Annotated in this window: 50 protein-coding genes (2 of these 50 cut by a window edge); 30 read left to right on the top strand and 20 right to left on the bottom strand. The window is 51.4% G+C overall.

The genetic code is table 11. From position 1 onward, the window contains the following. Window positions 1-73, bottom strand: the beginning of a protein-coding gene (locus RIC19_RS11805; protein WP_350178523.1) for an RNA polymerase sigma factor. 443 nt of this gene lie to the left of the window's left edge; 73 of the gene's 516 nt are visible here — the first part of the coding sequence; the start codon lies at window positions 71-73; its stop codon lies beyond the left edge, outside the window. A gap of 101 nt (window positions 74-174) precedes the next feature. Beyond that, complete coding sequence (locus RIC19_RS11810) at window positions 175-819, bottom strand: porin family protein (protein WP_350178524.1); 645 nt, start codon at window positions 817-819, stop codon at window positions 175-177. Window positions 820-989: 170 nt separating this feature from the next. Here RIC19_RS11810 and yihA point away from each other — a divergent pair, with 170 nt between their 5' ends. From yihA to RIC19_RS11830, 4 genes are read left to right on the top strand one after another with little or no spacing between them, the layout of a single operon-like run. Then, window positions 990-1,607 (top strand): ribosome biogenesis GTP-binding protein YihA/YsxC, encoded by a 618-nt coding sequence (gene yihA / locus RIC19_RS11815; RefSeq protein ID WP_350178525.1) that lies wholly within the window; start codon window positions 990-992, stop codon window positions 1,605-1,607. Between the two features lie 28 nt (window positions 1,608-1,635). Then, window positions 1,636-3,342 (top strand): 1-acyl-sn-glycerol-3-phosphate acyltransferase, encoded by a 1,707-nt coding sequence (locus RIC19_RS11820; RefSeq protein ID WP_350178526.1) that lies wholly within the window; start codon window positions 1,636-1,638, stop codon window positions 3,340-3,342. A 5-nt stretch (window positions 3,343-3,347) separates the two neighbouring features. Then, window positions 3,348-4,169, top strand: coding sequence for an ion transporter (locus tag RIC19_RS11825; protein ID WP_350178527.1), 822 nt, complete (start codon window positions 3,348-3,350; stop codon window positions 4,167-4,169). Continuing rightward, window positions 4,166-4,708, top strand: coding sequence for a 3'-5' exonuclease (locus tag RIC19_RS11830; RefSeq protein WP_350178528.1), 543 nt, complete (start codon window positions 4,166-4,168; stop codon window positions 4,706-4,708). The genes RIC19_RS11825 and RIC19_RS11830 overlap by 4 nt, the downstream gene beginning before the upstream one ends. 81 nt (window positions 4,709-4,789) lie before the next feature. On the opposite strand, the gene RIC19_RS11835 is transcribed toward RIC19_RS11830, so the two are convergent. The 4 genes from RIC19_RS11835 to RIC19_RS11850 all read right to left on the bottom strand — a co-directional run bounded on the left by RIC19_RS11835 (window position 4,790) and on the right by RIC19_RS11850 (window position 8,919). Next, window positions 4,790-5,515: a DUF6733 family protein gene (locus RIC19_RS11835; RefSeq protein ID WP_350178529.1), complete on the bottom strand. Its 726-nt coding sequence runs from the start codon at window positions 5,513-5,515 to the stop codon at window positions 4,790-4,792. A gap of 656 nt (window positions 5,516-6,171) precedes the next feature. Further along, window positions 6,172-6,759 carry a 3-keto-disaccharide hydrolase gene (locus RIC19_RS11840; RefSeq protein ID WP_350178530.1) on the bottom strand — a complete coding sequence of 196 codons (588 nt, stop codon included), beginning with the start codon at window positions 6,757-6,759 and terminating at the stop codon, window positions 6,172-6,174. After that, entirely contained in the window at window positions 6,756-7,523 is a 768-nt protein-coding gene (locus RIC19_RS11845) for a 3-keto-disaccharide hydrolase (protein ID WP_350178531.1), read from the bottom strand. Before RIC19_RS11845 ends, RIC19_RS11840 begins: the two co-directional genes overlap by 4 nt. Window positions 7,524-7,572: 49 nt before the next feature. Further along, a complete protein-coding gene (locus RIC19_RS11850; protein WP_350178532.1) occupies window positions 7,573-8,919 on the bottom strand; it encodes a Gfo/Idh/MocA family protein in 1,347 nt (448 codons plus the stop codon). Window positions 8,920-9,083: 164 nt separating this feature from the next. Between RIC19_RS11850 and RIC19_RS11855 the strand changes: the two genes are divergently transcribed. The 9 genes from RIC19_RS11855 to aroF all read left to right on the top strand — a co-directional run bounded on the left by RIC19_RS11855 (window position 9,084) and on the right by aroF (window position 17,784). Then, entirely contained in the window at window positions 9,084-9,743 is a 660-nt protein-coding gene (locus tag RIC19_RS11855) for a Uma2 family endonuclease (protein WP_350178533.1), read from the top strand. A gap of 497 nt (window positions 9,744-10,240) precedes the next feature. Next, window positions 10,241-11,659 carry an anthranilate synthase component I family protein gene (locus RIC19_RS11860; protein ID WP_350178534.1) on the top strand — a complete coding sequence of 473 codons (1,419 nt, stop codon included), beginning with the start codon at window positions 10,241-10,243 and terminating at the stop codon, window positions 11,657-11,659. 3 nt (window positions 11,660-11,662) lie between these two features. Beyond that, the gene (locus RIC19_RS11865; RefSeq protein WP_350178535.1) at window positions 11,663-12,265 is read left to right on the top strand and encodes an anthranilate synthase component II; all 603 of its coding nucleotides are present in this window, start codon (window positions 11,663-11,665) and stop codon (window positions 12,263-12,265) included. A gap of 3 nt (window positions 12,266-12,268) precedes the next feature. Continuing rightward, the gene (gene trpD / locus RIC19_RS11870; protein ID WP_350178536.1) at window positions 12,269-13,261 is read left to right on the top strand and encodes an anthranilate phosphoribosyltransferase; all 993 of its coding nucleotides are present in this window, start codon (window positions 12,269-12,271) and stop codon (window positions 13,259-13,261) included. A gap of 33 nt (window positions 13,262-13,294) precedes the next feature. Next, window positions 13,295-14,116: an indole-3-glycerol phosphate synthase TrpC gene (gene trpC / locus RIC19_RS11875; protein WP_350178537.1), complete on the top strand. Its 822-nt coding sequence runs from the start codon at window positions 13,295-13,297 to the stop codon at window positions 14,114-14,116. A gap of 13 nt (window positions 14,117-14,129) precedes the next feature. Next, a complete protein-coding gene (locus RIC19_RS11880) occupies window positions 14,130-14,789 on the top strand; it encodes a phosphoribosylanthranilate isomerase (protein ID WP_350178538.1) in 660 nt (219 codons plus the stop codon). Further along, the gene (gene trpB, locus RIC19_RS11885; protein WP_350178539.1) at window positions 14,786-15,982 is read left to right on the top strand and encodes a tryptophan synthase subunit beta; all 1,197 of its coding nucleotides are present in this window, start codon (window positions 14,786-14,788) and stop codon (window positions 15,980-15,982) included. The genes RIC19_RS11880 and trpB overlap by 4 nt, the downstream gene beginning before the upstream one ends. After that, window positions 15,979-16,770, top strand: coding sequence for a tryptophan synthase subunit alpha (gene trpA / locus RIC19_RS11890; protein ID WP_350178540.1), 792 nt, complete (start codon window positions 15,979-15,981; stop codon window positions 16,768-16,770). The genes trpB and trpA overlap by 4 nt, the downstream gene beginning before the upstream one ends. Before the next feature lie 3 nt (window positions 16,771-16,773). Next, the gene (aroF, locus tag RIC19_RS11895; RefSeq protein WP_350178541.1) at window positions 16,774-17,784 is read left to right on the top strand and encodes a 3-deoxy-7-phosphoheptulonate synthase; all 1,011 of its coding nucleotides are present in this window, start codon (window positions 16,774-16,776) and stop codon (window positions 17,782-17,784) included. A 64-nt stretch (window positions 17,785-17,848) separates the two neighbouring features. On the opposite strand, the gene RIC19_RS11900 is transcribed toward aroF, so the two are convergent. Continuing rightward, window positions 17,849-19,060: a trans-sulfuration enzyme family protein gene (locus tag RIC19_RS11900; protein WP_350178542.1), complete on the bottom strand. Its 1,212-nt coding sequence runs from the start codon at window positions 19,058-19,060 to the stop codon at window positions 17,849-17,851. 177 nt (window positions 19,061-19,237) lie between these two features. Here RIC19_RS11900 and RIC19_RS11905 point away from each other — a divergent pair, with 177 nt between their 5' ends. The 4 genes from RIC19_RS11905 (at window position 19,238) to RIC19_RS11920 (ending at window position 22,490) form a co-directional block, all read left to right on the top strand. Beyond that, window positions 19,238-20,284 (top strand): RluA family pseudouridine synthase, encoded by a 1,047-nt coding sequence (locus RIC19_RS11905; RefSeq protein ID WP_502930835.1) that lies wholly within the window; start codon window positions 19,238-19,240, stop codon window positions 20,282-20,284. Beyond that, complete coding sequence (locus RIC19_RS11910; RefSeq protein ID WP_350178544.1) at window positions 20,284-20,844, top strand: DUF1415 domain-containing protein; 561 nt, start codon at window positions 20,284-20,286, stop codon at window positions 20,842-20,844. Before RIC19_RS11905 ends, RIC19_RS11910 begins: the two co-directional genes overlap by 1 nt. Then, a complete protein-coding gene (locus RIC19_RS11915; RefSeq protein WP_350178545.1) occupies window positions 20,841-21,854 on the top strand; it encodes an acyl-CoA reductase in 1,014 nt (337 codons plus the stop codon). Before RIC19_RS11910 ends, RIC19_RS11915 begins: the two co-directional genes overlap by 4 nt. Before the next feature lie 264 nt (window positions 21,855-22,118). After that, complete coding sequence (locus tag RIC19_RS11920; RefSeq protein WP_350178546.1) at window positions 22,119-22,490, top strand: response regulator; 372 nt, start codon at window positions 22,119-22,121, stop codon at window positions 22,488-22,490. A 111-nt stretch (window positions 22,491-22,601) separates the two neighbouring features. Here the strand turns inward: RIC19_RS11920 and RIC19_RS11925 are convergent, their stop codons facing one another. From RIC19_RS11925 to RIC19_RS11960, 8 genes are all read right to left on the bottom strand, one after another. Next, on the bottom strand, window positions 22,602-24,194 hold the full coding sequence (locus RIC19_RS11925; RefSeq protein ID WP_350178547.1) for a T9SS type A sorting domain-containing protein: 1,593 nt from the start codon (window positions 24,192-24,194) through the stop codon (window positions 22,602-22,604). Between the two features lie 77 nt (window positions 24,195-24,271). Beyond that, on the bottom strand, window positions 24,272-27,049 hold the full coding sequence (locus RIC19_RS11930) for a TonB-dependent receptor (RefSeq protein ID WP_350178548.1): 2,778 nt from the start codon (window positions 27,047-27,049) through the stop codon (window positions 24,272-24,274). A 238-nt stretch (window positions 27,050-27,287) separates the two neighbouring features. Then, window positions 27,288-28,025, bottom strand: coding sequence for a ZIP family metal transporter (locus RIC19_RS11935; protein WP_350178549.1), 738 nt, complete (start codon window positions 28,023-28,025; stop codon window positions 27,288-27,290). Next, window positions 28,022-28,612, bottom strand: a complete 591-nt coding sequence (locus RIC19_RS11940) for a phosphatase PAP2 family protein (protein WP_350178550.1) — start codon at window positions 28,610-28,612, stop codon at window positions 28,022-28,024. The genes RIC19_RS11935 and RIC19_RS11940 overlap by 4 nt, the downstream gene beginning before the upstream one ends. Before the next feature lie 3 nt (window positions 28,613-28,615). Next, entirely contained in the window at window positions 28,616-29,356 is a 741-nt protein-coding gene (locus tag RIC19_RS11945) for an SAM-dependent methyltransferase (RefSeq protein ID WP_350178551.1), read from the bottom strand. Between the two features lie 78 nt (window positions 29,357-29,434). After that, entirely contained in the window at window positions 29,435-30,271 is an 837-nt protein-coding gene (locus tag RIC19_RS11950) for a phosphatase PAP2 family protein (protein WP_350178552.1), read from the bottom strand. Between the two features lie 55 nt (window positions 30,272-30,326). Next, window positions 30,327-31,628, bottom strand: coding sequence for an ATP-dependent DNA helicase (locus tag RIC19_RS11955; RefSeq protein WP_350178553.1), 1,302 nt, complete (start codon window positions 31,626-31,628; stop codon window positions 30,327-30,329). A 28-nt stretch (window positions 31,629-31,656) separates the two neighbouring features. Continuing rightward, window positions 31,657-32,751: an endonuclease/exonuclease/phosphatase family protein gene (locus RIC19_RS11960; RefSeq protein WP_350178554.1), complete on the bottom strand. Its 1,095-nt coding sequence runs from the start codon at window positions 32,749-32,751 to the stop codon at window positions 31,657-31,659. Between the two features lie 259 nt (window positions 32,752-33,010). Between RIC19_RS11960 and RIC19_RS11965 the strand changes: the two genes are divergently transcribed. The 10 genes from RIC19_RS11965 (at window position 33,011) to ilvA (ending at window position 47,589) form a co-directional block, all read left to right on the top strand. Then, window positions 33,011-35,800: a TonB-dependent receptor plug domain-containing protein gene (locus tag RIC19_RS11965; RefSeq protein WP_350178555.1), complete on the top strand. Its 2,790-nt coding sequence runs from the start codon at window positions 33,011-33,013 to the stop codon at window positions 35,798-35,800. A gap of 45 nt (window positions 35,801-35,845) precedes the next feature. Then, window positions 35,846-37,873 (top strand): DUF5689 domain-containing protein, encoded by a 2,028-nt coding sequence (locus RIC19_RS11970; RefSeq protein ID WP_350178556.1) that lies wholly within the window; start codon window positions 35,846-35,848, stop codon window positions 37,871-37,873. Window positions 37,874-37,955: 82 nt separating this feature from the next. After that, window positions 37,956-38,690 (top strand): tRNA1(Val) (adenine(37)-N6)-methyltransferase, encoded by a 735-nt coding sequence (locus RIC19_RS11975; RefSeq protein ID WP_350178557.1) that lies wholly within the window; start codon window positions 37,956-37,958, stop codon window positions 38,688-38,690. A gap of 92 nt (window positions 38,691-38,782) precedes the next feature. Then, complete coding sequence (gene ppk1, locus RIC19_RS11980; protein ID WP_350178558.1) at window positions 38,783-40,834, top strand: polyphosphate kinase 1; 2,052 nt, start codon at window positions 38,783-38,785, stop codon at window positions 40,832-40,834. Between the two features lie 67 nt (window positions 40,835-40,901). Then, entirely contained in the window at window positions 40,902-42,059 is a 1,158-nt protein-coding gene (locus RIC19_RS11985) for a BtaA family protein (protein WP_350178559.1), read from the top strand. A 26-nt stretch (window positions 42,060-42,085) separates the two neighbouring features. Further along, entirely contained in the window at window positions 42,086-42,733 is a 648-nt protein-coding gene (locus RIC19_RS11990; protein ID WP_350178560.1) for a class I SAM-dependent methyltransferase, read from the top strand. A gap of 110 nt (window positions 42,734-42,843) precedes the next feature. Then, on the top strand, window positions 42,844-44,208 hold the full coding sequence (locus tag RIC19_RS11995) for a TrpB-like pyridoxal phosphate-dependent enzyme (protein ID WP_350178561.1): 1,365 nt from the start codon (window positions 42,844-42,846) through the stop codon (window positions 44,206-44,208). Between the two features lie 360 nt (window positions 44,209-44,568). Next, a complete protein-coding gene (ilvC, locus tag RIC19_RS12000; RefSeq protein WP_350178562.1) occupies window positions 44,569-45,630 on the top strand; it encodes a ketol-acid reductoisomerase in 1,062 nt (353 codons plus the stop codon). A gap of 242 nt (window positions 45,631-45,872) precedes the next feature. After that, window positions 45,873-46,232 carry a four helix bundle protein gene (locus tag RIC19_RS12005; protein WP_345894636.1) on the top strand — a complete coding sequence of 120 codons (360 nt, stop codon included), beginning with the start codon at window positions 45,873-45,875 and terminating at the stop codon, window positions 46,230-46,232. 88 nt (window positions 46,233-46,320) lie between these two features. Continuing rightward, entirely contained in the window at window positions 46,321-47,589 is a 1,269-nt protein-coding gene (ilvA, locus tag RIC19_RS12010; protein ID WP_350178563.1) for a threonine ammonia-lyase, read from the top strand. A gap of 2 nt (window positions 47,590-47,591) precedes the next feature. Here ilvA and RIC19_RS12015 read toward each other — a convergent pair whose 3' ends face one another. The 3 genes from RIC19_RS12015 to lon are packed head-to-tail and all read right to left on the bottom strand — an operon-like array spanning window position 47,592 to window position 51,199. Beyond that, complete coding sequence (locus RIC19_RS12015; RefSeq protein WP_350178646.1) at window positions 47,592-47,954, bottom strand: EVE domain-containing protein; 363 nt, start codon at window positions 47,952-47,954, stop codon at window positions 47,592-47,594. Between the two features lie 47 nt (window positions 47,955-48,001). After that, window positions 48,002-48,748, bottom strand: a complete 747-nt coding sequence (pgeF, locus tag RIC19_RS12020) for a peptidoglycan editing factor PgeF (RefSeq protein ID WP_350178564.1) — start codon at window positions 48,746-48,748, stop codon at window positions 48,002-48,004. Window positions 48,749-48,763: 15 nt separating this feature from the next. Further along, window positions 48,764-51,199 carry an endopeptidase La gene (lon, locus tag RIC19_RS12025; RefSeq protein WP_350178565.1) on the bottom strand — a complete coding sequence of 812 codons (2,436 nt, stop codon included), beginning with the start codon at window positions 51,197-51,199 and terminating at the stop codon, window positions 48,764-48,766. 487 nt (window positions 51,200-51,686) lie between these two features. On the opposite strand from lon, the gene RIC19_RS12030 reads away from it, so the two are divergent. Further along, complete coding sequence (locus RIC19_RS12030) at window positions 51,687-52,433, top strand: SGNH/GDSL hydrolase family protein (protein WP_350178566.1); 747 nt, start codon at window positions 51,687-51,689, stop codon at window positions 52,431-52,433. Here RIC19_RS12030 and RIC19_RS12035 read toward each other — a convergent pair. Further along, window positions 52,419-53,915, bottom strand: a complete 1,497-nt coding sequence (locus tag RIC19_RS12035; protein WP_350178567.1) for an oligosaccharide flippase family protein — start codon at window positions 53,913-53,915, stop codon at window positions 52,419-52,421. The two genes, RIC19_RS12030 and RIC19_RS12035, sit on opposite strands and share 15 nt — an antisense overlap. 62 nt (window positions 53,916-53,977) lie before the next feature. Here RIC19_RS12035 and RIC19_RS12040 point away from each other — a divergent pair, with 62 nt between their 5' ends. Continuing rightward, window positions 53,978-54,517 (top strand): hypothetical protein, encoded by a 540-nt coding sequence (locus tag RIC19_RS12040; RefSeq protein ID WP_350178568.1) that lies wholly within the window; start codon window positions 53,978-53,980, stop codon window positions 54,515-54,517. A gap of 12 nt (window positions 54,518-54,529) precedes the next feature. Beyond that, a complete protein-coding gene (locus RIC19_RS12045; RefSeq protein WP_350178569.1) occupies window positions 54,530-55,342 on the top strand; it encodes a class I SAM-dependent methyltransferase in 813 nt (270 codons plus the stop codon). A gap of 3 nt (window positions 55,343-55,345) precedes the next feature. On the opposite strand, the gene RIC19_RS12050 is transcribed toward RIC19_RS12045, so the two are convergent. Continuing rightward, window positions 55,346-57,671 carry the 3' portion of a DUF6923 family protein gene (locus RIC19_RS12050; RefSeq protein WP_350178570.1) on the bottom strand. The gene runs 269 nt beyond the window's last position, so only the last 2,326 of its 2,595 coding nucleotides appear in the window; the start codon falls outside the window, past its right edge; it ends in the stop codon at window positions 55,346-55,348.

Here is a 57,671-nt window from a genome sequence, read left to right on the forward strand (position 1 = left end):
ACCGCTCGTACAGCTCGCGCTGAGCGAGGCGGTCCTGAGCCAGGCAGCCTTCAATTAGTTCTGATTCCGTCATACTTTTTGTCGCATAAACCATAGGCCTGGAGTTCTCCTGAGGATTCTTCTCTAAAGAGCTTCCAGACAGTAAAGGGGTTGTATTAAATGGAAGAAAAAGCGCTATTTCCCCAGCAACAGGCCGAGGGAGAAAATCAGGCGTTCCGGCCGCTGATCAAAGTCATAGCGCTCTTCGTTGAAGTACATGTGGTCGCCAAACCGGGTGAAATTGCCCTGGTAGCGCACATCGAGCATGATGTTCCAAATGTCGAGCCCTACGCCCAGCTGATAGCCGTAGGTGAGCTCTTCAAACCGCTGATCATAATTCTCGTAGGCCAGCAGGTCAGAGGTACTGTTGACGTAAATGTGCCCCAGTGGGCCGCCGCAGAGCCGCAGGGCCCCGATTCGGTAGTGCAGCAGCAGGGGGATGTCGAGGTACTGGTATTTCTCGGAGAGGACTTTGGTCACCGTACCGGAGCCTCGCAGTTCTTCCACCTCGTAGTCCACCCGGTTGGAGTTGAAGATGACTTCGGGCTGTATGATCCACTTGTCGCCAATCGGGATTTGGACGACCAGGCCACCCTGAATACCGAATTGCGCTTCGTCCACATCGAGAAGGAGCTCGGGGGAGCTGCCGCCTCCCGGGATGGTATTGGCGCTGGTTGGCACGTTCAGGTTGACGAGCCCGGCACGGAAGCCCAGCCGGACTTGGGCCGATAAGGTAACACTACTGGCTAAAGCCAGCAAAAGCAGAGTCGGGAATTTCATGTGCGGATGTATTTTGGGGATAAAGATACTTATGATGGTGTAAAATTAAGGTGTCCTGAGTTTTACCATAGCAACAAAACGAGCGGGCAGACCGGTAGGTTGCGCCCTTATTTTTATTAACCACAAATTTGGGCTATAATTGTCACCTTGGACGAAACTTAATGTAGCCTATGGAAGTCAAACAATCGGCATTTGCTGGAAGCTATGCCAAAGAAACGCAGTGCCCGCGCGACGGTAAGCCCGAATACGCCTTCATTGGCCGTTCAAATGTAGGTAAGTCATCATTGGTCAATATGCTTTGCAAACGCAAAGGCATTGCTCGTATTTCCCGCACGCCGGGCAAAACGCAGCTGCTAAACTACTTTCTGATCAATGAGGAGTGGTATCTGGTAGACTTGCCGGGGTATGGCTATGCCAAAATTTCAAAGAAAAAACGCCAGGAATGGCAGCGTATGATCCGGACTTACCTCAAGACCCGGTATACCTTGCAGTCTGCTTTTGTGCTCATTGACAGCAATGTGCCGCCTCAAGAGATTGACCTCGAATTCATGAACGAACTGGGGGCGGAGCAGATTCCCTTTTCGATTGTTTACACCAAAGCAGACCGCCTGAAAGTACACGAGCTGGAGGAAAACCTGGAGAAAATCCGTGCGGCGATTCTAGAACACTGGGAAGAGCTGCCCCCGGAATTTATTTCGTCTTCCAATACCGGGCGGGGGAGAGCAGAACTGCTGGCGTATATTCATCAGGTCAATCAGCAGTATTTCGAACACCACGATGATCTATAGAGGCAGAAGCGTACGAATGTAAAAGCCGATGAAAAAAGAAGTGCAACAGACCGGTTATAAGCATGTTATCCCTGAAATAGGGGACTGGCCTATTTATAAGTTGAGCCAGGACCGGCGTAAGTTTATTTTGGATATTGACCAGTTCATCACGGACCGGTTCATGCAGCAGCCGACACCAAAGATTACGGATCTGTTGTCAAAGACCATCTATCTGGAGCGCATCCGGATGAAGGAAGAGCCCTGGAAGGTAGACCCGCCGAATGATCGGCAGTTTTGGCGTAAGATCCGCAATCAACTGATGGGGCAGTCGCTGGACCGCAGCGAAGAAGAGGCCCGCCAAACCAATGAGGAGCTCCTCCGCAAGATTGTACACCGGTACTCCGAAGAGATCGTGGGTACTTTTCAAAAGGGTACTTTTCTGTTTGCACGGCGGTTTCTGACCTTGTTTTTTACCCGCCTGCTCAATACGGCTGCGAGCCGCAACTGGCGCCGGTTTTGGGGCAGCAAATACCGGCTGCAAGACCGGCTGCTGGTCAAAGGGCATATGGAGACGATCCGCGCTTTGATGGAAAAAGGTACGGTGGTGATCGTGCCTACCCACTTCAGTAATCTCGATTCTATTTTGATAGGCTACGCACTGGACTCCTTTGTTGGGCTGCCTTCCTTTTCCTACGGAGCTGGGCTGAACCTCTACAATACGGGCTACACCGCTTATTTTATGAATCGGCTGGGAGCGTACCGGGTGGACCGCCGTAAGAAAAACCCCATCTATCTGGAAGTGCTGAAGGGCATGTCCACACTGTCTATTCAGCGTGGGGTCAACAGCTTGTTTTTTCCTGGCGGAACAAGGTCGCGTTCCGGGGCATTGGAAACCAAACTCAAACTCGGGCTACTGAGCACCACGGTGGAAGCACAGCGCGCTATCTATCAGGAAGGCCGAAAGGAGAAGGTCTTTATCTGCCCTTTGGTCCTCGGCTACCACTTTGTGCTCGAAGGGCAGTTCCTGATTGATCAGCATCTCAAGCGTATGGGCAAGGAGCGGTATTTGCCCAGCCGGGACGAGTTTTACAGCTTCCGGAAACTGACAAAATTCATCTGGCAGTTCTTTTCTCAGGAAAATGATATCACGCTCTCTTTCGGGCAACCGATGGATGTCTTGGGCAACTATGTGGATGCCCAAGGGCGCAGCTTTGACCAGTATGGAAATGAAATTAAGTTGGAAGAGTACTTCTACACCAACGGAGAGGTAGCGATAAACCTGCAGCGGGAATCAGAGTACACCAAACGCCTGGGCGAACGCATTGTCGAGCGCTACTTCAAAGACAATATCGTACTGACTAGCCATCTGGTAGCTTTTGCAGCCTTTCAGATTGTGAAAAACAAAAACAACCGGCTCGATATTTACGGCATCCTTCGCCTTCCAGCAGATGACTATATTATTCCAATGACGACGATGCGCGAAGTCGTCGGGCAACTCCGGCAGCACCTGATCGATCTGGCTGAAGCCGGAGAGGTAAAGCTTTCCGAGCAAATATTGTATGATGTCGATCAGCTGATCGAAGACGGCATCAGCAGGTTGGGGACTTATCACATCGCCAAACCCCTGAAATTCAATAAAGAGGGGCAGATTATTAGCGAAAGCTTCAAGGTGTTGTATTTTTATCACAACCGGCTCACCGGCTACGGGCTTGAGCAGGAAGTACAGTGGAAGCAATTTGACCTGGAAATGGTTTAACCTCTATGATTAAAAGGTTTTTTCTTTCGGAGCGGAATATGATGGCGGCTATTCTTGTCAATGCCGTGATCATCTTTATGCTTTACTTTCCGGGATGGCGGCATGAGCCCTGGCTGGAGTTTATCGACCACCTTTTTATCCTTTTCTTTCTGCTGGAAGCGGGCGTCAAGATTTTTACCCTCAAGCCGAAGGGGTATTTTTCCGACCCCTGGAACCGGTTTGACCTGATTATTGTACTCGGCAGTCTGCCTTCTGTCCTCGTGCAGGTGATACCTGTGCCTGATACCTCCCTGCTCATCATTTTACGCCTGTTCCGGTTGGTCCGTTTGATCCGGTTTATCCGGTTTGTGCCCCATTTGAGCAAGGTGATTGCCGGACTGGGGCGGGCGCTTCAGGCTTCTGTTTTTGTGCTCCTGGCGCTATTGTTCCTCAATCTGTTGCTGGCCATCTTTACCTGCCATTTCTTTGCTGATATAGCACCGGAGTACTTCGGAGACCCCCTGATCGCATCTTATTCCATCTTTCAAATGTTCACCGTGGAAGGATGGAACGAAATCCCCGCTCAAATTGCTAAACACTTATCTGAGCACAAGACAGAAGCCGGTATTTTCAGCACAAGTTTCCTCATTGGGATGACCCGGCTGTACTTCGTATTGGTTGTCCTGTTGGGCGGTGTGTTTGGTATGTCTCTGGCGAATGCTGTATTTGTAGACGAGATGACGATGGACAACAACGATGCCATCGAGCAGAAAATAGACGATCTGCACGCAGAGGTTCAGGAGCTCAAGAGCCTCTTGTTGCGTAACGAACAAAAAGAAAACCCATGAACTTCATCGTATATGACCTGGAAGCGACGTGCTGGGAGGGGCGCCCGCCCAATAAGGTACAGGAGACCATTGAAATCGGAGCAGTTTCCATCAATGGCTACGGAGAGATAACTGGTTCTTTCAACAAGTTTATCCGGCCGATCCTCAATCCGAATTTGTCGCTTTTTTGCCGCGACCTCACTTCTATCGAACAAGAATACCTGGATCGCTCCAATGAGTTCCCGGATGTGATTGAACACTTTCAGGACTGGGCAGACATTTTCGATAATGATTACCTGCTCTGTTCCTGGGGCAGCTTTGACCGCAAGATGCTGATTCAGGACTGTCAGTTGCATGGCATGGAGTGGGAATGGGTGGAGAAACACCTGAACGTCAAGAAGGAATACACACGAATGCGCCGTTTGCGCCGGCCGCGCGGGCTGCGCGCGGCCGTAGAAAAGGAAGGGTTTGAGTTTACCGGTACCCACCACCGGGCAATTGCTGATGCGGAGAATTTAGCTAAGCTTTTCATCAAGCGCCTCGACGAATGGCAGTTTTGATGCCGAGGCTACCTGCGGGGAGGGAAAAGGACAGCTCCGCCTGCCTTTGATCGTAAGACAGGCAGAGCTGTTCCCGGGTTGTTAGAAACCCATTCCAACGGTCAGTTTGTAGAAAGAATCATTGCCCTCCAGCACATCGCTACCAAATGCGAAGCGCGCCCAGGTACTGCCATTCGGGTTGGAGAATTGCAGGTAAGGGCCTACCCACTGATAGACATCGGATGCTTCTTCCACATCAGAACCTCCGGAAAGGATGAGGTGCTCCCAGTGTGCACCAAACGACAAGAAATCTAGCGCTTTGTAGCCGGCATTCAGCCAGTAATGCGTGTAGGCAAGCGTAGAGCCTTCTTCGCGCAATGGAGCATAGTAACCGAGGTAAAATTCACCCTCCAGGCTTTCGGTGTTTAGCCCGACCGTCAGGTTGGGCACAATACCGTCGCCCATGATCCCCGGGCCCGCAGTAGCGCTGGACAACAGATTGCCGCCCAGGAAACCGACCTGCGGTGTAATACTAATAGCTTCTGTTGGCTGAAAGCTCATGCCTACGCCGAATTCAGTCCAGTTGCCCCAGCCCCCGCCGGTGCCGCCAGACCAAAGGATGCCGTAAAAGGTGAGGTCCATTTGGTCGCTGAGGCTGTAACCACCGGAAAAGAAAGGGTAAAACCCGAAGAACTGATCAGAGTTTAGGGTGACATTCATGCTGAATTTGTTCTCTTCCTGGGCTTCTGCCTGTTGTGGGGCAAAAGCGAGCATCAGGCTGCAAATCATGACTAAAGATAGTTGCTTAAGTGGGTCAAAATTCTTCATCTCAGTGAGGTTTGGTTAAAAAATGATAATGGATAGTAAGCACTGCTCTCGGCCGTCCGGAGGGAGGGCTTTCTGCAGTTTATTAGACTTGATGGGACAGGGATCATAGCAGAGTTAAAATGGCTCTGTTCTTCCCAATACACTAACCCGACGCATCAAATCTATTCGCGTTATAGCATAGACGTCCTGCTTTGCCTCGGGGCAAAGACAGGTGGTCCTGGTTTAAATAAAGGTCTGGCTACCCTGTACTACTGAAAAGTCAGGGCTGATAGGTTAGGGTTTGAAATGGTCTATTTGGAAAGCGGCTACTATTTTGAATAGTACTGATCGTAAAATTAGAAGCGAGGCATCAATTCTACTACCCTAATATTTTTTGACGTCTTGTATCAAAGAAAAGATAAGATGATATTATAGCTTATAAATCAATATTTTATAAAATATTTTGATGTTACGTTCAACTTGATTCAGGTGCTTTTAATTTTAATGGTAATGCTATTGTTTGCAAGGGGGGCATTTTTTTGCCTACGGGCTGTAACAGGGCGGCCCTGTCTAAAAGCAGACAGGGCCGTTTTTCATATTGCCTGAGGTTTAGAGGTAATTTACAACGCAAAGGTACTCCAAACATACGCTCAGGCTCTTCCTACGCTTTACGAACATCAGAGCGGTTTTAGTTGGAGGTCTTTCCATTTGACCCGGATGCCGCCTCCATCGTGAATTTGCAGGCAAATGCCGCCTTCGCCCGCGCCAATCTTTTCGTCTTTGATTTTGACCATACGCTTGCCATTGAGCCAGGTGGTGACCCGGGGGCCCCTGACTTTGATTTTAAGGCTATTCCAAGCATTGGGTAGTAGGGCTGCTTCTCCTTTTTGCTCCGGTTTGATGAGCCAGCCTCTGCCGTAAGACTCATAAATGCCTCCGGTATGTTTATCGGGCGGTGCAACTTCCACTTGCCAACCCTGTACCTTGGTGCCTTCCACGGCAGAGCGGAAAAATATACCGCTGTTGCCATTGGCTTCTTGTAGAAATTCAAGGGTCAGCACGAAATTATCGTAGGACTCGGTGGTGCAAAGGTAGCCGTACTGCTTATCCGGCCCGCTCTCGGAAATCAGGAGCCCGTCTTCCACGTACCATTTTTCTGTGCCGTAGGCTTCCCACCCCGTGAGGTCTTTTCCATTGAATAATTGCTGTTGAGCAGTCAGCATAGTCGTCAGGCCAAGCAATAACAACCCCAGTGTGTTTCTCATAACGGACGTATTTTGATATTCTTAAACCAGGTTTTACTGCCATGATCCTGCAGCCCAATCAGGCCGGTCTTGGCCATCCCGTAGTCCGGGAAATCCTTCCACTTGCCCACCTCTTTGCGCATTTGCCAGTCGTCAGACCAGGGCTCGAAGCTGAGTAGCGCTTTCCCATTGAGGAAGTAGGTTACTTTTTCCGGGGTGAACTTGATACGGCTGCTGTTCCATTCACCTGCGGCTTTCACCTGCTTGCCTGCTCCCGGCACATACATCCCATAGTCCGCCCCCACGTATTGATTGGGTAGCAGTTCCTGCGGGAAGCCGATGTCATCAAGTAGTTGGTATTCCGGGGCATTCTCATAGAGGGCGTGGTATTGTTCGCCTTCCAGCACGTGGTAAAAAATACCGCTGTTGCCTGCCTTCTCAATTTTCCACTCCAGGTATAAATCGAAGTTCTCAAAGGGCTGATTTGCGTAGACAATATCGCCACCACTATCACCACCGGTGCCCCCGGTCATCAGCGCCCCGTCTTCTACTGTCCAGCTACCGGGCAGGGCGTCCTGATTGTAACCTCGCCAGCCTTCTGCCGTTTGGCCGTCGAATAAAAGTATCCAGCCTTCGGATTGTTCGGCTGGTGTTAGGGCGTTGTCGGCTGTGGGCTCTTCCGTTTCCGGCACTTCAGTTGTAGTTGCCGTTTGTTCTTCCGAGGCCGGCGTGCCCCCGCATCCCCACAACAGAAGGGCAAGCGCAAAAAATAATAGGTTCTTCATTTTGTTGATTTTTAGTTAATTGGACGTGGTGTACCCCCACCTCCGGTTTCTACTTCACCTTCATCGCCACCGGGTCCCACTCCATAAACCGGTTTTCAAAGTAACTGTCGTTGCAAAGCAGCGCCGGCGCACAGGCACGGAAGCCAAATACCGGGTCTTCCACTACCTGCCCCCCTTCGCGGATGGCGCGGAAGAGGTTGCCAAAGTGGTCGTAGTGGGCGCCTTTATAGCCTTTTTCCACCTCGTAGACCATCTTTTGGGGTGGCAGGATTTGTTTGCGGTCGCTGCGGGCACCTGTTTCTTTCTCTTTGGCATCAAGGAAGGGATCATCACTGTGAACAGTGCGGTTGCGCTCTACGGTGACATCGTTCCAGCCGATATTCATGGAGCCTTTGCTGCCGTTGATTTTAAGATAGGTGGAGCCGCTTGTACCATCCACGAAATTACAGCGCAGGGACAGGTTGAAGCCAGGGTGCGCTTCGCTGTCAGGGTAGTTGAACATGCCCAGCAGGACATCCGGCACTTCACGGCCGTCCTTCCAGTACCGCAGTCCGCCCATGGCCGCGATGCGCTCCGGGCCAAGAGAGCTGGTGATGAAATGGAGGCTGGAAAACAGGTGTACAAACAGGTCGCCCGACATGCCCGTGCCGTAATCCCGGTAGTTGCGCCAGCGGAAAAAGCGCAGAGGGTCAAAGTCACGCTTCGTGGTATTGGAAATGTACGTGGCCCAGTCCACGGTTTTTTCACTGGCATCTTCAGGCACCGGGTACTGCCAGGCACCGCCGGGGGAGTGGCGGGCCCAGAACCCTTCGGCGTAGTTGATATCTCCGATTACCCCGGCTTCCAGCAGCTCTTTGGCCTTTTCATTGCCCAGAGAGGACAGGCCCTGACTGCCTACCATAAAGACGGTGCCGGAATCTTTCCAGGCTTTGATCAGCTCCTGGCCTTCCCCAACGCTGTGCACCATCGGTTTTTCGCAGTAGACGTGCTTGCCTGCTTTCATCGCATCAATGCTAATGGTCTTGTGCCAGTGGTCGGGCGTGCCGATGATAACCATGTCCACCTCCTTTCTTTTCAGGATGTCCTTGTAGTTTTTGGTCAGGAAAAGGTCCTGCCCCCAGCGCTCTTTTGCCGCTTCAAGCCGACCGTCGTAGAGATCACAGGCGGCTACAATACGCACGCCCTCGTGCTCCAGTGCGGTATTGGCATCCACGGTGCCCATACCCCCGGCCCCGATCACAGCGATATTCAGCGTCTGTCCCGGTGCAGGGCGTGGTTTGGGTTTTAATATTTCGTAAGGTACAGGAGCTTCCTGTGCCACCGACCTGGCGGCACCAGCCAGCGCAGCGCCTGCTAAGCCTGCTTTTTTGATGAATGATCTGCGGTTTTGGCCCATAATTTGGTGGTTTCGTTCTGTGGTTTGATGAATTTAGCGCTTTAAATTAGGAAAAGGCAAAAGGAACTCCTACAATGAAGCCGTGTTTATGCTGTTAGGAAAGGAAAAAGGGGAGCATTTCTTCACGAATTGTATTATCTTGTTGTGATACCAACTGTTTGTTTATGTCAACTGTAATTACTGCTATGCCACTGACCAATGAAGAGCTGTCTAAAACCGATAAACCGTTGCCGCTCCGCTATCCGGCATCGGAAGAAGAATATTGGTCGGTCGCACAGGAAGCAGAGTACCGGGCAGACTACTACCGTGGAGAAATTATTGCGTCTATGAGTTATGAATCTGAAGACCATGCAGAGATTATGAATGAACTGATGTTTCATTTAAAGTCTATCTATCGTGGATCAAACGTCCGCTTTGGCAACAGCAACCGCCCGGTTTGTATCCCAACCTGCGGCAATGCCATTTTTAATCCGGATGGCTCTGTTATTCAGCTGCCGGCCCGCTTTTATGAATACCAAAAAGGCATGCGGGCAGATTTGACGCCCATCGTGGTTTTTGAAGTGCTCTCGCCTTCCACCCGGGTGCGCGACCTGGGAGAGAAGCTGCCTTGTTACAAGCAGATTGAAGGCATTGAGCACATTCTTTACGTTGACGGGGCTACCGTTAAAGTACACCACATGCAGCGGCAGGGCGATAATCAGTGGCTGGAAACGGTCTACACGGAAAAAGAAGCACACTTCGCCATCAATGGGAAGCCCATTAAAATCGGAGATCTATATGCCGGCGTTGACTTTGAAAAATCAGAAGATCAGTCGGGTAAGTAACGCTCGGGTATCGGCTGCTCCTTTGTTTCTCCCATCCAGTATACACTAATAATCCACCAGCGCTCTTCATCATAAAGCAATTGAATACTATTGATGCCACGGGCAAAGGGTTGCTCATCCGCTTTTGAACGGTAAGACTCATAGGTGCTGAATAAATGTGTGACCGTGCCATATGTTTCGGTGACCCGATGTATTTCTTTTTCGTGAAACCCGTTTTCCTCCAGCCAATTCCCTGAAGTGAATCGTCATACTTTTGCAAAGGATTGAAAATATTTTCCGGACACATTTGTTTTTCTAAATCAAATGCCGTTATCTTTGACGCAAACGTAATTAAAATGAATTCTTTTACAAGTAACAACTGGTGGTGGTGGCACAATCGTTCGGGAGACCGGGTGAAGTGACACGGCTATGCTTGAAAGGAATAAATCAAGATAAAAAGCGGCTTGTCGATTCACTCGGCAAGCCGCTTTTCTGTTTCATGACTCAACAACTATCGAATGCCGACGCTAACGGACACTAAAATCAAGATCAAAACCACGGTCAGGCGATATCTGGCGGACACAGTCACCCCGGTAACGCTCTACCTCAAAGCCAGAGATCATTTCTCGGAGCCCGTACTCCTGGAAAACAATGATTTTCGCAATAAAGAGGATTGTTATTCCTTCATGGGCCTGGGCGTACTGGGCAGTTTTCAAGTGCAGAATGGAGCCGTCACCGAACACTGGCCGGACGGTACCACCTCGCAGCAAACCGTGGCAGATACCCTCACCGTACCGGCAGCTATGCAGGCCTTCCTCAAGCGCTTCGATGTAGAACAGGATGCGGCTTATGCTGGCTTCAACGGGCTGATCGGCTACACGGCTTTTGATGCCGTGCAGTACTTCGATACCCTGAAGTTCGATCCGGAAAAGCGCCGTTTTGACTTGCCGGATATCCGCTACAACCTTTATCAGATCATCATTGCCATCAACCACTTCAAGGACGAACTGTATGTCCTTGAGAATTTGCCGGAAGGCACCCCCTCACGGATGGAGGAGGTGGACCAGTTGATCAAAAGCCAAAAATTCGCCACTCATCACTTCCAGCGGGTAGGTGAAGAAGAAAGCAACCTCACAGATGAAGAATTCATGGAGCTGGTGCGTATTGGCAAGCACCACTGCCAGATTGGGGATGTTTTCCAGATTGTTTTTTCCCGGCAGTTTTCTCAAAAGTACACCGGAGATGATTTTAGCGTTTACCGGGTGCTGCGTTCCATCAATCCGTCCCCTTATCTTTTTTACGCCGACTATGGGGGGTACCGTATCTTTGGCTCAAGCCCGGAGACCCAAATGTCGGTGCAAAACGGCAAGGCGGTTGTGAACCCTATTGCCGGCACTTACCGCCGTACGGGCGACCTGGAAGAAGATACCCGAAGTGCCCTCGAATTGCGCGATGATCCCAAGGAAAATGCAGAGCATATCATGCTGGTGGATCTGGCGCGCAATGACCTGGGCCGTCATGCCACTGATGTGAAAGTAGAAGAGCTGAAGGGGATTCAGTATTTCAGCCATGTCATTCACCTGGTTTCCAAAGTGACCGGAAAGCTGGGGCCGGGCACCAACCCGGTTCAGGTATTTGGAGACACCTTCCCGGCGGGCACACTCTCCGGTGCGCCCAAGTACAAAGCGCTGGAACTCATCAATCAATACGAAAATCAAAACCGCAGCTTCTACGGTGGCGCGCTGGGCTACATCAACTTCAACGGGGAGATGAACAACGCTATCGTTATCCGGTCTTTCCTGAGCAAAGACAACACCCTTTTCTACCAGGCGGGTGCCGGTGTAGTGGTGGCCAGTCAGGAAGCCAAAGAACTGCAGGAAGTCAATAACAAACTTGGCGCGCTCACCAAAGCACTGCGCGAAGCTGAAAAACTCTAAGCCATGAACATACTTGTCCTCGATAATTACGACTCTTTTACCTTCAACCTTGTGCAGTATATTCAGGAGCTGCTGGGGCAGGAAGTGACGGTAAAGCGGAATGACGCCATCAGCCTGGATGCTGTTGATGGATATGATGCCATCGTGCTCTCTCCCGGCCCCGGGCTACCTGCCGAAGCGGGTATTATGCCGGAACTGATCAAGCGGTATGCAGCCACCAAGCCCATCTTGGGCGTTTGCCTGGGGCATCAGGCGATTGGAGAAGCTTTTGGGGCGGCACTGCTGAACCTCGATGAAGTTTACCACGGTATAGAAACGCCCATTACCCGGATCGTTGCTGATGAGCCCTTATTTCAGGGCTTGTCTGACCACTTTCAGGCTGGCCGTTACCACAGCTGGGTGGTCCGGAAAGACAGCCTTCCCGCTGAACTGGAAGTGACTGCTGTTGATGACCGGGGAGAGATTATGGCGATGCGCCACCGTTCTTTTAATGTGCGGGGTATGCAGTTCCATCCGGAATCCATCATGACCCCAAAGGGCAAGCAGATGCTGGCTAATTTCTTCAAATACTGTGTAAACCCAGAACTTGAACCGGTAACCGCCTGATTTATGAAAACGATGCTCAACCGACTATTCAACCACGAACGCCTGGGGCGGGAGGAAGCCCGGCAGGTATTACTGGATATCTCGCACGCCCGCTACAACCACGTACAGGTGGCGAGTTTTATGACGGTCTTTCAGATGCGCCCGGTCTCCATTGCCGAGCTGCAGGGCTTCCGGGATGCGCTGCTGGAGCTTTGCGTACCCTTTGAAGTTGATGGCATGGAAACCATCGATATCGTTGGGACCGGGGGGGATGGGAAGAACACTTTTAACATTTCCACCACCTCGGCGGTGGTCGTGGCCGGTGCAGGCTACAAAGTAACAAAGCACGGCAGTTACGGGGTTTCCTCCTCGGTTGGCTCTTCCAATGTATTGCAGGAGCTGGGCTATACCTTTACGAACGATACCGATACCCTGCGCCGTCAGCTGGATCAGGCGAATATCTGCTTCCTGCATGCCCCTTTGTTCCATCCCGCTATGAAGGAAGTCGTGCCGGTGCGCAAGCAGTTGGGGATGAAGACCTTCTTCAATATGCTTGGGCCATTGGTCAATCCGGTCCAACCGACCCACCAACTGTTTGGCACCTTTGATCTGGAGTTGTCCCGTCTTTATCAGTATATCATGCAGGAAACGGGCCGGCGCTTCAGCATCGTTTATGCTTTGGATGGGTACGATGAAGTATCTCTGACCGGGCCCTTCCGGTTGCGCACCAACGAATCAGACACCATCCTGACCCCAAAGGACTTAAAGCAAGCCACGTTACAGCAGCAGGACCTGCACGGAGGAGACACCCCGGAGGAAGCGGCCCGCATTTTCCGCGCGGTGCTGGACAATACCTGCACCACGGCTCAAAAGGAAGTGGTGGTGGCTAATACCGGACTGGCTATCCACTGCCTGCGACCGGAAAAAAGCCTGCAGGATTGTATGGCCGAAGCCCGGGAAAGTATCGAAAGCGGTAAGGCCCGGCGGGTACTGGGTCAATTGGTTTCACTCAACTAAAAAATCCCATAGGGACCATTCAAAAATAAGCTTATGAACATCCTTGATAAAATTGTTGCCCACAAAAAACAGGAAGTGGCCGAGCGCAAAGCGCGCTACCCGGTCAAGCTGCTGGAGCAAAGCATTTACTTTGAGACTCCGGTAGTTTCCCTAAAGCAGTACCTGCAGCGGCCTGATAAGTCGGGCATCATTGCCGAATTTAAACGCCGCTCGCCTTCCAAAGGGGACATCAACCCCTATGCATCGGTAGAACGGGTGTCGATTGGTTACATGCAGGCCGGCGCCTCGGCTTTGTCGGTGCTCACCGATGAGTCTTTTTTTGGGGGTAAGAATGCTGATCTCACTGAAGCACGGAAATTCAACTTTTGCCCCATCCTGCGTAAAGACTTCATCATTGACGAGTACCAGCTCATAGAGGCGAAGTCGATTGGAGCAGACGCGGTGTTGCTCATTGCAGAGTGCCTGGAAGCCGGCCAACTGGCGCAACTAGCTAAGCAAGCCAAAGCCCTGGGGCTGGAAATCCTCATGGAAGTGCACAGCGCCAGCCAGCTGTCTAAATATGTGACTGAAATAGATGCTGTTGGTGTCAACAACCGTGACCTCACCACCTTTAATGTAGATATAGCGACTTCCCTGGATCTGGTAAACCACCTGCCTGAAGAAGCCGCCCGGGTGTCTGAGAGTGGGATCAGTGACGCGCAGGTGGTGGCCGAGCTCAAGCAGGCCGGCTACCAGGGCTTTCTGATCGGCGAACACTTTATGAAGCAGGCAGAACCAGGCAAAGCCTGCCAGGAATTCGTGAAGCAGGTCAGACATGTAGAGGCACTCCTGGATGGTGCCATTGCGAGCAATTAAAAGCCTAACAGGAATGCAAATAAAAGTATGTGGCTTACGGGAGCCTGAGAATATCCTCGCCATCGCCCGGTTGCCCGTCGACTGGCTGGGGTTCATTTTCTACGCCAAATCTCCGCGGGCGGTGAAGCCGGAGCTGGCCCAATGGCTGGAGAAACAGGAGGAGGCTTTGGCTGGCAAAAAGCGGGTAGGTGTTTTTGTAAATGCCGAAATTGAAGAAGTGCTCAATGCGGTACACGACTTCCAGCTTGACGTGGTGCAACTGCACGGAGAGGAAAGCCCGGAGTATTGCCAGCTTATACGCAATCTGATGGAGTCCACCTCCATGCGTAAAGCCCAGTTGATGAAGGCATTTCAGGTGGGCGGAGCTTTCGATTTCAACCGGGTGTACCCCTACGCTGCTCATTGTGCCTACGTGCTGTTTGACACCAAAGGCAAAAACTACGGTGGCAACGGTGAGCAATTCAACTGGGAGTTGTTGCAGCAATATCAGGGCGTGACACCCTTTTGGCTCAGTGGCGGTATTGGGCCGGAGGATACCGCTGCCGTCAACGCTTTTTCGCACCCGCAGTGGTGTGGTATCGACCTGAACAGCAAGTTCGAAACCGCTCCCGGGCTGAAAGACCCGGTCTTGTTGAAATCATTTGTTGAATCTGTGAAAAATGAATCCTTATGATTACTATTGACGAAAGAGGGTACTACGGGGAGTTTGGCGGGGCCTATATCCCGGAGATGCTCTACCCAAATGTCGAAGAACTCCGGGAGCAGTACCTGGATATCATATATGAAGAAAGCTTTCAAAAGCAATTCCACCGGCTCTTGCGTGACTATGTTGGGCGCCCTTCGCCCCTTTATCTGGCAGAGCGCCTGTCTGAGCACTATGATGCCAATATTTATCTAAAGCGGGAAGACCTCAACCATACCGGTGCGCATAAAATCAACAACACCATCGGTCAGATTCTGCTGGCCCGGCGGTTGGGGAAAAAACGCATTATTGCCGAGACCGGTGCCGGGCAGCACGGGGTGGCCACTGCTACCGTTTGCGCGCTTATGGGCATGCCTTGCGTGGTCTACATGGGTGCGGTGGACATTAAGCGGCAGGCGCCGAATGTGTCCCGCATGCGGATGCTGGGGGCTGAAGTGCGTTCGGCAGAAAGCGGCAGCCGTACCCTCAAAGATGCCACCAACGAAGCCATCCGCGACTGGATCAACAACCCGGTAGATACGCACTATATCATCGGTTCGGCGGTCGGGCCTCATCCGTATCCGGATATGGTGGCCCGCTTTCAGTCGGTCATCAGTGAGGAGATGCAATGGCAGCTGGAGGAACATACCGGTAGCGCTAAGCCTAATGCCGTGATTGCCTGTGTGGGCGGGGGCAGCAATGCCGCCGGCGCTTATTTCCACTACCTGAACGAACCCGATGTCCGCCTGATCGCTGTGGAAGCCGCTGGCAAAGGGGTACAGTCTGGGGAGTCTGCGGCAACGAGTGTCTTGGGGACCAGGGGCATCATCCACGGCAGCCGCACCTTGCTCATGCAGACCAAAGACGGACAGATTGTAGAGCCGTATTCCCTTTCCGCCGGGCTCGATTATCCGGGGATCGGGCCTATGCACGCCCATCTGATTGCCAGCGGCCGTGCCGAAGCCATCAGCATTACGGATGAGGACGCGCTTAAAGCCGCCTACTTCCTGTCAAGGAAAGAGGGCATTATCCCGGCACTGGAGACTTCCCATGCTTTCGCTGCTTTGGATGTCATGGACTACAAGAGCAGCGACGTCCTCGTCATCTGCCTCTCAGGCCGTGGCGACAAAGATCTGGAGACCTTTATCAATCATTTTGACGACTACCAAAACGAAAATTTATGAGCCGGTTGCAAGAGCTCTTTGGGCGAAAGCCCGAACATATCCTCAACGTTTACTTTACGGCGGGCTACCCTGGGCTGAACGATACCGGGCGCATCATCCGGGCGTTAGACGATGCCGGGGCCGACCTGATTGAAGTCGGTATGCCCTATTCTGACCCTCTGGCAGACGGGCCTACGATTCAGGAGAGCGGGATGAAAGCGATCCGGAACGGGATGACCCTGCCGCTTTTATTCGAGCAGATCGCCGAGGCCAGGCAGCATACCGAAATCCCTCTGGTGCTTATGGGGTATTTCAATCCGGTGATGCAGTACGGGGAGCAGCGTTTTTTTGACCGCTGTGCGGAAGTCGGTATCGACGGGCTGATCTTGCCAGACTTGCCGGTTTATGAATACGAAAACTTCTACCGGGAGGGTATCGAAAAAGCCGGCCTGGACATGAGCTTCCTGATCACCCCGCAGACAAGCGAGGACCGCATCCGAAAGATTGATGCGCTGAGCACAGGCTTCGTCTATATGGTTTCGAACTCTGCCATCACCGGTGCCCAATCCGGTATTTCCCCGGAGCAGATCGCCTACTTTGAGCGCATCCGTGGCATGAAACTGGAAAGCCCGCGCCTGATCGGATTCGGCATTTCGAGCCACGAGACCTTCAGCACGGCTTGTCAGTATGCCAATGGCGCAATCATCGGTAGTGCCTACATCCGGGCGCTTGGCATGGGGGTACCTGTAGCCGAAGCCACCCATCAGTTTGTTCAACAGATTCTCAAAACCTCCATCCCTCAAGACTAACCTATGATTATCCAACTCGAACCTAATATCAAAGCGGATCAACTCAAGCAACTGGAGCAACAGCTCGATGTCATCCGCTACAGCACCACCCGGGTGACAACGCAGTACGCGGACTACATTATCGGTGTGGGGAAATCGGAATTCGACATCCGCAGCATCGGCACCCTGCCTGGGATACGCGACATCCACCGGGTGAGCGATGCCTACAAGCTAGTGTCCAAGAAGTGGAAGGTGGAAGATACCGTCATCGACCTCGGTGATGGCATTCAGCTGGGGACGGGCCACTTTGGCATTATGGCAGGCCCCTGCTCTATTGAGTCGGAAGCACAAATCGAAAAGACGATTGCCCACTTACAGCAGGAAGGCGTACGTGTCATGCGGGGCGGCGTGTACAAGCCGCGCAGTTCCCCCTATTCTTTCCGCGGGCTCGGCATCGACGGGCTGAAAATGTGGTACGAGCGGACTCGCGCTGCGGGCATAAAGATCATCACCGAAGTCATGATGGTGGAGCAAATCGAAGCCATGGCGGACTATGTAGATGTCTTTCAGGTGGGGGCACGCAACTCCCAGAATTTCAACTTATTAGATGCGCTGGGCGAAGTGGACAAACCCGTATTGCTCAAGCGCGGCATCTCCGGTACAATAGATGAGCTTTTGCAGGCCGCTGAGTACATTTTCTCCAACGGCAATGAACGGGTCATGCTGTGTGAGCGGGGCATCCGGACTTACGAAAACGCCTACCGCAACACTATGGATGTCAATGCGATAGCCATGCTAAAGGAAAAAACGCACCTGCCCGTCATCGCTGATCCTTCTCATGGTATCGGGCTACGGCGTTACGTGGACAAGATTGCACTGGCTTCCATTATGGCTGGCGCAGATGGCGTCATCATGGAAGTCCACGAGCAGCCCGAAAAAGCCTTCTCGGACGGGCAGCAGACGCTAAGCTTCCCGGAGGCGGCGCGTTTGTACCGGCGTATGCGGCAGGCTTATGAGTTGCGGGAGGTGTTTTAGGGGGGGCTCAATGAGCGGTTTGCTATGGAGCGCGGACCCCCGGCTATTCTAAATGGCTGCAGGTTTATCTTTCACTTTTGATAGCTGCCATACCTTTCTCCAGATCAGACCGTATATCTTCAATGTTCTCAATTCCGACAGATAAGCGGATGAGCCCATCCGAAATGCCTGCCGCCAGCCGTTGCTCTACCGGAACTTTCAGGTGGGACATAGTAGCCGGATGCATGATCAGTGTGTCCACATCACCCATCGTAGGGGCCAGGGTGCAGAGCTCCAACCCTTCAACGAATTGCCGCCCGGCATCGAGCCCGCCTTTAAGTTCGAAGCTCACCATGCCGCCGAAGTGGCGCATTTGCCTGCTGGCCAGTTGATGGTCAGGGTGGTCCGGCAGGCCCGGGTAATTGACCCGGCTGACCTGTGGCTGTTGGATGAGCCATTTGGCCACCTTTGCGGCGTTTTTGCAGTGGCGCTCCATGCGGAGTTCCAGGGTTTTCATGCCGTTGTTCAGCAGCCAGGCCTCGAAGGGGCTGCCATTAGTGCCCAGGAGCTTGAGGGCAGGGAAGACGCGCTCCTGCATGGCCTCAAGGTCCTTGCCCACAATTGCCCCGGCAGTGGAATTGCCATGCCCGTTGAGGTACTTGGTGGTGGAATGCACCACATAGTCGGCCCCCAGCAATAACGGCTGCTGTAGGTAGGGCGTAGCAAAGGTATTGTCCGCTACTGATAATGCACCTTGGGCATGCGCCAAATTGCTGAGCGCCTCAATATCCACACAGCTGAGAGTGGGATTGGCAGGCGTTTCGAAGTAGACCATCCTGATGGCAGGGTGCTGTGCCAGCGTTTCTGCTACGGCATTCAAGTCGGAAAGGTCCGCCATGACTACCCGAAAGCCAAGGGGCTGAAGGACTTTCTGGAACAACTCATTCGTCCCTCCGTACAGGTTGGGCTGCGTAAGGATAGCGTCCCCGGGCTGCAGCAAACCCAGGCAAAGGGTACTGATGGCAGACATACCGGAACTGCAAAACAGGCCACGCCCGGCCTCGGAGCTGCCATGCATTTCCAACTGGGCGACCTTCTCCGTCACCGCATCAATGGTCGGATTGCCAAAGCGGCTGTACAAATGCCCTTGCTGCTCGCCGCTGAAGACCGCCATGCCTTCCGGCAAATCCTCGAAAGCAAAGGAAGAAGTAGCGTAAATGGGCAGTTGGTGAGGGCGGGTGGTTTTGGTGTCCCGGGCAGCACGTACGCACTGCGACCCGAATTGTAGTTTTTTCATGACAGTGAGTTATTGTGTTGGTTTTGAGATGGACTAAACAGTCGCCTCCTGCAAAATGTTAACAGTCGTGACGATATTGGCTGAATTCATACGTGGGCGTGGGCTGTTTTCCCTACCTTTGCAGGCTAAATGAGCGACACCCCAAACATTCCCAAAAAGCAGGCTGTGGAAAAAACGATGGAAGATAATACTTCAGACGAATATTTTGAGCACAAAGTCATCAGGGCGGACCCTAAACAGTCTATGATCCGGATCGATAAATTCCTAAATGACCGGTTGCAGCAAGTCTCTCGCAGCCGGGTGCAGGATGCGATCAGGGCGGGCTCCATAACGGTAGGAGGGAAGCAAATCAAGCCCAACTATAGAATCAAGCCAGGCGATGAAATAGAGGTGGTCTTCCCTCATTACTATTCGGAGGATCAGAACTCCGTCAAACCTCAAAACATACCGCTGGACATCCGATATGAAGACGATGACCTCTTGATTGTACACAAACCTGCGGGCATGGTGGTGCACCCCGGAGTCGGTAATCCGGACAAGACCCTGGTGAATGCGCTGGCGTATCATTTTGGATTTGACGACTTACCGATATTGGAAGGCAATACGCATCATCAAGTGGGGTTAGTGCACCGCATCGACAAGGATACATCGGGTTTGCTGGTGGTTGCTAAGACGGACTACGCGATGACTCATCTGGCCAAGCAGTTTTTTGAACACACCATTGAGCGGCGCTATGTCGCACTGGTTTGGGGTGATTTTGATGAGCCCAAGGGTACTATCGAAGGGCATTTGGGGCGGCACCCTCGCTACAGGGATAAGCATACTGTTTTCCCGGAAGGGGAGGCGGGCAAATGGGCGGTGACCCACTACAGGGTGCTGGAGTCCATGTACTATGTCTCGTTGGTGGAATGCAAGCTGGAGACTGGGCGTACACACCAGATTCGGGTACATATGAAGCACATCGGGCACCCGTTGTTTAATGATTTGAAGTATGGAGGCGACCAAATTGTGAAGGGGACCGTATTCAGCAAGTACAAATCCTTTGTCGAGAACACGTTTCAGGTGCTGCCCCGTCAGGCCTTACATGCTAAAAGCCTAAGCTTTATTCACCCGGGCACCAAGGAGCGGGTACACTTCGACAGCGACCTGCCCGAATCGTTTGAGCAGGCTCTGGAGCGCTGGCGGAAATACCTGCGCGACCGGCAGTCGAAGAAACAGCTTTGATGGAAGCACCTGAATACATTGAGCATACCCGCAACTGGCTGGAACAAATCGTCATTGGGCTGGATTTCTGCCCATTTGCGGTCAAACCGTTCCGGCTTGGGCAAATCCGTATTCAGGTATCTTCTGCTATTTCCCCCGAGGCGCTTTCCCAAGACCTCATCGCGGAAGGCAGGCTGCTTTTGAGCCACCCGTATAGGGAAATCGAAACTACGCTGCTGGTCCACCCTTACGTACTAACAGACTTTGCTGATTTCAACGACTACCTGTGGGGCGTAGAGCAACTGGTGCGTAAGGAAGGCTGGGAGGGTGTTTTGCAGGTGGCTTCTTTTCACCCGGAGTATCAGTTTGCCGGAGAGGCACCGAATGCGGTATCCAATTATACTAACCGTTCGCCTTACCCCATGTTGCACCTGATCCGGGAAGACCGGCTGGAGGAAGCTCTGGAGCATTACGAAGCCCCAGAGGAGATTCCGGAACGGAATATTGCCCGCCTGCAGGCGATGGGGCTGCCCGGAATACTGGAGCGGTTGCATCAAATTAAACCAAAACCTAAGAAATGACACAATCCGAGCGTATTGAAGTGCTGAGCCAGCTCGGCGATCACTTGCTGGGCAAGGATGAGTACCTGGAGGCAGTGATGAAGCGCACCGCTTTCCACAATGGCTGGTTTACGGAAGAGAGTCAACAGGAAGCTATCCGGGAAATTGCCCGGCATTTTCTCAACCGCGACCGGCTTACGGAATGGCTGGGGCGGTACGAGCTGAATACTCCGGCTGCTAAAACGGTGGGTATTGTGATGGCGGGCAACATCCCGTTGGTAGGTTTTCACGATTGGCTGTGTGTCTTTGCGGCCGGTCACCGGGCTCAGGTGAAGTTGTCTGACAAGGACCCTTACCTTTTCCCTTACCTCATGAAGGTACTGGAACGGCTGGATGAGCGCACTGCTGCTTATACGGGAGTTACCGACCGCCTGCAAGGCTTTGAAGCGGTCATTGCTACGGGCAGCAACAACTCTGCCCGTTATTTTGAGACGTATTTTTCCAAATATCCCCACATTATCCGAAAGAACCGTAATGGAGTGGCAGTACTGACCGGGGAGGAGACGCCCGAGGAGCTGCTGGAGCTGGGTAAAGACGTGTTCCGGTACTATGGCTTGGGCTGCCGGAATGTCGCCAAGCTCTACGTGCCCGAAGCTTACAATTTCGACCCGCTGCTGGAAGCTTTGCATGAATACCGGAGGGTAGTGCTGAATACGAAGTACAAAAACAACTTTGACTACAACTACGCCTTGTTTATGCTCAATAATGCAGCATTCAGAGCCAATGGGTGTATCCTGCTGCTGGAGGACCCCAGCCTGCAATCCAGAATTGCCTGCCTGCATTACGAATACTACAGTACACTCAATGCCGTTGCTGATGATTTGGAACGAAGAGCGCATGAAATACAATGTACGGTAGCTAAACCCGGAGTGATCCGAACGGCAACTTTTGACTTCGGGAAAGCGCAAAGACCGGCATTATGGGACTATCCGGATGGAGTGGATACAGTTTCCTTCCTTGTCCATCTCTAATGGGAATTGTGCAATTAGTTTCGGGAATTGTGCAAAATTAAAGACAAATACCTTAATTTGGATTTTGAATTTTTCATTGAAAAATCCAATAGTTTAGTCAAGGACAATTTAAAAGACATTCGGTCGTAACAATTCAACTAATCCAGGTTATTCTGGAGAGGTTTGAAAGGACAGAATGGCCTATTGGTGACCTGGCAGGAAAATCATGGATGATTATTTTGCCCGGTTTGTCCGAAATATAGAAAGCTACCTTAAGCTCACAATATGAGTGGTTTCGATAAGATCTTTTTAGTTGATGACGACAAGATCTTCCTGTTAACAGCAAAATTCAGCCTTAAGCGGGTCTTTCCCGAAGCTGAAATTCAGTCTTTCAGTAACGCTGAAGAGGCTATTGACCGTTTGCTTAAGGGGAAACCAGACTTATTATTGCTTGACCTGAATATGCCAGTCATGGATGGCTGGACCTTTCTGGAGCAACTCGAACAAAGAGGGTCTGCAGTGAATTTTCCGATTTATATCGTTTCCTCTTCTATTGATCCGGCAGACATCAACCGGGCTAACGAGCATTCCCACGTGATGGGTTTCATCGAGAAGCCTTTGGACGAGCATAAGGTGAAAGCTTTACTTTCTCCTTAGCACGCAGGGAAAGAACAGTTAGTTATATTCCCAAATCAGGGCAAAAAAAATCCCGGGTTTTGACGATAAGTCAAATCCCGGGATCTTTTTTTAGTGCACTACTGAACGATCCTACTTAAAGATCAGCTTCTGGAAAGAGAAGCCTTCCTTCAGGCGCAGCTTCAGGTAATAGGTGCCCGATGGCAGCGCCTTCCGGTACACCGTATGCTGGCTATTGTTAATATCCAAATAGGTTTGTACCAATTGGCCGCTTGCGTTGTACAGCTCCATCGTTTTGATGGTGTGCTCTGGTGCCACACTGATCAAAACTTCAGAAGAAGCCGGGTTAGGCGCTGCATTAACACCAATCTCAGTAGGACTGATATTATTGGTGCTCACCTCGATGCAAGATGCAAGATTCATCGCAATACAAGCGCGGGGCCCAACATATGCCAAAATAGTATCCCAGTACATACGGGCACGCTCGGGCATAGGTGGTTCCATCGCATTGATGTTGTCTTCAGCGTAGAAATCCCAGGGTGCGCTGTCAAGTACATCTCCTGTAGGAAATGGGAACAAGCCTTTGTGTCCATCATTACGGGCATTAGCCACCTCTTCAAAATCTTCTACACCAGGGTTATTGACCGCATCAAAAAGATCATTATTGCCCAGCTCATTCATTCTGGCCTGGATGTCATAAGAGCCTGAAACCTCAACTACCGCAAAATCGTCAGAGGGGTCATCAGGGTCGCCAGTACCAGGTACCCGTAGTGTGCCCGTGGTATAGGGGGCAAAGGGGTCAGTAGGTACATGGAAAGAAACCCAGGGTGGTGTATTTTCATCGATCCAGCTAATATCACCCAGGGCACCACCGTTATTTACCGCGAAGCTAATATCTGAAGAGATCTCGTCGCCATTGGCATAAGTAACGTGGTTAGGCATGCATAGCGTATCTCCTGCAGGCAGTACAGGGTATCCCGGGGGAACCATACCGACTGAAGTGCCATAGATGTTACCGTTAATCGCCTCGATTACCATAGGTACTGGATTATTGGGTCCGGGGCCATCAAGGTCAATCAGGAATTTAGGAATCACGACTTCCATGTATTCGTCGAGGGTGGCCGTAGCAGCGACGATATAGCCGCCGGTGCCAACGCCCCAAATACCCACTTTCTCCTGGTCAATTTGGAAAGGGTTTACGTTCCCTTCGCTGTCGCCATCTACTGCCAGTTTACGCATGAAACGTACTGCAGTACGGGCATCTTGTACGCCACGGTAAGCTGCATTGATAAGGAAGAATTTCCGGAAATCCTGAGAAGGGTCAACCGGGTTCCATCCCTTACGGTAATCGATTGCTGCGGCAACATAGCCCCGGGCGGCCAGACGGTTGCACAACTCCACAACGGTTGAATCTGTCTTAGTACCTCCTGTGCCATTATTTGCTGGGAAAGGAAGGAAGTTACCCGTGTGGAAAACCAGCATTACCGGGCGGTCACCGGGTGCGTCAACGGGCTGATACACATCCATCAGTAGTGGGCGGGGTAAAGCTTCATTCGACATTTGAGCAATTACAGGCATTATCGTAGCATTGACACCATAGATGACGTCAGATGTTACTTCTACCTCAAACTGTGCATCCAGGTACAGGGTTTCATCCTGCGCCCGGACACTGACCGCAGTCAAGACCAGCGCCAGGATAAAAAGTAGAGAGTTAATCTTTTTCATAGTCAAGGATTTAAAAAAAAATTTGGTTATTGCAAAAAGTGTAAGTGCATAAAACTCCGCTGTTAAACAGCGGCAAGTTATTTTTTCCATTCGTACACCAGTGAAACATAAGCGAGCCGCCCAATGCGCGGGCCACCGTAGGTTTGGAATACCTCATTATTCAGAATATTAGAGGCGCCGACTTTCACCGTGGTGTTGAGGTCCGTAAAGTTATAGTTAATCTGGCCATCAAGTAAGCCATAGGAGGGGACGAAACCGGTAAACTGAGGGGAGCCCTCGAACAAGAAGCCTTCCACCCATTTGTAATTCACGTTGAAGCCCCAGTTTTTTATTTTTCCGGAACGGATATTCCGACCGGAGAAACCGATGTTGTATTTGTGCCTCGGCGTATTGAAAGCCGGGATAATAGGATCATCCGAGGCAGAGATGATCGCATTGTAAGAATAGTTGCCATTGAGGGAGAAGTAATCCGCAAAATAATAGTTCAGCCCTAAAGAGAAGCCTTGGGTCGTTACGGTTTCCTGGGCATTAGAGGCAAACCGGAAGACTTGTACATCACTTGGGATGAAGGAGGAGGGAGACTCGAATTCTGCATCAATGGCAATATTGAACCCGATAAAATCAGTGTAGATGTTGTAGTAGTACCCTGCGTCAACAAACAAGTTGTTCCAGAGGGTTGCCCGGTAGCCTCCTTCCAGTGTGCGGACGCGCTCCGGGCGAATGGGGTCTATGTCATAGTACTCCAATAGGCTGCGCTGCAAAAAGTTAGACAGGTAGTCCTGGAATGACCCCAGAGTGATTACGCTATCGGCACCGTTCAGGTTGCCCGCCAATGTAGCAGGCCCCACATTAAGGGACAGGAACTGATCTGTCAGGGTGGGGTTACGCACTCCGGAAGAGAAACTCAGCCGTAGATAATGATTGGGGCGGGGCTTCCAGACGACGGAAGCAGCAGGGGAGAAAACGTAGTCGAAATTCTCATTTTTATCTACCCGAAAGGTCGCACTCGTCCGCCATTTCCCGTCACTCATAGTCTTGTTGAGGCCCGCATAAGCCCCGTATTCGTAGTTGGTGATCGTGATACCTGCTGTATCGTAAAAAATGGTGCCCCGTGAGTCCGGGGTGTACAGCCGGCCATTCGCGCCAACGATGATTTCAGCAAAATCAGTATCGAAGCGCTTCTCCGCATGCAGGTGGTAAAGTGCTGACTTATCGTAGAAGCGCGTTCCTCCTTCGGCGTTGTTGAAAGTAGACCGGATGTCGTTGAAAGCCTCATTGAACTCCGGTGTGCCGGGTACAAACCTGCCCGGGCGGTCGTTGACCTGATCGGGAGCGTTGGCAAAGTCTTGTGCCATGCCATGCGCTTCGTTGAGGAAATCCCGGTTATCCTGAAGCCACTGCTGTGCTGCTTCTGAATCGAAGATGATCTCTACCTGCCCTGTAACCGGGTCAAAGATAATCTGTTCGTCCGGGTAGCCCATTTCTACCATTTGTGCGGCTATGCGGTTGTCTTCCCACCACTTTTTGTAGTTGTTGTAGTAGGCACCGTCCCGGACTGCACGGTCCTGTAGCCGCAACGCGGTGAAGTAGGGGTCGTAACTGTCGCCGGCATCTTGTCTAGACATATAAGCCCGGATGAAGAAGTCGCCTTCCTTACGGAATTCAGCCCGCGGCTGGAAAAACTGTATGTTACGCAGGCTAAACCGGTTGTCACCCTGATAAACTGTCGTGCCCCATCCATAGCTCATTCCAAGAACCAGCTCCGGTGACTCCTCCTTGAGTTTGGGGTTGGTACGGATGTAGACCGAGCCCAGGGCTTTGAAATTTCGGGTATCGTAGTCAACGACGTCTTGCTCCTGATAGCCGGGGCGGTGTACCGTTAGCAGCCCCGCTGCTTCGTTAAAGGAGTTGGTCGTATTTTGAGTGAAGTCGCCAAACAGATCGTACTCGTCCCCGTAAGTATTCACGGCATCCCATCCACCAGGGTTACCAGTAGGGGTGAGGGTGCCATCTACGGCCTGAGTGTTGTCCGCAACCCAATCGTCGGCCTGCAGGTAAGAAAGGGTGAATTTATAGGCGATATTCTCATTGCCGTCTTTGTTCTTAAAGCTGTCAGCCCAACGCACCTCTGTGTTCAGCAAGTTGCGTTCGCCCACTTTTACCATGGCAGAGAGCCCTTCTGTATAGAAAGGGTTCTTGGTCTCCATTGAGATTACGCCGTTGAAGGCATTGGGGCCATAAAAGGAAGAGCTTGCGCCCTGTATGATATCCACTTTGCGGACATCAAGCTCCGGGGCACCTAGAAAATTACCGAGTGAAAAGTTCAAGCCAGGCGCCTGATTGTCCACGCCGTCGATAATTTGCAGCGAGCGTACCGGGCTCGTACTATTGAACCCCCGGGTGTTGATGACTTTGAACCCCAAACTGGCGGCCGTTAAGTCGACGCCTTTCAGGTTGCCCAGTCCATCGTAGAAACTAGTCGCGGCGGTCTCTTTGATCGCCAGTACGTCCATCGTCTCCACGGTAAGCGGGGAGGATTTTTGTTTTTCTGAAATACGTTGGCCCCTTACTTCTACCACATCCGTTGTGATGATAGACTCGGCTAGCTTGACCGTGATGGATTTACTGGGCGATTCGACCTCCACAATCTGTGGCTGATAGCCGACGTAAGAGACATTCAGCTTAAGGGGGAATGCGCTTTGCGTACGTAGTGCAAAAGCTCCATCATAATCAGTAACAGTGCCTTCTGTGGTGCCTTCTACAACCACACTTGCGCCAATGAGCGGCTCTTTGGTTGTTTCATCCAATACCTTCCCACTTAGCGAAGTCTGAGCAGCAGAAGTATTGAGTATCATTAAACTAAGAACAAAATTTAGAAACCAACCTATACGTGCAAATTTCATGTTATCCACCTCTATGGTTTAGAAAATTTATTCGGAACTCGAGCGCCAAAATAGGGAATTTTGAATACAATTAGCCCAGCAGGAGGTCATTTAATTTAACCTGTGACACCTCCTGACAATTCACTATCAGGTAAGGAGTTGATTATCAATTGTCAGGAAATAGGGCAATGTTAGCGAATTTTCGCTGTAGTCATATCATGTCTGCTCCGATTGACAATGCAACCCCTAAAATAATGACACCAAGCTTGCGCCAGGACACCCGGTGCTGATGCGTGTCATCGGCTTCGAAAAGAATAGTCGTACTAATATGGAGAAAAGAACCGATGACAAAGCCCAGCAGGTTAGCAATCTGCATGCCAGACAGTGAAAACATGCTGGCAGATAAGGCACCGAGTGGCGACATCAGCGCAAAAATGACAAGGCACGACCAGGCAATTGCTTTATTGAACCCCGACCGGATGAGTAGTGCCACGAGTGCGAAAGCAGCCGGAAGTTTGTGCAGGATTATGCCGAACAGCAATTGCTGCCCGCCTTCATCGTGCTGATGATGGTGAGCGTGGAAGTCTTCAAAGTACCCTAAGGGCATGCCTTCCAAAAAAGCGTGCAGTGATAGCCCGATCATCACCTGAATAGCAAAGCTAAGGGGCTCGTTCTGATGCGCATGTACGTGCCCGTGCTCGATCCCCCGGCTGAACTGCTCCAGAATCAACTGTGTGAAAAAGCCTCCGAGGACCCAGAAACCGGCATTATGCCCGCCCTGCTCAAACACACCGGGCATCAGGTGGAGGACGGTAATGCCCATAATATAGGCTCCGCTGAAGGAAAGGGTAAGCTTCAGCCATTGGCTACTGATGCTACTGTACCGGAAGCTCAGCCACCCGCCGGCAATGACCGTTAAAAACAACGCGAGGTATTCTGGCAAGCTCATGCGATTACTTTTTGAAGGTTCAGGGCCGGCCACGCGTTGAACGCCCTGGCGAGGCCAAAGCCGATAAGGCTACCAATGCAACCACCAACGATCACATCGAGCGGATAATGGACGCCCACATACACTTGCCCATAGGCGATACTTAGTGCCCACAGCAAGAAGGGCCATCGGACCCATTTGTAAATACGGCCCAATGTCAGTATGATGAACCAGGCAATAGCCAGGTGGTTTGTGGCATGGGAAGACGTGAAGCTGTAGCCACGGCCGCAGCCTCCTCTTTGCATTACTTCAAAGGGGAGTTCTGTATTGTTGCAGGGGCGCAGGCGCTCAAAAGTGGGTTTCATGACCTTACTGCTTACGGTATCGGCAACACCAACCGTCAGCACCACCCCCAGTATAAAGTAAAGGCCCCTGAGCCTGAACCGGTAAATAGCCACGCCTGCAAGGATCAGATATAAAGGGATCCAGGTTTTCTTGTCCCGCCACCAGGGCATGACTTCGTCCAAAAGCGGATTGGTCCACACCCCATTCAGGAGGTGGAACAGCGATTCATCCCAATGGATTATATTTTCGAGGAGTGCTTCCATACCTTAAGGGTTGCTGAGGTTGGCGACAAGGATTAGGCGGGGGCTTTCCATCCAATTGTACGGTTGTAGCTGATAGTCTCCGTAGGTCCTTAGGATATGGAGTCCGGCGGCTGCAAACAGGCGTTCAAAGTCGGATAGCTCAAAAAGACGTACCCGCTCTTCGAAGTAGTAGTTCTTGTGGCCATCAGCAAATTGAATGGTCTTGATGACATGTTTGCCGTCCAGCCGCTTATGCAAGTCAAAAGAAAGGTCTCCGATTTTGCGGTGCTCATGGCCCGTGAGGCGTTGCCTGACATAGTGAGTGTTAAAGAAGTCGAGCACGAAAGTACCTTCCGGCTTTAAGCTGTGGGCTACGCTGTTCAGCGTTTGGAGGTCTTCAGCCTCTTCTTCAAAGTAACCAAAGCTGGTGAAAAAGTTGAAGATATAGTCAAAAGCGCTTTCCTGGAAGGGCTGCCGCATATCGTGGGTGTAGAAGTGCAGCCGCTCATGCCCAAACTGCCGGGCGAAGTCAATACTTTTTTTGGAAAGGTCCAGCCCCGTCACTTTGTAGCCTTTACTTGCAAGGTGCCGCGAGTAACGGCCTTTACCACAGGCCAGGTCCAGCATGTGGCTGCCGGGAGGAGGGCTGAGGGTGTTCAGAAGGTGATCAATAAACCTTTCTGCTTCTGATTCGTCCCGGTTTTTGTACAAAATATGATAGTAAGGCGAATCAAACCATTCCGCGAACCATTCTGCTTTGACCATTTTACCTGATTAAGTTAACGGGCGCAAAGATAGCCTTCCCAGAGGGTTTTGCAACGAAGTTGCAAGATATTTGCCGGGTCAGAAAGCCCATATTACGCCTAAAGTGTTGCCTTGCAGCCCAAAACCAGCCTGTACTTTCATCCGGTTTTGGAGCTTCCTGTGGAGTTCCGGGATCAGGATGCCCATTCCCGCTCCAATCAAACCGCCGGCAATGACATCAGATGGGAAATGCTTTAGCGCACGTACCCGAAGCCACGCAACAGTGGCTGTGGGCAGGCTGGCTGCACCAAAAAGAAGCCAACGCCGGCTGCCCCATTCCGGGTGATAATCGTGCAGTACCTTGGCCAAAAAGAAACTTCCCATAGCGGTGGTAGCTACATGGCCTGAATAAAAAGAATTTCGCATGTTGCCCGATTGGCGCTCATCAAACGGTACCTCCTCGTAGAAGGCAAGCGGGCGGTATCGGTCTACAAATGTGGGCCCGAGTGGGCTGTAAGTGTACAGATTTGAGGTCAGTGCAAAGGTTTCGAGGTACAACAGTGCTACATCCAGGTAGTCTTTTTTGACCTTTCCGTCTAGCAATAAAAGAAAGGGCACGCTCGCTGTTCCGTACATTAATATATCAGAGACTCGGTGAGCCTGTTCCCGTTTGCCGGGATCCTGCGTCAGCCCTGATCGGTTCAATCGGCTAACGCTGTTTGTCATTAGTTGATTGAGTTCGGGCTTGGTTAGACGGGGCTTATTCTTCACCCTGGACAAGCCTTCGAAATTGGTATACGCACCTACCAAAGCCACTCCGCCACTTGCCCACCGATTCACATGGTATACACCGAGGCTGTCCCCGAGGTTATGTTGAGCGGAAGTGTTTGAAAATGGAAGGGTTGCACACAGCAGTAAAAGCCAGATTAGCTTCATGAACAGTATTCAATTTTCTTACCTAAAGGTCGCCAGGCCGGGATTAGTTCGCAGGTTAGAAGTGGGTTTCGTAGAACTGAACGACCCGCTCGTCGATTAGGATGTCCTGCATGCGCAGTGGTGTTTTCAGAACGATGCCTTCCAGGCTCCGGCAACGGCTGAGCGCTACGTAGGTCTGCCCGTGCTCAAAGGCCCCTCTTCCCAGGTCGATAATGACTTTGTCAAAAGTTTTCCCCTGTGATTTATGGATCGTAATCGCCCACGCCAGACGAAGGGGCAGCTGCTTAAAAGTGCCCAGAGTCTCCGTATCTATTCGGTTGGGGTCTTTTTCACTGGGTTTGTACTTCAGGACTTCCCATTCCATAGGCTCTACTTCGAGTTGGGCCGGCGTGCCATCAGCCTGTTCAATCTGTATAGTTACCGTTTTCTTGTCCAGTTTGATCACCTTACCGATAGTCCCATTGACAAAACGCTTGTCGGGGTCGTTTTTGATGAACATCACCTGTGCGCCGAGCTTGAGCTTAAGGGCCGGGTCGGCAGGGTAGAGGCGAGGGTTAAACTGCCCGCTGATGGTGGCGACATAGGTCTTTTCTTCCAGGGGAATACGGCTGAGCTCTTTTTGATTGATGCGGTCCACCGTAGCGTTCCGGGCGGAAAGGGTAACGTAGAAATCTTCCGGCTCAAACTTGGGCAGGTACCGGCTGTTGAGGTCTTCCAGGTCATCATAGTCGAGCCGGTTGAGGCGTACTGATTCCAGGAGGCGGAGGAAGTTGCGGTTCTCTTGTCGGTAGACTTTATTGAGCTCCAGCATTTCCAGAGAGAATTGCTGCTCCCGGAAAACTTGAGCAGAGAAAAAGTAAGGCGAATCGTATTCCAACTGGAAGCGCATAGCCTCAATATCGTTGGCAACAACCGGGGGCAATTGGAACATATCACCGAAGAAGACCACCTGCAACCCCCCAAAGGGGGCGGGCACGTCCCGGTTGATGCGCAGGAACCAGTCGATATTGTCCAGCATGTCTGCGCGCACCATGGAGATTTCATCGATGACGAGCACCTCGAGGCGGGTATATAACCCCCGGTTGCGGCGCTTTTTGATGTCTTGCCGGGCGAGGGGCTTGGGAGGGAAGCCAAAAAACGAATGTATGGTCTGGCCGCCTACGTTGAGCGCTGCAATGCCGGTTGGGGCCAACACCACCGTCTTTTTGCGCGTGGTGTTACGGAAGAGCTGTAGCAAAGTGGATTTGCCGGTGCCTGCCCGGCCCGTGACAAATACATTGCGCTCTTCATTTTCTATCATTTGAAGGGCAGCTTTAAAATCGCCGCTAAGTTCAAGTGGTGCTTTATCGAATGCCAAAAGCCTTTGATTTTTCAGCCTCGCCAGGCTACCCTGCAGGCTTAACCATGAAAACATATACCGGAAAGTGGTCGCTATAGCCTCCAAGGTACTCATTTCCCCCAAAAGTCCTAAACGGATAGCCCTTGAAGCGGCCGTGTTTCTGGAGCATATAGCGGGGGTTGTGGATTCTGACTTTGTAAAACCGATAGCCTTCCTGCCGCTCATCCAGCAATCCATCGGAAAGCAACATCTGGTCGAAAAGGCTCCAGGCGTCGCGGTAAGCCAGCGTACCAATGCCTTTGCGGTATAGCTCATACATGGGGTTGTAAAACTCAGCTTTGCGCACTTTACGGCGGTTGGTCTTCGCACCAATCACGTCCTTGACGGAGGGGCTGATGGGGTCGTCGTTGAGGTCGCCCATGATGATGATTTTGGCTTTAGGGTCTTCGGCAAATATGGAGTCTGCAGCTGTTTTGCAGACCAGCGCAGCCTTGTTGCGTGCCGGCTGACTGGCGGCTTCCCCACCACTCCGGCTGGGCCAGTGGTTGACCATGAAGTGCATGGGCTCCCCGTCGAACAGCCCGGAAACGAGCAGCACATCCCGCGTGTAGTCGGGCTCGCCGTCCCGGTAAAGCTCAATAAACATGTTCTTATGCCCCTGGAGCTCAAAGTATTTCGGGTTGTACAGTAAGGCTACATCAATCCCCCGCTCGTCCGGGGAGTCCTGATGTACAATCTGGTAGTTGCGGTCTTTAAGGAGCGGGTGCTTGACAAAGTCCTCAAGTACGCTGCGGTTTTCGATCTCGGATACGCCAAGTACGGCCACGCCGTCCGGGGTGACATCCGTGGCTAGTTCGGCTACGACTTTGGCCAGGTTGTCCAGTTTGGCCTGATAGCGCTTGGTGTCCCATACTTTGCTGCCGGCGGGGGTGAATTCGGTATCGCGGACGTCTTCAGTATCAAGGGTGTCAAAGAGGTTTTCGAAGTTGTAAAAACCCACTGCACCAATCTTGTAATTTTGCTGAGCAGTGAGCGACGCGCCCATAATGAGGAAGGCGGAAAAGGTTAGTAGGAACTGGCGGATCATGGTATTTGTGGATTGGTAGGTAAAGATCAAACTGTGGGCGTTCGAGTTTAGCATAAAATCTGTTTTCTCGTGTTTGGGCTGCAGGAGGAGCCGGCGCCCGCAAATATATTGATTCTGGGTTTATAAAAACGAAGGCTAAATCAGTCAGCAGCATTAAGTTTACGTTAATTTTTAGACAGCCGGACTTAAATAAAGTTATTTTTCTTCTACTTTTGCACACGTTTTCAGGAACGAATGCCCCCTGATAACCATTCAACTATCCCAATATCGACACTCTGCTCCATCGTACATTTTTCTGATTCAAACTATACCTATGCAACTGAAAAGCACGCTTTTAACCCTCTTAGCGCTTTTGCCGGCATGGCTGGTGCAGGCGCAAGTTGAGGTCCGCGGCGCTGTCCTTGATAGTGAAACAGCTTTGCCGATTGCTGCCGTCGTTGTTACCCTCGATGATGGTACCACAGCAGTTTCGGATGAAAAAGGCGCTTTCACCTTCTTTGACGTGCCGGAGGGCGCTCATGACTTTACCTTCCGCAGTAAAGAATCTTACATCGAGCAAACGCTGAGTACCACCGTTAGCGATCAGGGCGACGGAGTCTATGATCTGGGCAAAGTCCGGTTGGTGCCTACGCAGCGTGAAGAAGGGATCACCAACAAGGAAGACTTTATCCCGACAATTACCCTTTCGGATGGTGACCTGGAGCAGGAAACCGACAATCAGAACATCTCCGGGGTGCTTGCTGCTTCCCGGGACGTTTTCGTTTCGGCGGCGGCCTTTACCTTTGGGCCTGCACGCTTCCGTATCCGCGGGTACGACTCTGAAAATACAGCCATCTATATTAATGGTGTACCTTTTAACGAGCTGGAAAACGGCCGGGCCTTCTGGAGTGCCCTGGGCGGACTGAACGACGTGACCCGCAACCGGAGCGCCGAAATTGGGCTCAGCCCGCTTTCTTATGCCTTTGGCGGTGTGGGCGGTGGTTCTTCCATTGATACCCGCGCCTCTTCTCAGCGCGAACAGACCCGCCTGACGATGTCCGCAACCAACCGCGGGTACCGTTGGCGGACTATGCTGACCCATTCCACCGGTATGATGGACAACGGTTGGGCCTTTTCCTTTTCCGGGTCCCACCGCTGGGCACAGGAAGGCTATGAGCCGGGCAGCTTTTATGATGCTTATGCTTATTTTTTGGCTGTTGACCGCAAGCTGGGCGATAAACACCTGCTCAACCTCACGGCTTTCGGGGCACCAACCAAACGGGGCCGCGCCGGTGCAAGTACGCCGGAAATGTACGAACTGGCGGACAACAACTACTACAACCCCTTCTGGGGCTACCAAAACGGAGAAAAGCGCAATTCCCGGATTTCCAATATCCATCAGCCGGTTATCATGCTGCGGCATGACTGGCAGATCAATGAAAACGCAACCCTGACCACCACCGCGTCCTATCAATTTGGGCGCGTCGGCAGTACCGCACTCAACTGGTTTGAAGCTCCTGACCCAAGGCCGGATTACTACCGTAACCTGCCGAGCTACTTTGAGTCGATTGGGCAGCCGGAAGCAGCCTCGATCCTGGAACAAGACCTGCGCAACAACGAATCCTCCCGTCAGATCAACTGGGATCAGTTCTATGAAGTCAACCGGACTTCTCAGCTGGCGGACAAGTATCCGCAGTTCCTGGAAGGGCAGGAAGCGGAGGGCCGCTGGGCGCAATATATGGTGGAAGACCGCCGCTATGACTCTGAAGAGCTGGACTTCTACACGAATTATAACCATGTTATCAGCGATATCTTTACCCTGAGCGGTGGCTTGTCCTACCAAACGCAGACTATCGATAACTTCAAGGTCATTGAAGATCTGCTGGGGGCCGATTACTTTGTAGATATTGATGCCTTTGCCGTACGTGATTTTCCGGATGAGCCTAACGTGCAGCAGAGCGACCTCAATAACCCCAACCGCGTTGTGCGCGAAGGCGACCGTTTTGGCTGGGACTACGATATTGATGTACGCCGGGCTGGCGGATGGCTGCAAGGGCAGTTCATCCTGCCTAAGTTTGATATTTTCGCAGCCATTGACGCTTCACAGACACGGTTTTGGCGCACCGGCAAATACCGCACCGGTCGCTTCCCGGATCAGTCCTTTGGGGAATCTGAAAAGCAGACCTTTAATAATCTTGGTGTCAAGGGCGGTATCACTTACAAGATTGATGGCCGGAATTACCTCTTCGCCAACGGTACGCACACGACCCGCGCACCATTCGTACGTAACGCGTACGTGTCGCCCCGTACCCGCGATCAGCTGGTGCCCGGGCTGGAAAGCGAAACCATCTACGGCGGTGAAGTAGGCTATCTGCTGCGCTCGCCTAATATTCAGGGCCGTGCTTCGCTTTACTACACCCAATTTGACAACCGCACCGAGATCATCCGCTTCTATAATGACCTGCAACGGGCATTCGGTAGTTTGGTGATGACCGGGCAGGATCAGCTGCATCAGGGCGCAGAACTGGCCATTGAAGCCAAAGTAACGCCTTCGATGAGCATCCGGGGTGTTGCGGCTATCGGTGAGTTTGTCTACAACAGCAACGCCCAGGGTGCCTTGTTTGGCGACGATCAGGAGACCTTTGAGCTGGTAAACAGCGAATTTGAGGTATACCAGAAAGGCCTGAAAGTGCCTGGCCGGCCACAAAATGCTTACACCCTGGGCTTAAACCTTAGGCCAAAGGGCTTTTGGTTCGCTTACCTGAACTTCAACTACTTCGATAACGTATTCATCGATTTTAACCCGATCAGCCGGTCGCCCGAGGCAGTGATTGGCCTGGAGCCCAACTCGCTGGAGTATGATCGAATCGTCGCGCAGCGTCAGACCGACGGGCAGTTTACCGTGGATCTCTTTGGCGGTAAATCGTTCAAGTTTGGCAAGACTTACCTGTACATCAACGGGGGGATCAACAATATTCTGAACAATACAGAATTCATCACCGGTGGTTTTGATCAGTTGCGTTTCGATTTTGATACCCGTACCGGTAACGATTCTGTATTTCAGCCGCGTTACTATTACCTGTACGGGCGCAACTTCTTTGTCAACGTAAGCCTGCGTTTGTAAAGGCAACCTCAATCATCATTTAGAAAGATAAAAATTTATTATACCATGAAATTTCAGTTCTCCAAGCTGTTCTTTTTTAGCCTGCTAATGGGGCTGGCTGTTTTGCCTTCTTGTGTGGATACCGAATTCGAGGAGCCGCCCGTAACGGGAGAAGCGCTCGAAGTAAACGGCAACACTTCTATTGGTGATCTCAAGAACCTTTATATCCCCGGACGCCTGACAGTCATCGAAACCGATGTTATCATTCAGGGTATTGTGGTGGGCAACGATGTGCAGGGCAATTTCTTCCGTTCCCTGATTATTCAGGATAGCACTGCCGGTATTGAAGTGCTGATCAACCTGACGGATGCCTTTAACCTGTTCCCGCTGGGCCGCGAGGTGGCCATTGATTGTAAAGGCCTGGTATTGGGCGAGTACAACGGTATTGTACAACTGGGCGGCTACATCTTTGAAGAAGGGGGCGCAGAAGAGTTGGGCGATATCATCGACTACAACGATCGCATCTACCGTGGTATGCTGGTGGGAGAACCGGAGCCTGCGGTACGCACGATCACCTCCCTGGGCACCAACGATATTTCTACACTGATCAAACTGGAAGACGTTGAGTTTGCCTCCTTTGAGCTTGGCCTGACTTACGCTGATGCTTTCGGCCGCAGCACCCTCAACCGCACCCTGCAGGATTGCAACGGCAACGAGATTGTGGTCCGCACGAGTGGGTTTGCCGATTTTGCTATTGATACCTTGCCGGACGGCAACGGTTCGCTGACTGCGATCTTCAATGTCTTTGGAGATACGAAGCAGTTGTTCCTCCGTAGCGCAGACCTTGATGTGGAGATGACCGGAACCCGCTGCAATGCCGGTACCGGAGAGGAAGAACTTATGAGCATACGGGAGCTACGGGACGTTTTCGCAGCCGGAACCACAGAAGGGCCTGAAGACCGCAAAATACGTGGCGTGGTGATCTCTGACAATCAGAGCGGCAACTTCGATGGCCGGGTAGCAGTCATACAAGATGGCACCGCTGGTATTACGATTTTTTTCCAGGGCGACCACGGGTTCAGCCTGGGCGAAGAAATCGAAGTAGTGGTTTCGGGCCAGGAATTGACGCTGTACAACGACCTGTTGCAACTGGACTTTATCAACAACGATCTGGCTTCTTCCAATGGTATGGGCGACCCTGTGGAGCCCCGCGTCACCACGATTGGAGAAGTACTGGATAATGCCGAGGTCTGGGAGTCCACGCTGGTCCTCATCAACGGAGCGAGTATTTCCGGCAGTGCGACCTTCGCCGGGGCCACAACGGTAAGCGATGGCTCAGGAAGCATGACCATGTTTACACGTAATTCTGCAACCTTCGCCAGCTCGGCCCTGCCTGCTGAGCCTGTGGAGATGACGGCTATTGTCTCTCAGTTCAACAATTATCAGCTGGTCATCCGCAACCTGGCAGATGTGGGGGGCGAAACCGGAGGTGGCGGTGGCGACCCGGAGGCGATCAGCCTGTCTGAATTACGTGCCTTGTTTGCAGGCGGGGCCGCAGCGGTTCCTGCCAATCGCTTTATCAACGCGGTGGTGATTTCTGATGTAGACGCAGGTAATACTACAGGTCGTAATATGGTGGTACAAGATGAAACCGGCGGAATTGTTGTACGCTTTACTGACAACCACAGTTTTGCTTTGGGCGAGGAGGTGGAAATCAACGTTGGCGGCAATGAGTTGAGCGAGTTTAGTGGACTGCTTCAGATCAATGCCGTAGACAATGCCGCAGCGATGAGCATGGGCAATGGCACGATGCCAGAACCCAGGAACGCTACGGTGCAGGAGATTCTGGACAATGCCGAAGCCTGGGAGTCTACCCTCGTCCTGGTATCAGATATTGCATTTACAGAAGGCGGCACCTTCTCAGGTGCTAAAACACTCGATGACGGAACGGGTACGATCGCCACGTTCACCCGGAATCAGGCCACCTTCTCTGGCAGCACCGTGCCCGACGGCACTTTTGCGCTTACCGCAATGGTTTCTGATTTTGACGGGGCACAGCTCACCCTGCGTAACCTCAATGATATTCAGCAGTAAGCATCTGTTGAACCATTCTGATTGAAAAGCCTTAATAAGGGGAGCAGTGCACTTAAGCTGCTCCCCTTACTTGAAAGTAGCTATGGCAAAGACAAAAAAACAAACTGCTCCTTTTCAGTTTAAACAGTTCGCGGTACAGCAGGAACGTTGTGCGATGAAAGTCGGTACGGACGGCATTATGCTGGGCGCCTGGGCTGAAGTAGCGGGTGTTTCCAAAGCATTGGATATCGGAACGGGAACCGGTGTGATTGCCCTAATGCTGGCACAGCGGGCCCCAGAAGCTGCTATTCATGGTATTGATATTGACGAAGTGGCTTGTCAGCAGGCTCGTGAAAACTTCGAAGCGGCTCCCTGGAAAGACCGGCTGTCCATTATCCAGGAATCTATACAAGACTATGCCCGCACCACCCGGACTTCCTACGACCTCATCGTATCTAATCCACCTTTCTTTTCCGGAGGTACTTTCGGCATGAAGGAAGAGCGCGCTATTGCCCGGCAAACGGTCCGCATGCCGCACGGAGATTTGCTTATTGCGGTACGGCAGTTGTTAGCCAGGAGCGGCCGGTTTTGTCTGGTACTGCCCTATTTGGAAGGGCTGCGTTTTCAGGAGCGGGCGGAAGAATACCATTTGTTTTGCACCAAAGTCACCGAAGTCAAGCCATCACCGGATGCGCCGGTCAAGCGGTTACTGATGCAGTTTGAGCAGGAAGATAAACCCACCGAAACCGATCAGCTGGTCATCAGGGCAACAGATGCAGAAGACTCCTACACCACAGATTACCGGGCGCTACTCAAAGACTTCTTACTGAAATTTTAATATATAGATAACACGGCACCGCTCGCTTATGAGCACATTCTGCCTAGTTTTGCTCCTTTGCTTAACCCTCAATCATTCAATTCGCAGGCAGTATGGCAAAAACGGAATTGGTAAAACGCGATATCAGCTGGCTTTCTTTCAATCACCGGGTGCTTCAGGAAGCGATGGACAAATCGGTGCCCCTTTACGAACGCATCAAGTTTTTGGCCATTTACAGCTCCAATCTCGATGAATTTTACCGGGTGCGGGTAGCCTCTCTGCGCAGTTTTAAAGAACTGAAGAAGAAAACCCGGAAGGCTCTCGACCTGGAGACTAAGCCCAAAAAAGAGCTTAAACAGATCCGCAGGATTGTACAGGAACAGCAAGAGGTCTTTGGCCGCATCTTCCGGACGGATATCATCCCGGAGTTGGAAAAAGCAGGTGTGCGCCTGATCAACAACGAAGCCTTCACAGAACCGCAACAGGAATTTGCCAAACGCTATTTTTTTGAGAAAGTCTACCCCTGCCTGAACCCCATCATTTTGGAGCCGGAATCCGCTTGGCCTTTCCTGGAAAACAAGGGGCTTTACTTTGTGATTGATCTGGAGGGGGAAGGCCGCACCGCTATCCTGCAAATGCCTACAGATAATTTGCCCAGGTTTCAGGAGCTGCCCTCAGAAGAGGAAGGCGTATACTACGTAACTTTTCTGGACGATATTATCCGCTACAACCTTCCGGCTTTTCTGGATGAGCCTATTCTGGGGGCTTATGCTATCAAAGTATCACGGGATGCGGAGCTTTACATCGATGACGAATACTCCGGCGACCTGGTGGGGAAGATTCGCGAAAGCCTCGATGAGCGCAATATCGGGCTGCCCACACGCTTTCTCTACGACAGCCGCATGCGGGAAGAACTCCTGGGGCTGCTCAAAGAGCAACTGAAATTAAGCAAGCACGACCTTATCCCCGGTGCCCGCTATCACAACTTTAATGACTTTTTTGGCTTTCCCAATCCAACGGATCAGAGCGAGCTGCACGATGAGCCCATGGAGCCCCTGCTGCACGAGGAGCTTGAGCAGGCCGAAGCCCTACTGCCTTATCTCCGGGAGCAGGACGCTGTGCTGCACTTTCCCTATCAGGAATACGACTACATCCCAAGGCTGATCCGGGAAGCAGCACAGGACCCGGATGTGACCACCCTCAAGATTACCCTGTACCGGGTTGCCTCCCGCTCTGCGGTAGTGGACGGATTGCTGGAAGCCCTCAAGAACGGAAAGCAGGTCACCGCTTTTATCGAAGCTAAAGCCCGGTTCGACGAAGCCGCCAACCTGTACTGGGGCGCAGAGTTGGAAAAAGCCGGCGCAACGGTGATTTACAGCTACCCCGGTATCAAAGTGCACACCAAGCTATTGCTGATTATTCGGAAGGAAGGAGAGGCGCTGCAGCATTACGCCTACCTGGGTACGGGCAATTTCAATGAGAAAACGGCCCGGTTGTACTGCGATCACGCCTTGCTTACTGCTGATCCCCGCCTGGCTAAAGAAGTCGGGCAGGTCTTCGATTTGCTGGAGCGGAAGATCCTTATGCCCAAGTGCAAACATCTGTTGGTTTCTCCGTTCACCACGAGGAGCGGTTTTGAGGCTTTGCTGAAGCAGGAGACCAAGCATGCCAAAGCAGGGCGAAAAGCCTACGCCATACTCAAAATGAACAGCCTGGAAGACCCCGAAATGATTGAAAAAATCTACGAAGCTTGCCGGGCTGGCGTGAAGGTACGATTGATTGTCCGTGGTATCTGCTGTGCGGTGCCTGATTTGGAAGGCGTGGGTGAAAACCTGGAAATCATCAGCATCGTAGACCGGTTTTTGGAGCATGCGCGGGTTTATATTTTTGGGAATGGAGGGGAAGAGCGTCTGTTTCTCGCCTCAGCCGACTGGATGACCCGCAACCTGGACCGCCGGGTGGAGGTAGTTTTCCCGGTTTATGATAAAAGAATCCGGGAGGAAATCCGGCACATCATCAACCTGCAACTTGCTGATAATACCAAGGCCCGTATCATTAATGCCGAACAAAATAACCCTTACCATTATCAGGGGGGCACGCCGGTAAGGGCTCAGGTCGCCACCTACCAATGGCTGGCTAAGCGGGAACCTGTAGGTTTACAATAAGTTAGCACAAAGATAATTCAGGGCTAACGCCCTTCGGGTTGACACGTACTATTTTTACCATAAAAAAGTGACGAAGATCAACCACCTGCGGGATTGGGTATTCCACCGCGTGCACAAGAGCAACCTCGTTTACAATACCTGCTGGGAAGACCCTCGCTGCGACCGCGAACTCATGGCTATTGATGCGGACAGCGAAATTGTGATGATCACAAGCGCCGGCTGCAATGCGCTGGATTACCTGCTGGATGCGCCCAAAGCGGTGCACTGCATTGACATGAACCCCCGTCAGAACGCCCTGCTGGAGCTCAAACGTGCCTTTTTCAGCCACAGCGGCCCGGAAACGTTGTTTCAAGTGTTTGGCCGGGGCAGTCACGAGGCTTTCCCGGAGCTCTATCAACAGCAGCTCCGTTCTGCACTGCCTGCCTATGCACAGGAATACTGGGATGAGCACCTCAATTACTTTTCACCTAAAGGCTTGCGGAAATCCTTTTATCATTTTGGCTCTTCGGGCACTTTCGCCTGGCTGGCCAGCAATTACCTAAAGGGGCGCAAGAAACTCTTCCGTCAGATCGATCAAATGTTCCATGCTGCTGCGCTGGAAGAGCAAAAGGAAATCTACCTGCAAGTGGAAGAGCGTGTCCTGAATAATATGGTAGAATGGATGGTCAACCGCCACCTCACCATGTGCCTGGTAGGGGTGCCCCGGTCGCAGCAGGAGCTTTTTGTGAAAAAATACGAGCGGGGCGCTTTAGGCTTTATTCAGGAGTGCCTGCGGAAAGTCTTCACGGAGTTGCCTTTGCAGGACAACTACTTCTACCGGTTGTACATGTACGGCACCTACACAGAAACCTGCGCACCTAACTACCTGTTGCCGGAGCACTTTGAGCCCCTTCGTGACCGAATAGACCGGGTGCAAACAAATACCACTACAATCAGTCAGTTCCTGAAGGACAATCCTGGTGCCTATTCTCACTACGTACTCCTTGATCACCAAGACTGGCTGGCGGCCAATGACCGGCCTGCACTGGAAGAAGAGTGGCGATTGATTCTGAAGAATAGCCGGCCTGGCACCAAAATACTGCTGCGCTCAGCGGCTCATGAAGTGGACTTCTTTCCTGATTTTGTACGGGAAGCCGTTACTTTCGAGCAGGAGTTGACAGCTAAAACCCACCAACTTGACCGGGTGGGCACTTACGCTAGTGTTTATCTGGCCGAGGTACAGTAGCCACCTCCTTAATCAAAAAATCAAATATGGCATCCAAGCATATCACGGTCTCCGTTTCAGAACAGAACGAGACTATGCAGCGCTATTACGTGCTGCAATCCAAAATCTACGACCTCACCCGCTGGACCTTCCTGTTTGGGCGTCGGGCAGTCATCCGCCAATTGCCCCTTGATCCCGGAAAAGCGCACCGTATCCTGGAAGTGGGCTGCGGCACCGGCTACAACCTTCGGCTGCTGGCCCGCCGTTTTTCCAAAGCTCACCTGACCGGGCTGGACGTATCTGCTCACATGATTGAGAAAGCCACAAAAGCGACCAAGCCGTTTGCGCAGCGGGTCCAACTGGAGGAGCGCCCCTATGTACTGGGTGACACTCAATACCTGGGGCAATTCGATGCTGTCCTTTTTTCCTATTCACTGACCATGATTAATCCGCAGTGGGAGGAGCTGATCCGGCAGGCTAAGGCTGATCTGAAGCCAGGGGGCGTTATAGCGGTAGCCGACTTTTTTGATTCCCGGTTTGGGTGGTTCAAAACCCATATGGGCAATAATCATGTTCGCATGGATAGGCACCTGCTGCCGCTTTTGGAGCAGGAATTCACAACCCTTTCCCATAGTGTGAAGCCAGCCTACGGTGGGGTGTGGGATTACTTCGTGCATTTGGGCAGGAAGGTGTAAGGTTGTATCTTGTTTTTGTAAAATTGCCGATTTTTGTTTGGTGTGGGGGCAGGAAAAGTTGGCGAATATGCTAATTTGGTGGGCATTACTGCAACCAAATTCAAATTAGCATGAACACACGAAAAATCTTACTGTCGGAAAATGAGATTCCGGAAGCATGGTACAATATTGTGCACGATATGCCCAACAAGCCTCTGCCTCCGCTGCACCCCGGCACAAAGGAGCCCATCGGCCCGGATGCCCTGGCGCCCCTTTTCCCAATGGGCCTGATCCAACAGGAAGTGACTCAGGAAAAGTGGGTGGAAATACCGGAGGAAGTCCGCGAGGTCTATAAAATCTGGCGCCCCACGCCAATGTTTCGGGCCACAGGGTTGGAGAAAGCGCTGGACACTCCTGCCAAAATTTACTACAAGTACGAAGGTGTGAGCCCTTCCGGTTCTCACAAGCCCAATACAGCGGTTGCGCAGGCATACTACAACAAGCAGGAAGGCGTAAAGCGCATCACGACCGAAACCGGCGCCGGTCAGTGGGGCAGTGCCCTGAGTTTTGCCTGTCAGCACTTCGGTATCGAATGTGAGGTGTACATGGTGAAGATAAGCTACGAGCAGGAGCCCTACCGAAAGATGATGATGAACACCTGGGGTGCCAAAGTCCACCCTTCGCCCACTGACCTTACCGAAGCGGGGCGTCAGGTACTGGCCAAAGACCCCAATTCGCCGGGTAGCCTTGGCATTGCCATTTCAGAAGCTGTAGAGCGTGCAGCTTCTGATGAGCATACTAAATACGCCTTAGGCAGTGTGCTCAATCACGTCCTCATGCACCAAACGGTCATTGGGCTGGAAGCCGTCAAGCAGATGGAGAAAGCCGGAGATCAGCCGGATATTGTGGTGGCGCCCTTTGGTGGAGGTTCCAACTTTGCCGGCATCAGCTTCCCTTTCCTGCGGCTGAATCTGGAAGAGGGCCAAAATATCCGGTGCATTGCCAGTGAGCCCTCCTCCTGTCCCAAGCTCACCCGCGGTGTGTTCCGTTATGACTTCGGCGATATGGTCGGAATGACCCCGCTGCTGCCGATGTATACCCTTGGGCATAATTTCGTCCCGGCACCGATTCATGCCGGAGGGCTGCGCTACCATGGTGCAGGCGTTGTGGTGAGTCAGCTGCTAAGGGATCAACTTATTGAAGCCCGCGCACACGATCAGTTGGAGTGCTTCGAAGCAGGCGTGCTTTTCGCCAAAACAGAAGGCATCATTCCTGCGCCTGAGACCAACCACGCTATCGCCACGGCCATTCAGGAAGCCAGGCGCTGTAAGGAGGAAGGCAAGAGCGAGACCATCCTGATCCATCTTTGCGGGCACGGCAACTTTGACCTGGCTGCCTACGAAAATTACCTGAGCGGCAACCTGGTCAGGCACGAAATCACCGAGGAGGAAATACAGGCGGCTTTGGCAGAGCTGGATACGCCTACGATTGACTAATCTATTTAGGAGCGTTAATGAAATCAGCGGCATTGGTGATCCTTTTGGGATTATCAGTGCCGCTTTGTCTTGCTTGGATTTCGTAATACGCCCCTAGGGTCGACTCTGGAAACATGGGTGGAAGTGTGGGGAGGCAGTTTAGAAGCTTTGTAGCTTAAGTTATTGGTAGTCAGGTTTTTGGATGCAAAAGGTGTATTTGTTGCCTAGAACCTATGACGTCCGGAAGCGCGATCTTTACTACTGTAAAATGCCCGCTAAAAAGCGGCGGCTGCGGCTATGGCGGGGGCTGAAATTCCGTTATTTCGTTTCCCCTGTATAGTGCAGCGGGATGAAACAAGCTAAATCAAACAACAAAATAACATGGCAAAATTAAATTTTGGTGGCGTAGAGGAAAACGTGGTCACCCGTGAAGAATTCCCCCTGGAAAAGGCCCGGGAAGTGATGAAAGACGAGACGATTGCGGTCATCGGTTATGGTGTTCAGGGGCCGGGGCAAGCCCTCAACCTGAAAGACAATGGTTTCAATGTGATCGTCGGGCAGCGCCAGAATTCCAAGACCTGGGACAAAGCTGTAGATGATGGCTGGGAGCCAGGTGTAACGCTATTTCCCATTGAGGAAGCAGTGGAGCGTGGTACCGTTATTCAGTACCTGCTGAGCGATGCGGCACAGATCTCCGTATGGCCTAAGATTAAACCGCTTTTGACCAAAGGCAAAGCCTTGTATTTTTCTCATGGCTTTGGCATTACCTACAAGGAGCGCACCGGCATCATTCCGCCAGAGGATGTAGACGTCATCCTGGTGGCGCCGAAGGGTTCCGGAACGAGCTTGCGGCGTTTGTTTGTAGCCGGGAAAGGTTTGAATTCCAGTTTCGCGGTATTCCAGGATGCGACTGGGCGTGCTAAGGACCGGGTAGTTGCTTTGGGTATTGGCGTAGGTTCGGGCTACCTATTTGAGACGACTTTCAAGCAGGAGGTTTTCAGTGACCTCACGGGTGAGCGCGGCTCGCTGATGGGCGCTATTCAGGGGCTCTTTGCTGCACAGTACGACTGTCTGCGCCGTCATGGCCACAGCCCGTCCGAAGCCTTTAATGAAACCGTCGAGGAGCTGACCCAAAGCCTGATGCCGCTCGTAGCCGAGAACGGTATGGACTGGATGTATGCTAATTGCTCTACTACGGCACAGCGTGGTGCGTTGGACTGGTGGAAGAAGTTCCGGGATGCAGTTTCGCCGGTTTTCGATGAGCTGTATGATAGTGTAGCCAAAGGCGAAGAGGCACAGCGGTCCATTGATTCCAATAGTCAATCGGATTACCGGGAGAAGCTGGAGGCGGAACTGAAAGAATTGCACGATAGCGAGATGTGGCAGGCAGGGCGTACGGTGCGTGGGTTGCGTCCGGAGAATCAGGAGGAGAAGGTGGGGTAGTCTTGCAGTGGGCAGTTTTTTAGTCGGCAGTGGGGTAGTCGGCAGTCGGCAGTCTTGCAGTCGGTAGTCTTGCAGTGGGGCAGTCTTACAGTGGGGCAGTCTTGCAGTGGGGTAGTCTGGGCAGTATTGCAGTGGGGCAGTCTTGCAGTGGGGCAGTCTGGCAGTCGGCAGTGGGCAGTCTGGCAGTGGGGGGATTTGTTTAACTTGTCTTAAAATGGGATAGGATGGAGAAGAGATTTAATTTGAGGTATACGGAGCTGCTGGCTTACAAGAAGGCATTTGAGCTGGCGGTTGATATCTTTGAAGTTTCTAAGTCCTTTCCTAAAGAGGAGCGGTACTCGTTGACGGATCAGATCCGGCGGGCATCGCGTTCGGTGTGTGCGAATATTGCTGAGGGCTACAGGAAGCGGCGTTATCCCAAGCATTTTATCAGCAAGTTGTCTGATTCGGATGCGGAGAATGCGGAGGTGCAGGTTTGGACGCAATTTGCCTACCGGTTCGGTTATATTCCTGTGGGGCAGCATGATACGTGGTTGGAAAACTCCGTTGAGGTGGGCTCTTTGCTGGGGTATATGATGGACAACCCGGGCAAGTTTAAGTGAAGGCCGGCTGCCTTGTTGATGGCTGACCAGGCTATCTGATTTTTTATAGACTATTGATGTACAGCGAACTACCGGAAAAAGTAATCCCATGTCAACATCCACGACTACGAACGTTTTGCCCTCTGTAGAGGCGATTTACAAAGCGAAGATGCGCCTGCGCGGAGTGGCAGAGCCTACACCTCTGACCTTCAACTACCACATGTCAGAGCATTACGACTGCCGTTTGTACTTCAAGCGGGAGGATATGCAGGTGGTACGTTCCTACAAAATCCGGGGTGCCTACAACAAAATGGCTACGGTACCCAAGGATAAACTGGAGAACGGCGTAGTCTGCGCCAGTGCCGGGAATCATGCCCAGGGTTTTGCCTTCGCCTGCCAGAAAATGAAGGTGAAGGGTAAAGTCTACATGCCCAGCGTGACGCCCCGGCAGAAGATCAAAAAGGTCAAGCTCTTTGGCAAAGAATGGGTGGAAGTGGTGTTGACAGGGGATACTTTTGATGATGCTTACCATGAGGCGGTCAAAGATGCGGAAGAGCATGGCAAAGAGTTTATCCACCCGTTCGATGACCTGCGCACCATCGAGGGGCAGGGGACAGTGGGATTGGAGATTCTTGAAGATTGTAATGAGAGCCTGGACTATGTCTTCTGTGCTATTGGTGGTGGTGGGCTGGTTTCCGGATTAGGAAGTTACTTCCATCAACTGAGCCCGAATACCAAAATCATCGGTGTGGAACCGGCAGGCGCCCCGGCCATGTACGAATCGCTTAAAGCTGGTGAGCCGGTTACCCTGGAACATATCGACAGCTTTGTGGATGGCGCCGCCGTGCGCAGGGTAGGGGACCTGACCTTTAAAATCGCCCAGCAGGTGGTGGACGATATGGTGCTGGTGCCGGAAGGTAAAGTTTGTAGTACCATTTTACAGCTGTACAACGAAGAGGGCATAGTAGTCGAGCCGGCTGGCGCACTGACTGTAGCGGCACTGGATTTTTACAAAGAGCAGATCAAAGGCAAGAACGTCGTCTGCATCCTGAGCGGAAGCAACAACGATATTACCCGCACCGAGGAAATCAAGGAACGCTCTCTGCTCTACGAAGGGTTAAAGCACTACTTTATCATCCGCTTTCCGCAGCGGGCAGGTGCTTTACGCGATTTTCTCAACAACGTCCTCGGCCCCAACGACGACATCACCCACTTCGAGTACACCAAAAAGCACAACCGGGATTCCGGACCTGCCCTTGTAGGGATTCAGTTGCAGCAGTGGGAAGACTACAACCGCTTGCTGGAGCGTATGCAAGCCTCCAAAATTGATTACCAAACATTGAATGACAGTAAGATGCTGTTTGATTTATTGGTATAAGGTCAAATTTCAGTTTCCCCCATTTTTAGAATCTCGTGAAACTCTGCCTCCGCAACCGGCATAACCGACAACCTCCCAATACGCACAAGCGGCATTTCCTGCAGCTTCGGATTGGCTTTGATGGCCTTCAAGGGGACGGGCTTGGAAAATGGCTTGACGGCGGCCATGTCTACCGCACTCCAATCGCCTTTTTCAGCTGTAGGGTCAGGATAGGCTTCGCGTACCACTTTGCAGATGCCCGCTACCTCAAGCCCTTTGCGGCTGTGGTAAAACAGGACAAGATCGCTCACCCGCATGCTGCGCAGGTGATTGCGGGCGGCATAATTGCGTACGCCATCCCAGCGCCCGGTACCTTCAGCCTGCAGGTCAGGAAAGCCATATTCATCCGGTTCTGATTTGACGAGCTAGTAATTCATAACGGTTTGTTTTGGATACCAATGACGGCCATCATGCGCCCGGTAGTACCCTCATTGCGGCGGTGTGAAAAATAATGGTCATTGTCTGCCCAGGTGCAGTAGGGCGACACTTCAATATGGGCTTCAGGAATGCCCGCATCTAGCAGCTGGGCCTGATTGGCGCCCTTGAGGTCAGCCAACCATTTGCCGGGCTTAACGCCAGGCTTCAGATGGGCTTTGGGCAGACGGCCTGCGACCCGCTCATCAACCTCGTAGTGGGGTTGGGTGATGCAGGTGCCGATGTAGGCCAGGCAGTCTTCTGGATGGGTCCCAAAGGCCTCCTCCATCCGGTTCAGCGTATGGGTGACAATCTGTGCGGCTGTACCCTGCCAACCGGCGTGAATAGCGGCGACTGCCCGTTCTTTAGGATCGAAGACCAGCACCGGAGTGCAATCGGCAATCGTCACCCCAATAAGCAGACCTGGCTCTTTGGTGATGATGGCGTCATAACCATGATGGCCGCCCGGTGCAGTGGCCACCAAAACCTCCTTGCCGTGCACCTGATAACTGTAGCAGAATGCGCCATCCGGCCAGCCCAGCGCCTTAAAGAACCGCTGCCGGTTTTGCCCGATGTGCTCCGGAGCATCTTCGGTGTTGATGCCCAGATTGAGGCTGTGGTAAGGCGCCGGGCTCACACCGCCACTGCGCTGACTTTCGGCAGCCACTACGGGGTGAAGGGCAAAGATTTGGGGCTGATGCATCATACCTGCCAAGTTAATCTAAACTTTCCAGAAGTCATCGTCCGGATAGGCTGCTGCCAGCACATCATCAAAGTAATCAGCGTAGTGGATATTAATACCCTCTTTGATGTGGTCTTGCAACTCCTCAAAGTCCCGGCGGTTGTCTTCCGGCAGGATCAGACTGGTAATGCCCACCCGGCGGGCAGCAATGGTCTTTTCCTTCACGCCACCGATCGGCAGGACCTTTCCGGTAAGGGTCAGTTCGCCTGTCATGGCGATATCGTCGCGGATCGCTTTGCCAGTGGCCAGTGAAAAGAGGGACAGTGCCATGGTAATACCTGCGGAAGGGCCATCCTTCGGGGTTGCGCCAGCGGGCACGTGCAGGTGCACCTGATGCTTATCGTAGTAGTTTTTAACCTCCTCTGCTTCAAAGGCTGCCAGGCGGGAACGGACGTAGGTGTGAGCTATGGCGGCGGATTCCTTCATCACATCCCCTAACTGACCGGTTTGTTTAAAGCTGCCGCTCTGCCCAGGTATGCCGTTCGCTTCGATGTATAGCGTGGCACCGCCCAGAGAGGTATAGGCCAGCCCAAGCGCTACGCCGGGGATGGACTTGTTGTAAAGCCGCTCTGATTTGAAGATGGGCTTGCCGAGAAATTCCTCGATATCGTCCTTATCTACCGTGAAGTCGATGGTCTCTTCTTCTGCCAGTTTCAGAGTCGCTTTTCGGATGATTTTGCGGATTTGTTTTTCCAGGTTGCGTACGCCGGCTTCCCGGGCATACTTTTCTACGATGACCCGAAGCGCCTCCTCGGTTATGTCAATTTCATCTTCTTCAAAGCCATGTTCCTTCAGTTGCTTGGGCAACAGGTAGCGCCGGGCAATTTGCACCTTCTCATCAGAAATGTACCCCGCCAGGCGGATAACCTCCATACGGTCGAGCAATGGCCCGGGAATGGTATCCAGCTGATTGGCGGTGGTGATGAAGAGGACGTTGGACAGGTCATAAGGCAGGTCCAGGTAGTGGTCCATGAAGCTGTTGTTCTGCTCGGGGTCCAGGACTTCCAACAAAGCTGAAGCCGGGTCTCCCCGGAAGCTGCTGCCGATTTTGTCGATCTCATCCAGCATAATAACCGGATTGGAGGTGCCCGCCCGCTTCAGCGCCTGAATGAGCTTGCCCGGCATCGCCCCGATGTAGGTCCGACGGTGCCCCTTGATTTCCGCCTCATCCCGCATACCTCCTACGGAGAAACGGAAAAATTCCCGGTTCAGGGCGTGCGCAACGGACTTGCCAATAGAGGTCTTGCCCACACCCGGAGGGCCAACGAGGCAAACGATAGAGCCGCTTACTGCGCCCCGCTTTATGACAGTGCTGAGGAACTCCAGGATGCGGTCCTTGACTTCTTCCAGCCCGTAGTGCTCGTCGTTCAGTATCGCGCGTGCAGCTTTGATATCTGAATTATCTTCTGAATGAATGCCCCAGGGCAGGCTGCCGATGGTTTCCAGGTAAGTTCGTGTGACGTTAAATTCCGGGGACTGAATGTTGAGGGTCCGGAGTTTATTGAGTTCGTCCTCTACGGTCTTTTGCACCTCCTCTGGCAGGTCCTTGTCTTCAAAGAGCTTTTCCAGCTTTTCGATTTCCGATTCGCCTTCCTCCTTTTCCATACCGAGCTCCTTTTTGATGGCTTTCAGTTGCTCGCGCAGGAAGAATTCCTTCTGCTGTTTGTTGACCTTTTCCTCAATCTGCTGATTGATGCGTTTCTGGATTTTGGCAATTTCCAGTTCTTCTTTGATGAGCTTGAGCAGGGTTTGAGCGCGCTCGTGGAGGTCGTAGATTTCAAGCAAATCCTGCAGGACTTCGGCATCGGAAGACAAGAGGTTGCTGATGACGTCCATGGTCAGGCCCGGCGCATCATAGTTGAGCTGGGAGACCACCATGTTGACCTGTTCCTGAAACAGGGGGTTGAGCTGGAGCAGGGCTTTGATCTCCCCGCTGATCGCCATCATGTAGGCCTTGAGGTCCTGATCGGGTTTTTCTTCAGGCTCGTTGTGGTATTGCACCTCCCAACGCAGAGCGGGCTTCACGAGCACCACTCGCCTTTTGCGGAAACGGGAAACGCCCCGACCCAGAATCTGGGCAACGCCGGGAGCCGCTTCATTGACTCTGAGGACCTGGAAGAGGGTGCCATGTTCGTAGAATTCAGATTCGGTATAATCCTCCGTGCTGTAGTCTTGAGCCATTACTAAGCCGAGGTAACCATCTTGTTCTTCTACCGCCTTTTTGATCGCATCTACCATTTCTTTGCCCTTGAAAGTCAGGGGCATGGCCAGCCCCGGGAAAATGGGGCGCTGCTGAAGCGGCAGGATGGTCAGGTTTTGCGGGAGTACATTCTCTACCCGCTGTAGTTGCTGGTCTGCACTTTCTGATTGTACTTCTTCTATGATTTCTTCGTCTGTAATGATATCGTTGCTCATTGGGTGGAATTGGTTTAGGTCAAATGATTAGCTAACCTTCACTAATGTGTAGGCGACCTGATAAATGCATTCAATGGGCGTGCCATATTAATGCAAACGGACGAAGTGGCAGGCGTGTGCAGTATCTGCTGACAAAGTGGCTTGTTTTTTTGTTTAAATGATATCCTGATGCGACAAGGGACTAGTGCCTCGGGTCCTAAATCCTTGACACCCCACGTTTCGTTCTTTTGCAGCTAATTGTCGTTGGATCCCGGATAAATCCGGGATTACATAGCGCTGCTATGCGCGGAAACCTCCGTCTCAATTAGCTACAAAATAACTTTAACTTAGGTATCAGAGACTTAAAACCCGAGGCACTAGGGAAATCAAAAAACAGGGAATATGTAAGCTGGAAAACATAACCTTCTAAATTCTCATGCGTACATTTAGTGAATGGGGTGTCCTTAAAGCACGAAACTGATGATAAAGACAAAAAAGACTGAATTGAATGGATAGAATATATATTGGGGTACTGATGGCAGCCATGGTTTTATTGGGCGCATGTAGCTCCGATACTGGTTTGACTCCTGAAGGCAAGCAGCACTCGGGGGGTGAAAGCACATCTGGTACAGACACTTTATACTACCTGGCTTTGGGCGATAGTTATACGATTGGAGCATCCGTGGAGCCACAGGGGCGGTTCCCGGTACAGCTTACGGCCCGTCTGAATGCAGTGCATCAGGACTCCGTTTTCATCAAGAGCCCGGACATCATCGCCAAAAGCGGATGGACCTCATCAGATTTGCTGGATGCCGCAGAGCAGGCCGAAGCACTTAACCGGCCCTACGACCTTGTTACCCTGCTCATTGGCGTCAATAATCAGTATCAGCGCCTGCCCTTTGTGACTTTTGAGCGCGACCTGGAGGACTTGTTGCACTTTGCAATCGAGGCAGCGGCCGGCGATACGAGCCGTTTAGTGCTGGTTTCGGTACCTGATTATGCTTATACGCCCTTTGGGCAGAACTTTGGTGAGCCTGCACAGATTTCCTCCGAAATTGACAAGTATAATGGTTATCTGGAACAGCAAGCTCAGCTCTACGGAATACCCTTTATTAACGTCACCCCGATGTCCCGTGAGGGCTTGCAGGATCCCGATTTACTGGCAGAAGACGACCTGCACCCTTCTGCCAAAATGTATACAGGCTGGGTGAATCTGATGCTCCGGGATGTGGAAAGAGCATTATCGCTTCAATAGCGCGCGTACTTTGCCGGCGTATTCCCAAAAGAAGTCTGAAATATCCGGCGTGAGTCGAAGTCCAATAATTGCTGTGCAGTAAAGCAGGGTGGCAATGCCCGAGCGCAGGACAAGGTCTGCGAGGAAATGCCATTCCCAAACCGGAATAAGATAGTCTACCCCCAGACAGGCCAGGCCGACCCCTGCCAGCCCCAGCATCCGCCAGGAGAAAGGGTGCATCTGATAATGCCGGTAGATGAAAGACTGAATAAAGACATTAATCAGCACGATCGTCAGTGCGGTAGCCAAAGCCGCTCCGGTGATGCCCAGCCAATTGATGAAAAGATAGTTCGTTATGATAGTCAGGATAGCGGTAGCGCCTTTGAACAGAAGGTCGTACCGAAACAGGGGGGAATAATTGAGCAACAATCCGTTATAGCCATTCGCTGCGTGTGCCAGCTGGCCCAGCCCCAGAAAGACAGCCACCATTTTTCCCGTTTCAAAGCCCTCGCCCAAGATCGTTGCGATATGTTCCAGATTGATGATGATGCCCACGTAGATGAGCACCCCCACCGCCAGATTGCTCAGTGCCAGGCGGCTGTATAAATCCTGAATCTCGTCAAAATCCTCCCGCTTCCAGGCATCTGCCAGCAGTGGAGAAGCAATTTTCGCCAGTCCCTGATGCGGTATGATGATGACCTGCGCAAAGAACATGTAGACGGTGTATATACCCGCGGCGGAATAATTGAGCAGGGCAGGGATCATGAGGATGTCTATCTTGGTGGTGATTTTGCTGCCCAGGCTTGCAAAAACCGAGTAAAAGCTATAACTAGCGATCTCTTTAAAAACAGGCTTCCGGAATACCGGCCATCCGCTGCGCAGGTGCAGTTCGCCAATGTACCAGGTAAAGCCCAGCATGCCTGCTATACTGGCCACAAACCGGCAAACATAAAGGACGATAAAGGCAGACAAGCTGATATACCCGAAGCCATACGCCAGTATAAACCCCAGTGCCAGCACTCTGGCGAAGACGTCGCGGAAAAAGGTCGGCACTCTTGGCCGGAGCAAAGCTGCCAGGTAATTTTCGAGCAACTCCAGGTAAGCTACCATCGCAAGGGCTACGAAGAGCAGGTTGTAGTAGTCATCTACAAAAGTTTGTCCTTCGTCGGTAGTATAAATCTGTAGCAGAAAGTCTTTGGCAAGAAAAAGCACCAAGCCGGTGACCAACAGCCCCAGGGTGCGAAGCAGAAAGAGGAAAGACAGGTAGCCGCTGTGCTGCTCGTTTTTATTTTTGAAATATGGGAAAAAGCGGATAATGGTGGCATTGCTCCCGAAACTCGCGAGCAGCGTAAACAGCATGGCCAGTTCCATCAGCCAGTTGGTAAAGCCCAGCACTTCTTCGCCCACCATACGCGGGTAGAGGATGTTATTGGCAAAACCAATGAGCAAGCCGATGTACATAAACAGGCCGGAGCCAATTCCCTGACGCTTAATGCTTCCCATGCAGCAAAACTAATGAAACTGAGATGAACGTCTTTATACTGTGTACCGGAAGGAGTGGGTCTATGACATTCATCAGAGCCTGCCAGCACATCACCAACTATACGGCGGGCCACGAAACCCGGTCGACCCTTCTGGGCGAAGACCGGATTGCCTACCCCGATCAGCACATTGAGGCTGACAACCGCCTGAGTTGGATGCTCGGCAAGTTAGGCAAAAAATATGGCAAGGATGCGTTTTACGTGCACCTCAAGCGGGATGTGGAGGCTACGGCGGTGAGCTTCAACAGGCGGTGGGGCAGAGCTCGCAGTATTATTGACGCCTACACAGAAGGTATTCTTATGCGGCCCAGGGAGCGCGGTGTGGAGCTTTGTGCAGATTATGTAGAGACGGTACATCAAAATGTAGGGTATTTTTTGAGGGATAAGCCTAACCGTATTCAGGTTGACCTTGAAGATGCCAAAACGGGGTTCCGCCGGTTTTGGAATACTGTCGGGGCAGAGGGGGATCTAGAAGCCGCGCTAGCAGAATGGGATATCCGAAATAATCCATCCGTTTCTCCAAGTATGGTGGACCGTGTACGCTCCTTTCTCCGCCAAATATGATAACTTCGCCCTATGAATAAGCAAAAACTCTACACAACCTTTTCCTTTTTCAAAACAGCCGCAGCGTTGAGTGCGCTCTGCGTATTGGTGCTGCTTTTAATGGAATACCTAGGGCATCCTGGCTTTCTTCTTCCTGGGCTGGCTTTGATCAGCCTTGGGTTTATTATCCTTAGCTTTAGAATCGTACAGCTGATTTACAGACTTCAGCTCGATCGCGTGCATGATACCAATCAGGTGGAAAGTATGCAATGGATTTACCAGCAATTTCAGCCCAAAGTGGCTTTCCCGCCTATGCGGGTTATTGCAGGATCGCCGGACTTCTTCAAGGTTATTGTAGAGCACTGCATTGAGTTGCAACCTAAAGTCATTGTTGAAGCAGGTTCAGGTGTGTCTTCAGTAGTTATTTCAGAATGGTTAAGGTCCGTGGGTAGTGATGCCCGTCATTATGCGCTGGATCATCTGGAAAAGTACGCTAAAGAAACAGAAGAAAAGGTTGTGAACTCCAATAGCAAAATTCTTTACGCTCCACTCAAGAATTATAACCTGAGTGGTTCAAATTGGCAATGGTACGATATTGAAGAGCTTGCTAATGTGGACAGCATTGATTTGTTAATTATTGATGGACCACCGGAAGATATTCAAAAAGAGGCTCGGTTCCCGGCTCTGCCTCTTCTGTTCGAAAAGCTAAGCGATAAGGCAGTCATCATTCTCGACGATACTAATCGACCCGATGAACAGTCTATTATTAAACGATGGAAAGCTACCCATCAACTTAAAGAAAAGTATCTATTCACTGAAAAAGGCACAACAGTTTTATACAAATGATCATTACCGAATGATCTGAACATCGCCTGTCATGATTTCTGTGGCACCATTGAGGAACTCCACTTCTATAAGCCAGGTAAACACTTTTATGTTTTGTTTTGTGTTCCTTGTATATCCATCCCATGACGGTGAGATTAAATGTGGATCAAATGACTCGGCCTTGAAAACTTCATTGCCCCATTTATCGAAAATTAAAAACTTAAGCACTTTACGAACGCCACAGCCCGGATAAATTGTAAAATAGTCATTAACCCGATCTCCATTAGGGCTAAATGCATTGGGAACATAAATACTCTTATCCAAGAAAAGATCAATTTGAGTTGTGGCGCTATCAATACAATTGTACTCATTGATAACCGTGAGGGTATAATTAACCCCATTTTCTGGAGAGACCAACTCTGGGAAAATACAGTCATTACAGCTCAGCCCAATAGAAGGAGACCATGTTGTCTCGATATACCCCGTGGAATCCAGAATAAACGGCTTCAGCGTTTGAAATTCGCAATAATTATAGCTAGTGGTTGGTGCAAGTGTAATTTGAGGTGGGGTTATAACCGCTAAGTGAAAGCTTGAAGAGTCGCTACACCAATCATTAACAGCTTCAACAAAGTAATTTCCTGTACTTTCCGGGGTAAGTGAGGGTAAGTTTAAAATACTAGAGACTTGAACTTCACTATTCGGCAAAAGCCAGAAAACAGAGGTGTTTTGTAATGCTCCTTTAGCCTCTAACTCAAGGTTCGACCCCAAGCAAACGGTAACTGTATCTTCGACTTCAAGATTGATGGCTGGCTTGATATCAACATATGTTGTATCCTGAGCTTGACAAAAACCATATTGAGCTTGAAGAATGTAATCGCCTGAGTTGTTGAATGTGGTTGGAGAAATTTCAGGATTCTGAAAATTGGAAAGAAAACCCCCAGGTCCGTACCAGGATAATGTGGCATCAAGGTCGCTTTGCCCTATTAATTGAATGCTTTCTTCTTCACATGTGGGCCCATTATTGTCTGCACTTAGGCCTATTAAGTGGTTTGGTGATGGTAGGGTGAAATCAAAGTTTGCATACAACGTACAGCCTTGTAACAAATCGGATACACTTTCTACAGCATATACCCCAGGAGCTAAACCGGTTAAAATGATTAAGGAATCGGTATCTGGGGTTAATTCAATTGTCCAAACGTTTTGCTCTTCGTCTCGCACATTTATCAGGAAGGGACGATTGCTTTCAAAGAATGAAGAATAGAGGATAATACCACCATTTGCTTCTGTACAATTGGAGGGTGGTATGACTTCCGATACGATTTCAGCGGAAGCATTTGACAAAACGGTGAAAAGAGTTGGATCTTCCGATATTAGAGCGTTCCCTTTGTCATCTGAAAGTTTGAAGGACCCAAGGGAAACGGGTAGATTATATAAAAAGGCTTGGTTATGATAATTTCCTGGAGGTAACTGGTCCAATCTTACCTTTATTTGCACTTCATATGGAGTAACACTTTCAAGTGTTACTCCATCCATTGCTAGTATTCTGGTACCGGGTCCGGTCGATGGAGCATATTCAAAAGTTGGTAAATTGGTAATGACCTCTTCGATCATCATCCCATCTGGAAGCGTATCTCTCAAAAGAGTTCCGAAAATGGTTTCATGATGTCTGGATTCAATGGATAAATTGAATACAAGAGATTCAGTGTTGCAGTAGAGCGTATCCTGATCAATAGTTTTCTCAAAGACGAGATCATAAGGGCAAGAGCAACCATCGTTTCCTGTAGCGCCTGGACCTGTCCCTAAGAGTACCGCTTCACCTGTTTCACTATTGAGTCCTACTAGTCTATTCTGGAATAGATTAGGCATTCCTTGTAAAGACCCATACCCAAAAAGATTACCCTGAGTATCAAAAAATAGTGCCCCAATGTGACGAACGATGTTATCTGGGACTTCCCCAATTATGGTTACTGCTCCAGCATTAGGAGAGTCCAGATCAACATTAATGCGGATTAAAGCGCCCTGAGCATCCAAAGGGGCAGAGCCTGAACCAGCGTAATTTCGAAGGTAAGAATAAGCTACACCTGGCTGAAAGGGGTCAAAAGCAATATCATCAATTCGGGCTTCAAAAACCCCTGAAAGACCATTAGCGTTATCCCAGTACATTTCTAGTTCAGCGACCAGCTCGAAATCATTTATAACCTCGAAAAACAGTAATTTATTGATTGTATTTTCTCTGTACACATATAGCCCTTCCGGAGTGCAATCACCTGCGCCAGTACTGGCAATACTAACCAAAGGGACATCACCAACAACCTCAAAAGATCCATCTGCTTTGAGCCTGACTATCTGA

It is taken from the genome of Phaeodactylibacter sp. (genome assembly GCF_040219495.1).
Lineage (GTDB): Bacteria > Bacteroidota > Bacteroidia > Chitinophagales > Saprospiraceae > Phaeodactylibacter.

Excerpts from the sequence above, each read along its gene's own strand:
- RIC19_RS11810 (WP_350178524.1), bottom strand. The coding sequence starts at position 819 with ATGAAATTCCCGACTCTGCTTTTGCTGGCTTTAGCCAGTAGTGTTACC.
- yihA (WP_350178525.1), top strand. The coding sequence starts at position 990 with ATGGAAGTCAAACAATCGGCATTTGCTGGAAGCTATGCCAAAGAAACG.
- RIC19_RS11820 (WP_350178526.1), top strand. The coding sequence starts at position 1,636 with ATGAAAAAAGAAGTGCAACAGACCGGTTATAAGCATGTTATCCCTGAA.
- RIC19_RS11825 (WP_350178527.1), top strand. The coding sequence starts at position 3,348 with ATGATTAAAAGGTTTTTTCTTTCGGAGCGGAATATGATGGCGGCTATT.
- RIC19_RS11830 (WP_350178528.1), top strand. The coding sequence starts at position 4,166 with ATGAACTTCATCGTATATGACCTGGAAGCGACGTGCTGGGAGGGGCGC.
- RIC19_RS11835 (WP_350178529.1), bottom strand. The coding sequence starts at position 5,515 with ATGAAGAATTTTGACCCACTTAAGCAACTATCTTTAGTCATGATTTGC.
- RIC19_RS11840 (WP_350178530.1), bottom strand. The coding sequence starts at position 6,759 with ATGAGAAACACACTGGGGTTGTTATTGCTTGGCCTGACGACTATGCTG.
- RIC19_RS11845 (WP_350178531.1), bottom strand. The coding sequence starts at position 7,523 with ATGAAGAACCTATTATTTTTTGCGCTTGCCCTTCTGTTGTGGGGATGC.
- RIC19_RS11850 (WP_350178532.1), bottom strand. The coding sequence starts at position 8,919 with ATGGGCCAAAACCGCAGATCATTCATCAAAAAAGCAGGCTTAGCAGGC.
- RIC19_RS11855 (WP_350178533.1), top strand. The coding sequence starts at position 9,084 with ATGTCAACTGTAATTACTGCTATGCCACTGACCAATGAAGAGCTGTCT.
- RIC19_RS11860 (WP_350178534.1), top strand. The coding sequence starts at position 10,241 with ATGCCGACGCTAACGGACACTAAAATCAAGATCAAAACCACGGTCAGG.
- RIC19_RS11865 (WP_350178535.1), top strand. The coding sequence starts at position 11,663 with ATGAACATACTTGTCCTCGATAATTACGACTCTTTTACCTTCAACCTT.
- trpD (WP_350178536.1), top strand. The coding sequence starts at position 12,269 with ATGAAAACGATGCTCAACCGACTATTCAACCACGAACGCCTGGGGCGG.
- trpC (WP_350178537.1), top strand. The coding sequence starts at position 13,295 with ATGAACATCCTTGATAAAATTGTTGCCCACAAAAAACAGGAAGTGGCC.
- RIC19_RS11880 (WP_350178538.1), top strand. The coding sequence starts at position 14,130 with ATGCAAATAAAAGTATGTGGCTTACGGGAGCCTGAGAATATCCTCGCC.
- trpB (WP_350178539.1), top strand. The coding sequence starts at position 14,786 with ATGATTACTATTGACGAAAGAGGGTACTACGGGGAGTTTGGCGGGGCC.
- trpA (WP_350178540.1), top strand. The coding sequence starts at position 15,979 with ATGAGCCGGTTGCAAGAGCTCTTTGGGCGAAAGCCCGAACATATCCTC.
- aroF (WP_350178541.1), top strand. The coding sequence starts at position 16,774 with ATGATTATCCAACTCGAACCTAATATCAAAGCGGATCAACTCAAGCAA.
- RIC19_RS11900 (WP_350178542.1), bottom strand. The coding sequence starts at position 19,060 with ATGAAAAAACTACAATTCGGGTCGCAGTGCGTACGTGCTGCCCGGGAC.
- RIC19_RS11905 (WP_502930835.1), top strand. The coding sequence starts at position 19,238 with ATGGAAGATAATACTTCAGACGAATATTTTGAGCACAAAGTCATCAGG.
- RIC19_RS11910 (WP_350178544.1), top strand. The coding sequence starts at position 20,284 with ATGGAAGCACCTGAATACATTGAGCATACCCGCAACTGGCTGGAACAA.
- RIC19_RS11915 (WP_350178545.1), top strand. The coding sequence starts at position 20,841 with ATGACACAATCCGAGCGTATTGAAGTGCTGAGCCAGCTCGGCGATCAC.
- RIC19_RS11920 (WP_350178546.1), top strand. The coding sequence starts at position 22,119 with ATGAGTGGTTTCGATAAGATCTTTTTAGTTGATGACGACAAGATCTTC.
- RIC19_RS11925 (WP_350178547.1), bottom strand. The coding sequence starts at position 24,194 with ATGAAAAAGATTAACTCTCTACTTTTTATCCTGGCGCTGGTCTTGACT.
- RIC19_RS11930 (WP_350178548.1), bottom strand. The coding sequence starts at position 27,049 with ATGATACTCAATACTTCTGCTGCTCAGACTTCGCTAAGTGGGAAGGTA.
- RIC19_RS11935 (WP_350178549.1), bottom strand. The coding sequence starts at position 28,025 with ATGAGCTTGCCAGAATACCTCGCGTTGTTTTTAACGGTCATTGCCGGC.
- RIC19_RS11940 (WP_350178550.1), bottom strand. The coding sequence starts at position 28,612 with ATGGAAGCACTCCTCGAAAATATAATCCATTGGGATGAATCGCTGTTC.
- RIC19_RS11945 (WP_350178551.1), bottom strand. The coding sequence starts at position 29,356 with ATGGTCAAAGCAGAATGGTTCGCGGAATGGTTTGATTCGCCTTACTAT.
- RIC19_RS11950 (WP_350178552.1), bottom strand. The coding sequence starts at position 30,271 with ATGAAGCTAATCTGGCTTTTACTGCTGTGTGCAACCCTTCCATTTTCA.
- RIC19_RS11960 (WP_350178554.1), bottom strand. The coding sequence starts at position 32,751 with ATGCTAAACTCGAACGCCCACAGTTTGATCTTTACCTACCAATCCACA.
- RIC19_RS11965 (WP_350178555.1), top strand. The coding sequence starts at position 33,011 with ATGCAACTGAAAAGCACGCTTTTAACCCTCTTAGCGCTTTTGCCGGCA.
- RIC19_RS11970 (WP_350178556.1), top strand. The coding sequence starts at position 35,846 with ATGAAATTTCAGTTCTCCAAGCTGTTCTTTTTTAGCCTGCTAATGGGG.
- RIC19_RS11975 (WP_350178557.1), top strand. The coding sequence starts at position 37,956 with ATGGCAAAGACAAAAAAACAAACTGCTCCTTTTCAGTTTAAACAGTTC.
- ppk1 (WP_350178558.1), top strand. The coding sequence starts at position 38,783 with ATGGCAAAAACGGAATTGGTAAAACGCGATATCAGCTGGCTTTCTTTC.
- RIC19_RS11990 (WP_350178560.1), top strand. The coding sequence starts at position 42,086 with ATGGCATCCAAGCATATCACGGTCTCCGTTTCAGAACAGAACGAGACT.
- RIC19_RS11995 (WP_350178561.1), top strand. The coding sequence starts at position 42,844 with ATGAACACACGAAAAATCTTACTGTCGGAAAATGAGATTCCGGAAGCA.
- ilvC (WP_350178562.1), top strand. The coding sequence starts at position 44,569 with ATGGCAAAATTAAATTTTGGTGGCGTAGAGGAAAACGTGGTCACCCGT.
- ilvA (WP_350178563.1), top strand. The coding sequence starts at position 46,321 with ATGTCAACATCCACGACTACGAACGTTTTGCCCTCTGTAGAGGCGATT.
- pgeF (WP_350178564.1), bottom strand. The coding sequence starts at position 48,748 with ATGATGCATCAGCCCCAAATCTTTGCCCTTCACCCCGTAGTGGCTGCC.
- lon (WP_350178565.1), bottom strand. The coding sequence starts at position 51,199 with ATGAGCAACGATATCATTACAGACGAAGAAATCATAGAAGAAGTACAA.
- RIC19_RS12030 (WP_350178566.1), top strand. The coding sequence starts at position 51,687 with ATGGATAGAATATATATTGGGGTACTGATGGCAGCCATGGTTTTATTG.
- RIC19_RS12035 (WP_350178567.1), bottom strand. The coding sequence starts at position 53,915 with ATGGGAAGCATTAAGCGTCAGGGAATTGGCTCCGGCCTGTTTATGTAC.
- RIC19_RS12040 (WP_350178568.1), top strand. The coding sequence starts at position 53,978 with ATGACATTCATCAGAGCCTGCCAGCACATCACCAACTATACGGCGGGC.
- RIC19_RS12045 (WP_350178569.1), top strand. The coding sequence starts at position 54,530 with ATGAATAAGCAAAAACTCTACACAACCTTTTCCTTTTTCAAAACAGCC.